The organism is Candidatus Rokuibacteriota bacterium (assembly GCA_016209385.1).
GTDB lineage: Bacteria > Methylomirabilota > Methylomirabilia > Rokubacteriales > CSP1-6 > JACQWB01.
Map to the genome: position 1 here is coordinate 1 of JACQWB010000265.1, position 57,671 is coordinate 57,671.

Annotated in this window: 54 protein-coding genes (1 of these 54 running past the window's edge); 36 read left to right on the forward strand and 18 right to left on the reverse strand. The window is 68.6% G+C overall.

Annotated elements, in window-relative coordinates; genetic code table 11:
• The 27 genes from HY726_19780 to HY726_19910 all read left to right on the forward strand — a co-directional run.
• Positions 1-278: MoaD/ThiS family protein (locus HY726_19780; GenBank protein MBI4611235.1), on the forward strand; the 278-nt coding region annotated here is incomplete at its 5' end.
• Positions 279-643: 365 nt separating this feature from the next.
• Positions 644-1,291, forward strand: a complete 648-nt coding sequence (locus HY726_19785; protein MBI4611236.1) for a DnaJ domain-containing protein — start codon at positions 644-646, stop codon at positions 1,289-1,291.
• Positions 1,292-1,579: 288 nt separating this feature from the next.
• Positions 1,580-1,774, forward strand: a complete 195-nt coding sequence (locus HY726_19790) for a flagellar motor protein MotB (protein MBI4611237.1) — start codon at positions 1,580-1,582, stop codon at positions 1,772-1,774.
• A gap of 134 nt (positions 1,775-1,908) precedes the next feature.
• Complete coding sequence (locus HY726_19795; protein MBI4611238.1) at positions 1,909-2,652, forward strand: flagellar hook-basal body protein; 744 nt, start codon at positions 1,909-1,911, stop codon at positions 2,650-2,652.
• Between the two features lie 169 nt (positions 2,653-2,821).
• A complete protein-coding gene (gene flgG / locus HY726_19800) occupies positions 2,822-3,610 on the forward strand; it encodes a flagellar basal-body rod protein FlgG (GenBank protein MBI4611239.1) in 789 nt (262 codons plus the stop codon).
• Entirely contained in the window at positions 3,607-4,581 is a 975-nt protein-coding gene (flgA, locus tag HY726_19805; protein ID MBI4611240.1) for a flagellar basal body P-ring formation protein FlgA, read from the forward strand. The genes flgG and flgA overlap by 4 nt, the downstream gene beginning before the upstream one ends.
• A gap of 25 nt (positions 4,582-4,606) precedes the next feature.
• On the forward strand, positions 4,607-5,308 hold the full coding sequence (locus tag HY726_19810) for a flagellar basal body L-ring protein FlgH (protein MBI4611241.1): 702 nt from the start codon (positions 4,607-4,609) through the stop codon (positions 5,306-5,308).
• Complete coding sequence (locus tag HY726_19815) at positions 5,308-6,456, forward strand: flagellar basal body P-ring protein FlgI (protein MBI4611242.1); 1,149 nt, start codon at positions 5,308-5,310, stop codon at positions 6,454-6,456. The genes HY726_19810 and HY726_19815 overlap by 1 nt, the downstream gene beginning before the upstream one ends.
• Positions 6,457-6,458: 2 nt before the next feature.
• Complete coding sequence (locus HY726_19820; protein MBI4611243.1) at positions 6,459-6,809, forward strand: rod-binding protein; 351 nt, start codon at positions 6,459-6,461, stop codon at positions 6,807-6,809.
• Positions 6,810-6,900: 91 nt separating this feature from the next.
• Entirely contained in the window at positions 6,901-7,212 is a 312-nt protein-coding gene (gene flgM, locus HY726_19825; protein MBI4611244.1) for a flagellar biosynthesis anti-sigma factor FlgM, read from the forward strand.
• A 24-nt stretch (positions 7,213-7,236) separates the two neighbouring features.
• The gene (locus HY726_19830) at positions 7,237-7,731 is read left to right on the forward strand and encodes a flagellar protein FlgN (GenBank protein MBI4611245.1); all 495 of its coding nucleotides are present in this window, start codon (positions 7,237-7,239) and stop codon (positions 7,729-7,731) included.
• Between the two features lie 3 nt (positions 7,732-7,734).
• Complete coding sequence (gene flgK, locus HY726_19835) at positions 7,735-9,420, forward strand: flagellar hook-associated protein FlgK (protein ID MBI4611246.1); 1,686 nt, start codon at positions 7,735-7,737, stop codon at positions 9,418-9,420.
• Between the two features lie 239 nt (positions 9,421-9,659).
• A complete protein-coding gene (gene flgL / locus HY726_19840) occupies positions 9,660-10,571 on the forward strand; it encodes a flagellar hook-associated protein FlgL (protein MBI4611247.1) in 912 nt (303 codons plus the stop codon).
• Positions 10,568-10,996, forward strand: a complete 429-nt coding sequence (fliW, locus tag HY726_19845; protein MBI4611248.1) for a flagellar assembly protein FliW — start codon at positions 10,568-10,570, stop codon at positions 10,994-10,996. Before flgL ends, fliW begins: the two co-directional genes overlap by 4 nt.
• Before the next feature lie 3 nt (positions 10,997-10,999).
• Positions 11,000-11,257 (forward strand): carbon storage regulator CsrA, encoded by a 258-nt coding sequence (csrA, locus tag HY726_19850; GenBank protein MBI4611249.1) that lies wholly within the window; start codon positions 11,000-11,002, stop codon positions 11,255-11,257.
• Positions 11,233-12,993 carry a glycosyltransferase gene (locus tag HY726_19855; GenBank protein MBI4611250.1) on the forward strand — a complete coding sequence of 587 codons (1,761 nt, stop codon included), beginning with the start codon at positions 11,233-11,235 and terminating at the stop codon, positions 12,991-12,993. The genes csrA and HY726_19855 overlap by 25 nt, the downstream gene beginning before the upstream one ends.
• Positions 12,990-19,133 carry a methyltransferase domain-containing protein gene (locus tag HY726_19860; GenBank protein ID MBI4611251.1) on the forward strand — a complete coding sequence of 2,048 codons (6,144 nt, stop codon included), beginning with the start codon at positions 12,990-12,992 and terminating at the stop codon, positions 19,131-19,133. Before HY726_19855 ends, HY726_19860 begins: the two co-directional genes overlap by 4 nt.
• Positions 19,130-20,338: a glycosyltransferase gene (locus HY726_19865; protein ID MBI4611252.1), complete on the forward strand. Its 1,209-nt coding sequence runs from the start codon at positions 19,130-19,132 to the stop codon at positions 20,336-20,338. Before HY726_19860 ends, HY726_19865 begins: the two co-directional genes overlap by 4 nt.
• Positions 20,339-20,346: 8 nt before the next feature.
• Positions 20,347-22,101, forward strand: a complete 1,755-nt coding sequence (locus tag HY726_19870) for a tetratricopeptide repeat protein (protein MBI4611253.1) — start codon at positions 20,347-20,349, stop codon at positions 22,099-22,101.
• Positions 22,098-22,853 carry an N-acetyltransferase gene (locus HY726_19875; protein MBI4611254.1) on the forward strand — a complete coding sequence of 252 codons (756 nt, stop codon included), beginning with the start codon at positions 22,098-22,100 and terminating at the stop codon, positions 22,851-22,853. The genes HY726_19870 and HY726_19875 overlap by 4 nt, the downstream gene beginning before the upstream one ends.
• Before the next feature lie 21 nt (positions 22,854-22,874).
• Positions 22,875-24,995: a glycosyltransferase gene (locus HY726_19880; GenBank protein MBI4611255.1), complete on the forward strand. Its 2,121-nt coding sequence runs from the start codon at positions 22,875-22,877 to the stop codon at positions 24,993-24,995.
• A gap of 27 nt (positions 24,996-25,022) precedes the next feature.
• Positions 25,023-26,348, forward strand: coding sequence for a glycosyltransferase (locus tag HY726_19885; protein MBI4611256.1), 1,326 nt, complete (start codon positions 25,023-25,025; stop codon positions 26,346-26,348).
• 16 nt (positions 26,349-26,364) lie between these two features.
• Positions 26,365-27,213, forward strand: a complete 849-nt coding sequence (locus tag HY726_19890; protein MBI4611257.1) for a transketolase — start codon at positions 26,365-26,367, stop codon at positions 27,211-27,213.
• Complete coding sequence (locus HY726_19895) at positions 27,210-28,139, forward strand: 1-deoxy-D-xylulose-5-phosphate synthase (protein ID MBI4611258.1); 930 nt, start codon at positions 27,210-27,212, stop codon at positions 28,137-28,139. The genes HY726_19890 and HY726_19895 overlap by 4 nt, the downstream gene beginning before the upstream one ends.
• Positions 28,140-28,141: 2 nt before the next feature.
• Entirely contained in the window at positions 28,142-29,326 is a 1,185-nt protein-coding gene (locus HY726_19900; protein ID MBI4611259.1) for a DUF4915 domain-containing protein, read from the forward strand.
• A gap of 28 nt (positions 29,327-29,354) precedes the next feature.
• Positions 29,355-30,254, forward strand: coding sequence for a sulfotransferase (locus tag HY726_19905; GenBank protein ID MBI4611260.1), 900 nt, complete (start codon positions 29,355-29,357; stop codon positions 30,252-30,254).
• Positions 30,255-30,393: 139 nt separating this feature from the next.
• Positions 30,394-31,431, forward strand: a complete 1,038-nt coding sequence (locus tag HY726_19910) for an NAD-dependent epimerase/dehydratase family protein (protein ID MBI4611261.1) — start codon at positions 30,394-30,396, stop codon at positions 31,429-31,431.
• 53 nt (positions 31,432-31,484) lie between these two features.
• Here HY726_19910 and HY726_19915 read toward each other — a convergent pair whose 3' ends face one another.
• Complete coding sequence (locus tag HY726_19915) at positions 31,485-31,892, reverse strand: hypothetical protein (protein ID MBI4611262.1); 408 nt, start codon at positions 31,890-31,892, stop codon at positions 31,485-31,487.
• A gap of 302 nt (positions 31,893-32,194) precedes the next feature.
• Between HY726_19915 and HY726_19920 the strand changes: the two genes are divergently transcribed.
• The 7 genes from HY726_19920 to HY726_19950 all read left to right on the forward strand — a co-directional run bounded on the left by HY726_19920 (position 32,195) and on the right by HY726_19950 (position 39,394).
• Positions 32,195-33,025 (forward strand): flagellin, encoded by an 831-nt coding sequence (locus HY726_19920; GenBank protein ID MBI4611263.1) that lies wholly within the window; start codon positions 32,195-32,197, stop codon positions 33,023-33,025.
• Positions 33,026-33,117: 92 nt separating this feature from the next.
• Positions 33,118-33,441: a flagellar protein FliS gene (locus HY726_19925; GenBank protein ID MBI4611264.1), complete on the forward strand. Its 324-nt coding sequence runs from the start codon at positions 33,118-33,120 to the stop codon at positions 33,439-33,441.
• Between the two features lie 3 nt (positions 33,442-33,444).
• A complete protein-coding gene (fliD, locus tag HY726_19930; GenBank protein MBI4611265.1) occupies positions 33,445-34,887 on the forward strand; it encodes a flagellar filament capping protein FliD in 1,443 nt (480 codons plus the stop codon).
• Between the two features lie 16 nt (positions 34,888-34,903).
• Positions 34,904-35,182 carry a flagellar protein FlaG gene (locus tag HY726_19935; protein ID MBI4611266.1) on the forward strand — a complete coding sequence of 93 codons (279 nt, stop codon included), beginning with the start codon at positions 34,904-34,906 and terminating at the stop codon, positions 35,180-35,182.
• Positions 35,175-35,522, forward strand: coding sequence for a hypothetical protein (locus HY726_19940; GenBank protein MBI4611267.1), 348 nt, complete (start codon positions 35,175-35,177; stop codon positions 35,520-35,522). Before HY726_19935 ends, HY726_19940 begins: the two co-directional genes overlap by 8 nt.
• Positions 35,519-37,501 carry a hybrid sensor histidine kinase/response regulator gene (locus tag HY726_19945; GenBank protein MBI4611268.1) on the forward strand — a complete coding sequence of 661 codons (1,983 nt, stop codon included), beginning with the start codon at positions 35,519-35,521 and terminating at the stop codon, positions 37,499-37,501. The genes HY726_19940 and HY726_19945 overlap by 4 nt, the downstream gene beginning before the upstream one ends.
• A 30-nt stretch (positions 37,502-37,531) precedes the next feature.
• Positions 37,532-39,394 carry a glycosyltransferase gene (locus HY726_19950; GenBank protein ID MBI4611269.1) on the forward strand — a complete coding sequence of 621 codons (1,863 nt, stop codon included), beginning with the start codon at positions 37,532-37,534 and terminating at the stop codon, positions 39,392-39,394.
• Positions 39,395-39,414: 20 nt separating this feature from the next.
• Here the strand turns inward: HY726_19950 and HY726_19955 are convergent, their stop codons facing one another.
• Positions 39,415-39,975, reverse strand: a complete 561-nt coding sequence (locus HY726_19955; protein MBI4611270.1) for a Uma2 family endonuclease — start codon at positions 39,973-39,975, stop codon at positions 39,415-39,417.
• Between the two features lie 92 nt (positions 39,976-40,067).
• On the reverse strand, positions 40,068-40,457 hold the full coding sequence (locus tag HY726_19960; protein ID MBI4611271.1) for a response regulator: 390 nt from the start codon (positions 40,455-40,457) through the stop codon (positions 40,068-40,070).
• 209 nt (positions 40,458-40,666) lie between these two features.
• On the opposite strand from HY726_19960, the gene HY726_19965 reads away from it, so the two are divergent.
• A complete protein-coding gene (locus HY726_19965; GenBank protein MBI4611272.1) occupies positions 40,667-41,161 on the forward strand; it encodes a nucleotidyltransferase domain-containing protein in 495 nt (164 codons plus the stop codon).
• Positions 41,158-41,568: a HEPN domain-containing protein gene (locus HY726_19970; GenBank protein MBI4611273.1), complete on the forward strand. Its 411-nt coding sequence runs from the start codon at positions 41,158-41,160 to the stop codon at positions 41,566-41,568. The genes HY726_19965 and HY726_19970 overlap by 4 nt, the downstream gene beginning before the upstream one ends.
• Here the strand turns inward: HY726_19970 and HY726_19975 are convergent.
• The 15 genes from HY726_19975 to HY726_20045 form a co-directional block, all read right to left on the reverse strand.
• Positions 41,508-41,909, reverse strand: coding sequence for a type II toxin-antitoxin system VapC family toxin (locus HY726_19975; GenBank protein MBI4611274.1), 402 nt, complete (start codon positions 41,907-41,909; stop codon positions 41,508-41,510). The two genes, HY726_19970 and HY726_19975, sit on opposite strands and share 61 nt — an antisense overlap.
• A gap of 483 nt (positions 41,910-42,392) precedes the next feature.
• Complete coding sequence (locus HY726_19980; GenBank protein MBI4611275.1) at positions 42,393-42,848, reverse strand: response regulator; 456 nt, start codon at positions 42,846-42,848, stop codon at positions 42,393-42,395.
• A gap of 13 nt (positions 42,849-42,861) precedes the next feature.
• On the reverse strand, positions 42,862-44,028 hold the full coding sequence (locus HY726_19985) for a nucleotidyltransferase family protein (GenBank protein ID MBI4611276.1): 1,167 nt from the start codon (positions 44,026-44,028) through the stop codon (positions 42,862-42,864).
• A 20-nt stretch (positions 44,029-44,048) separates the two neighbouring features.
• Complete coding sequence (locus HY726_19990; protein MBI4611277.1) at positions 44,049-45,893, reverse strand: ABC transporter ATP-binding protein; 1,845 nt, start codon at positions 45,891-45,893, stop codon at positions 44,049-44,051.
• 1 nt (position 45,894) lies between these two features.
• Entirely contained in the window at positions 45,895-46,857 is a 963-nt protein-coding gene (locus tag HY726_19995) for a hypothetical protein (protein ID MBI4611278.1), read from the reverse strand.
• Between the two features lie 164 nt (positions 46,858-47,021).
• Positions 47,022-48,899, reverse strand: a complete 1,878-nt coding sequence (gene asnB, locus HY726_20000) for an asparagine synthase (glutamine-hydrolyzing) (protein MBI4611279.1) — start codon at positions 48,897-48,899, stop codon at positions 47,022-47,024.
• Positions 48,896-50,791, reverse strand: coding sequence for an asparagine synthase (glutamine-hydrolyzing) (asnB, locus tag HY726_20005; protein ID MBI4611280.1), 1,896 nt, complete (start codon positions 50,789-50,791; stop codon positions 48,896-48,898). Before asnB (HY726_20005) ends, asnB (HY726_20000) begins: the two co-directional genes overlap by 4 nt.
• A 9-nt stretch (positions 50,792-50,800) precedes the next feature.
• A complete protein-coding gene (locus HY726_20010; protein MBI4611281.1) occupies positions 50,801-51,244 on the reverse strand; it encodes a lasso peptide biosynthesis B2 protein in 444 nt (147 codons plus the stop codon).
• Positions 51,228-51,527, reverse strand: coding sequence for a PqqD family protein (locus HY726_20015; GenBank protein ID MBI4611282.1), 300 nt, complete (start codon positions 51,525-51,527; stop codon positions 51,228-51,230). The genes HY726_20010 and HY726_20015 overlap by 17 nt, the downstream gene beginning before the upstream one ends.
• On the reverse strand, positions 51,527-52,678 hold the full coding sequence (locus HY726_20020) for an undecaprenyl/decaprenyl-phosphate alpha-N-acetylglucosaminyl 1-phosphate transferase (protein ID MBI4611283.1): 1,152 nt from the start codon (positions 52,676-52,678) through the stop codon (positions 51,527-51,529). Before HY726_20020 ends, HY726_20015 begins: the two co-directional genes overlap by 1 nt.
• Positions 52,675-53,691, reverse strand: a complete 1,017-nt coding sequence (locus tag HY726_20025; protein ID MBI4611284.1) for a DegT/DnrJ/EryC1/StrS family aminotransferase — start codon at positions 53,689-53,691, stop codon at positions 52,675-52,677. The genes HY726_20020 and HY726_20025 overlap by 4 nt, the downstream gene beginning before the upstream one ends.
• A gap of 40 nt (positions 53,692-53,731) precedes the next feature.
• Entirely contained in the window at positions 53,732-54,349 is a 618-nt protein-coding gene (locus HY726_20030; protein MBI4611285.1) for a PIG-L family deacetylase, read from the reverse strand.
• Positions 54,346-55,041 (reverse strand): WbqC family protein, encoded by a 696-nt coding sequence (locus HY726_20035; protein MBI4611286.1) that lies wholly within the window; start codon positions 55,039-55,041, stop codon positions 54,346-54,348. The genes HY726_20030 and HY726_20035 overlap by 4 nt, the downstream gene beginning before the upstream one ends.
• A complete protein-coding gene (locus HY726_20040; protein MBI4611287.1) occupies positions 55,038-56,504 on the reverse strand; it encodes a hypothetical protein in 1,467 nt (488 codons plus the stop codon). The genes HY726_20035 and HY726_20040 overlap by 4 nt, the downstream gene beginning before the upstream one ends.
• Positions 56,501-57,671 carry the 3' portion of a glycosyltransferase family 4 protein gene (locus HY726_20045; protein MBI4611288.1) on the reverse strand. It continues 47 nt past the right edge of the window, so only the last 1,171 of its 1,218 coding nucleotides appear in the window; its start codon lies off the right edge, out of view — the gene reads right to left on this strand; the stop codon is at positions 56,501-56,503. The genes HY726_20040 and HY726_20045 overlap by 4 nt, the downstream gene beginning before the upstream one ends.

Below are 57,671 nucleotides of genomic sequence, written 5' to 3' on the forward strand. Positions count from 1 at the left end.
ACATCTACGTGAACAGCGAAGCCATCGAAGACCTCCAGGGGCTCGCGACCCCGCTGAAGGACGGCGACGAGGTGACCATCATCCCCGCCCTCGCCGGCGGGTTGTTCGAGCCGAGGGCCGACGGCCCTGCCGCAGGCAGGCCCGTGACGAGGCGAGGCCCGAGTAGATTTTCGAGCCGAGGGGCTGCCGACGAGCCGCAGGCATGGCAGTTCGAGCCGAGGCGCTTCGGCGCCGGCAGTTTCATCGCCGGCGCCAGCGACGAGGCGAGGCCCGAGTAAATCAGACGGAGGCGAGGCCCGAGTTGGTTTCGCCGGCCGGGTACCCACTCCGAAGGAGTGGGTAGGCGCTCGAAACGCCCAGAAGCTGGACAAAAAAAGCAAAAACGCCAAGATATTTGGTATTGATCGGCAGGCTGCGGGCACCTACGCTGAACGCAAGGGGGCCGGCTTGACAGGGCACACCCTGTCCCGGCATGCGACGGCCAGGGGGACACGGGTCCCGGGTCCCACTGCCAACAGGTCCAAGAGATTCTATCGGCAGCTCGGGACCCTATCCGGAGCCCCCAGGCTCACCAGGGGGATTGGGGGACGTGGGACAGAGCTCGGTTGCAGAGCCCTTACCCGACCTTTACCGAACGCTTCAGGTGGATCCTGTCGCTCACCCTGGTGTGATCAAAGCCGCGTACAGGGTCTTGATCCGGATGGCTCACCCGGATGTCGGCGGCGACGTCCGCGTCGCCCAATCGCTGAACTCGGCCTACTCCATCCTCTCCGATCCGGAGAGCCGGACACGCTACGACCAGGTGCGAACCCAGAATGCGCCTCGACGACCCCGCCCGCCGGCCATGGACGTCGGCGCGGCACTCAAGTCTCGGCTGGGGCGAATGCTGGAGCCGCTTGGCGGACCGCCCCTGGCGGCCGGCTTCGATCTCGTCGCGCGGCTGGGGAGCGACGGAGACCACAGGATTTGGTTCAAGGCACTCCGAGATTCTGATCCAACGCGGACGGCAGCCTTTCGCAGGCTCGCTGAGGCCGGCCGTCTCACCCGCCCGCTCTGGCAGTGGGGAAGCGACCTGTTTGTCGCCCTCGTCCCCCGGTGGCGTCCTGAACTGGCCGACCTCGTCCAAGGACCGCTCGGGCCCTGGCCCCGGCTGGGCAGCGCGATCGTCGTCCTGGACGCCCAGACGGGCCTGATCCGCCATCGGGGGCGGACGAATGAGGTTCCCGCTTACCCGATTGTCGCCAAGGCCTTTCGCGAGGTGATGCTCGCCTGCCGCAAACGAGCGGCCTAGGACAATCGGAGGGGGCCTCGACGGCCCCCTCCGAGGCCTCCCCCAGGAATCGGTTGCGCGGGCGAAGCCCGCGCTCGGACGCGATGGAATTTCGCCGGCGGCATGACTCGGACACGCTCCCAGGAGATCCCTCGGAGGGGGGCTTCGCCCCCCCTCCGAGGATGACCGCCCCTCCGATTTCGCCGCGTTCGGGTCGATTGCCTCCTCTACCTAGGGGTTCCGGGCCGGCTAGGCAGCAGCAGTGCTCCGCCCGGCCGCCACCCGGGACCCCCCGAGGGATGATGGATCATGAACCACGCGGCGGTCTCGAGCGCCTCCTGGCATAAGCAAGCGCGGCTGCCTCGGGTTTCGCTGGCGGCAGCCCCGGAAGCGCGGGAATCGGAGGCTCGCAGAATCCGCCCGTGGTTCCTGGCCTACGCCGACATGATCACCCTTCTGCTCACGTTCTTCATCGTCCTGGCGCTTTCAGGCTTCTCCAGGTAAATTTAGCCGCCGGCTCGCCTTCTTGCCGGGGCGCACAAGTGGCGGACCGGCCCACTCGCTTCTTAAGTCCCGACCAATTCAGCCCAAACCCGCGTGGCACGGGCCTTGCTCCTTTTCGGTCGCGAGAGATCGCCATGGTGACCGGCCTCTACACTGCTGCGTGGGGGATGGACGCCCAGACCGAGCGGATTTCGGTCTTGGCGAACAACCTTGCCAACCTCGCGACCGCAGGGTTCAAGGCTGATCATCCGGAGTTCTCTCAGCTTCTCACCCCATCCACCACCGCCGGACCGGTTCCCCCTGCCGGTCCGGCGGGTCCCCCCTCACCTCTCCCCCTGGCTATGCGCACCGTGACGGATCATTCCCAGGGGATCCTTCGCGCGACCGGAAACCCTCTGGACCTCGCGATCAGCGGGCCGGGCTTCTTCGTGCTGGACACTCCCGGTGGGCCTCGGCTCACCCGGGCAGGAAACTTCACCCGGAGCCCGGAAGGACTTCTGGTGGCCGCCGATGGCGCCCCGGTCAGGGGCGTATCGGGGAACATCCAGGTCCTTGACGGGACTGTCACCATCGACCGCGACGGCCAAGTCCTCGTCGACGGTCGAAGCCAGGGTCACCTGCTGGTCGTCACGCCTTCTCGCCTCGCGAGCCTGACCAAAACCTCGGGCACTCGCTTCACCCCGCCCGACACCGAGGCCCTGGTCGCCTCGGCCACGGCCGTGGTGCACCAAGGGGCGATCGAGATGTCTAACGTCAACCCGGTCCTCACCCTCGTGACCTTGATCGACGCCATGCGAACCTACGAGGCGGCCCAGCGCGCGGCCCGGAGCGCGGACGACACCCTGGCGCGGGCTGCCAACGACCTGGGGCGAGTCTAACCACATGAACCCTTCGCACCCTCACACGCGCCCCTCACCGAGCGCGGGCTTGGCCGGAGCGATTAACTCGGGCCTCTCGCGGCGGTCGAGCGCGGGCTTTTGCCCGCGCAAATGGGGGGAGGAATCGGAGGGGGGCGGAGTCCCCCTCCGACGTAGCTAGGAGTCCACGATGATCCGTGCGCTGGTTACCGCATCCACCGGCATGCAGGCTCAGCAGCTCAACCTCGACACCATCTCCCACAACCTGGCCAACGTGAACACGACGGGCTTCAAGCGGAGCCGGGTAGACTTTCAGGACCTCCTCTACCAGACCATCCGCTCGGCCGGGACCCGCGTGGCGAACGGCGCCGAGGTGCCGTCGGGGCTTCAGGTGGGGCACGGCAGCCGTGCCGTGGCGACTCAGAAGATCTTCATGCAGGGGAACTTCCAGCAAACCGAGAACCCGCTCGATCTCGTGATCGAGGGAGCCGGGTTCTTCCAGGTGCTATTGCCGGACGGCACGCAGGCCTACAGCCGGGCCGGAGCCTTCAAGCTGGACGGCCAGGGACGGGTGGTCACGTCCGATGGCTTCGTCCTCCAACCCGGGATCACGATCCCGCCGGACGCTGGCAATATCAGCATCGGCACCGACGGTACAGTGTCGGTCGCGGCCGCCGGTAGCCAGACGGCCCAACAGGTGGGTCAGATCCAGCTCGCCCGCTTCTCCAATCCTGGTGGTCTCAATGCCTTGGGCCGGAACCTCTACCTGCCCACCTCGGCTTCGGGCAACCCGGTGGTCGGCCAGCCGGCGACCGAGGGTCTGGGCTCGCTGAGCCAGGGATTTCTAGAGATGTCCAACGTCTCGGTGGTGGAGGAGATGGTGAACCTCATCGCGGCTCAGCGCGCCTTCGAGGTGAACGCCAAAGCGGTCCAGAGCGCTGACGAGATGCTCAACCAGGCCAACAACATGCGGCGATGAAGCCTCTGATCGTCGGGCTCCTCCTCCTGACTGTGGCGGCGGGGACGCCCGCCGTCGCCGGGGCCGCCGCCACCGTCATCCTACCGTCGGAAGCGACGGTGCCCGGTCCGCAGGTCCGCCTGGGCGAGATCGCCGAGGTGCGGACCAAAGATCAAGCGCTGGCGGCTCGGCTGCTCGCCCTCGACCTCGGCACCGCCGCGCCCGCCGGCCTCACACGGATCATCGACCGAGCCGCACTCAGACAACGGCTGCGCCAGGCCGAGGTTCCGGGCGACATCGAATTCGCGGGCGCGGAACGGGTCCATGTGTCTACCGACGCTGTCGAGGTGCCGCCGGACATGATCCTGGACACGGCCCACCGCTGGCTTCTGGAGCGCCTCCACGCCGATCCGGCCCAGACCATCGCGACGCCGCTCTCGGTTCCCCGGGGAGTCGTCCTCCCCCGAGGAAATCCCACCCTCCGAGTCCACCATCACGGAGGGCCGATCCACGACGGGTTTGTGACACTCGTCGTGGAAGCTTCGCTGACGGACGCGAGCGGCCAGCGCACGGTGCGGTATTCCCAGGTTTCGTTCCAGATCGAACGGCTCCGCCGGGTCGTGGTCGCGGTCCGGCCACTGCTCCAGAAGCGGTTGATCGCAGAGTCTGATGTCCGGATCGAGGCGCGCTCGGGCTTCCAGATCCCCCCCGCGGCCCTCACCGAGCTGTCAGACGTCGTCGGCAAGGAAGTCGCCCGCGAGACAGGGGCGGGCGAGGTGCTCACAACCCACATGGTCCGGCTCCCGATCGCGGTGCGCCGGGGGACCCCGATCATGCTCTTGCTCGACGGGCCGGGATTTCGCATCACCGCGAGGGGGGTCGCTCTGGAGGAAGGCGGGGTCGGCCAGATGATCCGCGTGATGAACCAGACCTCGCGGAAGGAAGTCCACGGACGGGTCGAAGATGACGGCAGCGTGCGCATTCCCTTCTAGCCACAGAGCGGAGACGGCCCGGCGGGTGGCACGGCGATGGGGCCCCCCGCCGCGCGCAGGGGGGTCCCCACACCGGGCGGGGTGCGAGCACGGCGGGGGTGATCGCCGGGACAGGACCCGCCGGGCCCTCGTCCTCGCGCTCGGGCTCCTCGCGCTCGCAGGCGCGGGCGAGCCGGCGTGGGCCCAGTCGCTCTGGGTCGATCAGACGAGCCTGGTGGCGGACCACCGGGCGCGGGCCGTCGGCGACGTGCTGACGATCCTGGTCGACGAGCGGGCCAGCGCGAACCGGCAGGGGGAGACCACGCTCACGAAGGACTCCGAGCTCGACGTCAACATCGGCCGGCCGTCGGCGGGGGGCCGGCCCATCCGGGGCCTCAACCGGATCCTCCCGTTCCTCTTCTCCTCCGATCTCAACTCCGACTTCAGCGGCAAGGGGGCGAACGTCCGCTCCGATCGTGTCACCTTCCAGATCGCGGTGCGGGTGAAGAAGGTGCTGGAGAACGGCAACCTCCTGGTCGAGGGCCGGCGCTCCGTCGTCGTCGGGCAGGAGACCCAGCATCTGGTGCTCGCCGGGATCGTCCGCCCCCAGGACGTGGCGCCCGACAACACCGTCTCGTCGGCCTTCGTGGCGGACGCCGAGGTCCGCCTCGACGGGCGCGGGATCATCTCCGAGAAGCAGCGGCCCGGGTTCTTCGGGCGGATCCTCGACTGGCTCGGTCTCTACTGATGCCCCGTCACCCACTCCACCGCCTGGCTCTGCTGGCCGCGCTCGTCTTCACCGGCCTCTCGACACCGCTGCCCGCCTGGGCCGAGCCGACCCTCGCCCGGGTCAAGGATGTCGCCCGGGTGATCGGCGTCAGGGACAACGAGCTGTACGGCTACGGCCTCGTCCTCGGCCTCAACGGCACCGGCGATCGCCGGCAGAACGCCTTCTTCACCGTGCAGTCGATCCAGAACCTTCTCATCCGCCAGGGGATCAACCTCCCCCCGAACGGCCGCACGATCGAGACGAAAAACGTCGCGGCGGTCATGGTCACGGCCAAGCTCCCGCCTTTCGCCAAGCCCGGGACGACCATCGACATCACCGTTTCTTCGCTGGGCGACGCCACGAGCCTTGGCGGAGGCACGCTCCTGCTCACTCCGCTCCAGGCGGCTGACGGGAAGGTCTATGCCGTGGCCCAGGGTCCGGTCTCCATCGGCGGCGGCTTCTCGGTCACGGCGCCTGGGACCGGCGAGAGCGTCCAGAAGAACCATCCGACGGTGGGCCGCATCGTCAACGGCGCGACAGTGGAGCGAGAGGTGCAGATGGTCGTGGGGCCCCAGCGCCTCTCAATCGCGCTGCTCCAGCCCGACTTCACCACCTCGGCGCGGCTGGCTCAGGCGATCAACGCCGGGCTCGGGGACGCGCTGGCCCAGGCGATCGACGCGGCCACCGTCACCGTAGCGGTTCCGGCGCCCGCCCAGCAGCGGCTCGTGGAGTTCATGGCCCAGATCGAGCAGGTCGAGGTCCCCACCGACGCGCCCGCCAAGGTCGTCGTGAACGAGCGGACGGGGACGATCATCATGGGCAGCCAGGTCAAGATCAGCACCGTGGCAGTGTCCCACGGCAACCTTTCCATCCAGATCAAGTCCGAGTTCCAGGTCTCCCAGCCTCTGCCCTTCGCCCCAGGCGGGGCCCAGACCACCGTGGTCCCCAAGACCGAAACCACGGTGAAGGAAGAGAAGGCGCCGGTGGTCCTGCTCAAATCCGGGGCATCGATCGGCGACTTGGTCCAGGGGCTCAACGCCATCGGGGCCACGCCGCGTGACCTGATCGCCATCCTCCAGGCCATCAAGCGCGCCGGGGCCCTTCACGCTGAGCTGGAGATCATGTAGCGATGGACCCGACCGCGCCCCTCCTCCCCACCGGCGCGCCGAGCCTCGGGCCAACGGTCCAGCCTGGGCCCCCCTCCCCGCCGACCAATCTCCGCGAGGCGGCCGAGGGCTTTGAGGCCATCCTCCTGGGCTACCTCCTCCGGGGGCTCCGCCAGACGATCCCCCACGCGGACCCGAAAGCGGCCCCCTTTACGCGACGCGTGTACGAGGACCTCTTCGACCATTATCTGGGCACCCACCTGGCCAGGTCAGGCGGGCTCGGCCTCGCCGACCTGATCGAGCGCACGCTTTCCGGAACCCCGGCCGCGTCGTCGGCGCTCAAGGCCAGAGGGCCCCGCCCCACCGGACAATGATTTTCTACCCTCCCCTCCGGATTCCGTGTATTCCAGCCGATCCCTCCTTTTGCCCGCGGCGTATGCCGGGGGAAAGGGGGGAGCTTAAGACTTGGAGATCCGCGACATCTTCCGCCTGCTCCAACGGCCAAATCCCACCCCTGGCTCTGTCGCACCGAGCGAGGCTGACCGCCACCCGTCCCCCCGACGCGCCCCGGGGGGTGACGACGCCGTCCAGGTCTCAGAGCAGGGACGCCGCCTTGCCGAGCTCCGTAAAACCGCCAAGGCAGTCCCGGAGGTCCGCCAGGCCCGGGTCGAGGAGCTGCGCCGAGCCCTCAGGAGCGGCGAGCTCTCACTGCACCCCGAGATCATCGCCCAGGCCCTCCTTCGCCACGGGGTGCTGCGCGACCTGCTGGGCCAGTAAGCAGCCAGCCGGGAGTTCTCCCTCGTGATCGCGCGGGTGGAGGACCTCCTGGCACTGCTCGGGCAGGAGGCCGGAACCTACCAGCGGTTGCTCGGCATCCTCCGGGAAGAGGAAGGGGCACTCCTCGCCGGCCGCTATTCTGAGGTCGCCACGTCCACGCCCCGGAAGGAAACACTCCTCCTCGAGCTCCGGCTGCTCGCCGAGTCCCGCGGCGTCCTCCTCACCCGGCTGGCCGAGGCCTTCGAACTGCCGCCCAGCGCCCTCACCCTCGCCCGCCTCGTCACGCTGGTCGATGAGCCCCACGCAACCCAGCTCTTGGAAGTGCGCACCCGGCTCACTCAAACCCTCGCCGAGATCGCCCAGGCCAGTCGCGGCCTCGGGCTCCTGCTGGAACGCTCGCTCTTTCGAATCAGCGAGATCCTGCGCATCCTGCGAGAGTCCCTCGGCCTTGGGCCCCAGTATGACCCGACGGGACGGCTCCTGCTTCCCGCGTTCCCCGTGCTGAACCACGAGGCGTGACCCGTGTCCGGTCTGATCCAGCTGCTCTCCCTCGCCCGACAGAGCCTGCTGGCGGCCCAGCTCGCCCAGCAGACCGCCGCAGGGAATGTCGCGAACGCAGCGACACCCGGTTACTCGCGTCGGCGGGTCGAGTTCGCCGAGGCGCCCCCGGTTCCCACAATTGGCGGGATGGCAGGGATGGGGGTCCAGGTCAGCCAGATCCGTCGGCTCCGCGAGCTGTTCCTCGACAGTCAGTTTCGGGCCGACTCGACCGGGCTGGCGGAGGCCCGGTTGCGCGCCACGCTGCTCGATCGGGTCGGCTCTCTTCTCGGCCTGCCCGACCAGAGCCCGGTGGGGCAGGCGCTGGACGCCTTCTTCGGAGCCCTGGGCGACCTGGCAACGCGACCGGAGGATCTCGCGACCCGTACGACGGTCAGCGCGAGCGGCCAGACTCTCGCTGCAACGCTGAATAGCCTCGTGAACGGGCTCTCGGATCTCAAGCGAGAGACATTTTCGACGCTTCAGGACCGCGTCACCGAGGTCAACTCGCTCGCCGGGCGGATCGCCACCCTCAACGGCCGCCTCGCCGGCGGCAGTGATCCCAGCGTGCTCGACGAGCGGGACCGGCTCATCGACCGCCTGGCCGAGCTCGTCGGCGTCCGAGTGTCCGTGAGCTCAAACGGCGTGGCCCAGGTCGCCGTGGCCGGGAGCGGTGTGCTCGTCGTGGAAGGCAACCGGGCCGGGACCCTCACGCTGTCCGGTGACCCGGTGTCAGGTACGGCGACGCTGACCCTCGACGGCGCCACGCTCGGGGCCCCTGGTGGAGAGGTCGGGGCGCTCCTCACGCTCAGAAACTCGACCACCGAAGGCATCCCGTTCGTGATCGATCAGGTCGATGCCCTCGCCGCCGGCCTCATCCATGCCGTCAACCGGGTGCATGCGAGCGGGGTGGGCCTCGTCGGGCTTCCGAGCGCCGCGAGCGGGAACGCGGTCAGCAGCTCGACCGCGCCCCTTGGCAGCGCGGGGCTGCCAGTCACGCCGGTGGCTGGAAGCTTCACGATCGCCGTGTTCGATGGCAGCGGGACCATGGTCTCGTCGGGCACCATCGCGGTAGACCCCGCGACGACAACCCTGGACAGCCTGGCAACCTCCATCTCCGGGATCGCCGGGCTCTCGGCAACGGTCTCGGGCAACCTCCTCACCATCACTCCGACGACCGCTGGAAACACGGTGGTCTTCGGCAGCGACAGCAGCGACACGCTCGTCGCCCTCGGTCTGAATCGATTCTTCGCGGGCACCGATGCCCGCACGATGGCCGTGGACGCCAGCCTCGCGGCCGACCCGAACCGGGTCGCCGCGGCTCAGCTCGATGTCGCGGCCGGACTCTTCAGCCCCGGGGATCCCACGAACGCCCGGGCGCTCGCGAACCTTCGGACCTCGCGCTTCCTCGCCAGCAACACGCAGAGCCCGGCCGAGTTCCTCGGCGCGCTCACCGGCAGCGTCGGGACGCTCGGGCAGGCCGCTCGCATGGACAGCCAAGCCCGGGAGGCGATCTTCGCAGCGTCCCAGGCTCAGCGGCAGTCCACCTCGGGTGTCAGCCTCGACGAAGAGCTGGCCGACATGGTGCGCTTCCAGCACGCGTTCGAGGCCTCGGCCAGGTTCATCAAGACGATGGACGAGATGATCCGGACCGTTCTGGAGACCCTCTAGGTGCGGTCCCAACTTGTTTCGCCTATGCCGGTCGCCACGGGTCCTGTCCCGGCGAGCAGCCCCACCGTCGGGGCCACCCCCGCCCCACCCGCTTCGCGGGTACCCGGGGACCCCCGGCCCCTCCGGTGGGGCGGGGCCCCCGACGCCGAAGGCGTGGGGAGGGGCGCCGTGCCACCCGTGGCGACTCGCCCTGTTTGGCGTAGTTACTTGGAACCGCACTAACCGGCGTCGAGACACAGATGCGGGTCACGACCGAAGGTCTCGTGAACCAGGCCCTCCTGGCCCTCCGCAGCTCGCTGACGCGGCTCGCCCGCAGCCAGGCGCAGGTGGCCACCGGGCGCCGCCTCTCAGGCCCGGCGGACGATCCGAATGCTGCGGCCGCCGCCACGCGGCTTCAATCCCGGCTTGCGGCTGCCCAGCAGTACACGCGCCAGGCCGATGCCGTCCTGACGCTCCTGATCCACAACGAAGCGCTGCTCGGTCAGCTCAACGAGCTGAGCGCCCGGGCCCAGGAGCTGGCGCTCCGTGGCGCCAACGCCGCCCAGGGGAGCGTCTCCGCCATGGCCGAAGAGGCCAACCAGCTCCTCGAGGAGCTGGTCACCACGGCCAACACGGAGGCGGATGGCCGCCGGCTTCTCGGCGGCCGGGAGACGCAGACAGCCCCGCTCAGCGTCACGCGCGACGCGAGCGGGCAGATCACAGGCGTCAGCGTGAACCCGCGAGGCATCAACGGAACGATCGCCCTGGAGGTTGCCCCAGCCATCACCGTGCAGACCAATCTTCCGGGCGAGGAGGTTCTCGGCGCATCGAGCGACCCCACGTTCCTGCCGCAGCTCCTGATCGACCTGAGGGACAACCTCGCCGCAGAGAACACCGAGGCCGTCCGGGCACTCACTGACTCGCTCCAGACTGCTCAGGACCGGCTCCAGCCGGTGATCGCAGCCGTGGGGAGCCGCATGCGGCTCGTGGAGCGCGTCCACGGACAGACCCTCGAGGAGGCGCTGATGCTGCAAGCAACGCTGTCCGAGCTGCTCGACAGTGACCTGGCGCGAGTGACGATGGAGCTGCAGCGCGAGGAGATCGTTTTCCAAGCTGCGCTCGCCGCGACGGCTCGCACGATCCAGCCCTCCCTGGTGGACTTCCTCCGATGAGCCGCCCCAGAACGCTGAAGTCCCCCAAGCTCGGACCGATCACGTTCACGCCCGGCGACGTGATCCGCTTCCCGGAGGGCCTCCCCGGGTTCGAGTCGTTCACGAAGTTCCTCCTGGTGACCCGATCCGAGTGCGCGCCGTTCGTGTTCCTGACCGCACTCGACCAGCCCGAGATCGCGCTGCCCCTGCTCCCCCCGCTCCTCGTTCAGCCCGGGTGGACTCCGCCGGTCGAGCCGCCGGCCGACGCGGCACGCGACGACCTCGCCTGGTACGTGGTCGTGATCATCGCGCCGAGGGCGGAGGCGCTCGTGGCCAACCTCCGCGCCCCGATTCGCATCAACCTCCGCGACCGGATCGGATGCCAGGTGGTGCTGGATGACGAGCGGGTTCCGCTCACCGCCCCGCTCGGCGCGGGCCGCCCGTAAGCCATGCTGGTACTCTCGCGGAAACCCGGCGAGCGGATCCGGATCGGTCCCGACATCGAGGTGGTGATCCTCGAAGTCAAGGGACCGCAGGTCCGTCTCGGTGTCCAGGCCCCACCGGCGGTCGCGGTGCATCGGGAGGAACTCTACCGGAAGATTCAGGAGGCGAACCGCATGGCAGCGGCTGCCGAGCTCACCCCCGAGAAGCTCAGCGACCTCGTTCGCACCCTGCAGGAACCATGCGCGTCCTCCTCGGCCCCCTGAACCCGCTCGACCACAGGCAGGTGGTCGGCGACCTGGGCGGCCTCGACGTCCGATGCTTCGATCGCCATCACGCCGAGGTCCTCTGGCGCCCCGGCGAGCCGTTCGGGGTTCTCTGGGAGCGCCTCGCCGCGGGGTGGACCCCTGACCTCCTGATCTGGTGGTCGCCCGAGTACTCTTGCCTCCCCGAGGGGTTGGAGGAATGCCCGGTACCGAGCCTCGCCGTGCTGGGGGACTGGAACCTCGGGCTCTGGGCGACGGCACCTTTCCTCGAGGCGTTTGACGCCATCGTGACAGACCGGAAGGGCGTGGCCACGCTCGGGCCGCAGCTCGAGACACCGGTGGACTACTGGCCGGTCTTCTCCTTCGATCCCGGGATCCACCGCCGGCTGCCCGGCGCGCCGAAGGAGTGGGACATCTGCTTCGTCGGCAACTTCAACCACGACGTCCAGGCCGACCGGGCCGGCTGGCTGCTGCGACTCGCCCGGCTCAGCCCCCGGCGTCGCGTCCTCCTGGCGACAGGCATCTACGGGGAGGCGTACGCTCGCCTGCTCAACACCTCGCGGGTCGTCTTCAACCGCTCCATCCGCGGGGAGCTGAACATGCGCGCCTACGAGGCCACCGCCTGCGGCGCGCTGCTCTTCATGGAGGCGGAGAACCTGGAGGTCGCCGACGTCTTCGCGCCCGGTGAGGCGTGCGTGCTCTATACCGAGACCACCCTCGAGCCGCTCCTCGACCACTACCTCGAGCACCCTGACGCGCTCGAGCGGGTCGCCGAGGCGGGATGGCGCCGCGTCCAATCCGAGACCTACCGCCATCACCTCGAACGCCTGCTCACCGGTCTGCCGAAGAAGCTCGACGGCCCCCGCCCGTTCCGCCAGCTCCCGCCGTGGCGCCGCGCGTACTGGGCGGCGCTGAAGGCGCTCTGCTCGCCCGATCCCGCGGGGTTCGGCATCGCGCGGGCCCACTTCGAGCGGGCGCTGCGCCTTGAGGCTCCCGCCGGCCCCATTGCCGCCGGGCTCGGGGCGCTCTTCACTACCCTGGCCCTCGACCTCCCGAGCGCGGAGCGGATCCCGTACCTGGCGACCGCCGAGCGGCTCCTCGCGATGGCCCTCGAGCACGACAGGCGCGACGCCATCACGCTGCTGACCTTCGGGCGCGTCAAGCTCGAGCACGGCGACCCCCGCGGGGCCGAGAGCGAATGGCTGAAGGCGCGGGCCATCCTCGAAAGCGGGTGCCCCTTCGCCGTGGACCGGTTCCCGGTCCCGTTTCCCTTCGACCGCTTCAGGGTGGAATGGGAGCGGGCGGCCGTCGAGGCAGATCCCGACGCCCGGGCAGAGCGGCTCAGACCGCTCCTCCTCGCGAGGGTCTCGGCGGGGCTCGCCCGCCTGGCGGCACAGGCTGACGAACTACCGGGCGCGCTCACTTACTGGGCCGACTCGGTGAATGCAGCACCCGGGCTCGAACAGAACCTCGCGCAGCTCGGCCACGGGCTCGAGGCATTCGGAGAGGACGCCGTGGCGCTGGAGGCCTACGGAAAGGCGCTCGAGTGGAACCCGTTCGACTTCGAGGCCCGGGCTCGCGCCATGGCGGTGACGCGCCACCTTGGCGACGCCCAGACCGAGGCGAGCCTGGCCCACGACGGCCGGGCGATCGTGACGGCGGCTCCCTACTATCGCGCCCTCTCCCCGCTCTTCGATCGAGTCGAAACCGAAAGCGCAGGGAGGGTTTCGGCGTGACCACCGCGGGGACGCTGACGATCCTCGCCTTCAACTGGCATGAGCCCTACCTCCATCTGCTGGCGAAGACCGGCCATCGCCTGCTCGTCTGCGATTGGGCGCGGCCGTGGAGGCTCGGCTACCGGCCGCTCCCGCCCAACGCGACCTGCCTGGGCTCAGAGGAAGAGGCCACGGCGCTCATCCGGGATCGCCGGGTGGATGTGGTCCTCTGTCAGAACGCTGCCGATCTGGTCTGGCTCGGAGACAAACCGGCAGCCACGATCTTCCTGAGCCACAACGTGCTGACCAACGAGGTCACAGGGCGGGACGAACGGCTGGCGGGTCAGCTGAGGGAGTTCGCCCGCACGGCCCTGGCGGCGCGCCACGGGGTCTTCGTCACGATCTCCGAGGTGAAGCGGGAGAGCTGGGGCCTCGATGGTCTCGTCATCCCGCCCGGGATCGACCCCCAGGAGCACGGAGGGTATACCGGCGAGGCCGCCGAGGTCCTCACGGTCGGGAACCTCCTTCGCGAGCGGAGCCACATGCTCGGGACCGATTTCCTCGAAGCCGCGCTCGCAGGGCTTCCGTGGAGGGTCGTTGGCCAGAACCCCGGGCTCCCCGGCGACGAGGCGGAGAGCTGGGAGGCGCTCAGGGCGCTCTACCGCCGATCGCGGCTCTACGCGAACGCCACCACCTGGCCCTGGGAGGACGGATACAACCTCGCCATGCTCGAAGCGATGGCCACCGGCATGCCGGTGGTCTCCCTGGCAAACCCCACCTCGCCGATCCGCGAGGGCGTCGAGGGGTTCCTTGCCGAGGACGCCGAGAGCTTCAGGCGATGGACGCTCCGGTTGCTGGAAGATCCCGACCTGGCCCGCCGAATGGGCGCCAACGCCCGACGCGCCGTGGCCGAGCGCTTCCCCCTTGACGCGTTCGTCGAGCGCTGGAACGAGGCCTTCCGCCGCTGTCTCGGCGCGGCCTCGAGAGCCACGCCGAACGCCCAGGTCCGTCCGATCCCTCAAGAGACTGCCGGTGCTGACCTCTTCCCCTGGGCCCCGGGAGAGATCACGACTTCTCTCGCCCGCTGCCCTGCCGGGGCCTTCCACATCACCGGGATGCGCCTCGAGCGTCTAAGCACCAACCGTTGGTGGGGCGACCTCACGGGCTACCGGGAGGACCTCAAGAGCCCGTTCACATTGCAAGGGTTCCGCATCGCGGAAGGCTGGCCCGCGACGGTGACGCTCCCGCCTTACCTCGCCGATCTCGAAGATGGCTGGCGGACCCTGATCGTCGCCGCCGTGGCGGAGATCGCCGAGTCTGTGTTTGCTGACCCCGAGACCTCGAGCAAGAACGTCATCTATGTCTCGGTCTCAGTTCCTGACCACATCCCCGTCGTCACCAAGGTTGGCGGAGACCGCATCACGCCGGGCGACACCTTCGTCGGGATCTACGTCCATCACGCCAAGCGCTACCGCTTCGCCGCGCGGTTCGGCGAGGGGAAGACCGTGCTGGACCTGGGATGCGGAGTCGGCTACGGGAGCCGGATGCTGGCCCAAACGGCCCGGCAGGTCGTGGGGATCGAAATCTCCGCGGAGGCTGTGACGTACGCCTCGCACGCGTACCACGGTCCCCGGCTTTCGTTCGGCGTCGGTGATGCGCGACAGCTCCCCTTCCCTGACGGCACGTTCGACCTCGTGGTCTGCTTTGAGATGATCGAGCAAATCCGCGAGCAGCAGCAGATGCTGAAGGAGATCGCGCGGGTCCTGCGCCCCGGAGGGCAGCTGATTATCAGCACTCCCAACAAGCTCATCTACGAGCGCTTTCCGGACCCAGACCACTTCCACTGCGGGCTCCTCGAACGGCGAGAATTTGAGCACCTCCTCCGCGCGGAGTTCAGCCAGGTCCAGCTCTGGGCCCAGCCCAGGTTCCGGGATCTCGCTGAGATCACACTCGAGTTCGAAATCGAAAGAGATGTTCACGACGGCCAGGAGATGTTTATCGCCGTCGCCACTGGATCCCGGCGGGTGGCGGCCTTCTCAGCCAGGCGTGGCATCCCCGAGGGTCAGACGCCGCGGCGGCTCAAGGTTGTCGTGGCCACCGCGGGTAATCCGATCGCGACCTCCAGCTACTACGAGCGAGCCCTCCGCCGGCACCACGATGTCCGGACGTGGGGCCCGACCATGGACGACGGGACGCTGGGCCAGTGGCAGGCCGTGGCCGACCAGCACGCTCTCAAGGCCGCCGGCAGCGCGGAAGAGAAGATCGCGCTGCTGCGAGGGCTGATCCGCCCGGCCGATCACCCATGCCCCAAGGGGACGCCCGACGTGAGAGAGCTGCTCCGGACCCTTCCGGCCGGGTGGCGCCCGGATCTCTTCCTCTGGATCGACAACGGCCCTGACTTCCTGCCGCTCGGGCTGGAGGCGCTGGATTGCCCCACAGCCTGCCTCATGGGCGACAGTCACACCCAGCTCGACTGGCGCCTCCGGTACGCGCAGCTCTTCCAGCACGCCTTCGTGATGTTCAACCGCCAGCACATCCCGGCCTTCCAGGCGGCCGGGTGCGCCAGCGTGCACTGGCTGCCTGCAGCGTGCGATCCCCGCGTCCACCGGCGATTCGCCGTGGAGAAGGCCTTCGACGTCGTCTTCGTCGGCCAGACGCTCAGGCAGTGGCACCCTGACCGCGTCCGCCTGCTGGAGCGCCTCGCCGCGGCAGGTCTGAGCGTCCACGTGGCGACGAAGATCCTCGAGGAGATGGCGCTGGCGTTCGCCCGCGGGCGGCTCGTCTTCAACCGGAGCCTCGCCGGCGACCTCAACATGCGCGTCTTCGAGGCCCTCGCCACCGGGAGCCTCCTCCTCACCGACAGCCTCGCCCCCGAGTCAGGGCTCGAGGAGCTCCTGCGGGACCGCGAGCACCTGGTGCTCTACGACGAGGACAACCTGGAAGCGTTAGCCCGCTACTACCTCGACCACGCCGACGAGCGGGAGGCCATCGCCGCGCGGGGCCGGCTCGAGGTCCTGCGCCAGCACACGTACGCCCACCGCGTCGCCTCGCTCCTCGCGGCGATCCTGGGCGAGGACGCCGAGCCCTCTCCCGCCGCGGCGTCGGATCTCACGCAGGCCGCGGGTCCTGTCGCCCCCTCCCCACGCCTTCGGCGTCGGGGGCCCAGCCCCACGCTCCTCGCCACCCCCGCCCCACCCGCTTCGCGGGTACCCGGGGACCCCCGGCTCGTCGCGTGGGGCGCCCCGCTCGCCGCACCACCCGCGGCCCGCGAGGCCGAGCCGGTTAGCCCCGGCGGAGACGCGGCCCAGCTCGCCGCCTACCACAGCCAGCCTCGTCCCGAGGTCGCCGCGCTGGTGCCGCCGAGTGCCCACCGGATCCTGGATGTGGGCTGCGCCGGCGGAGCGCTCGGGCGCCTGCTGAAGGACCGGGGCGGCGTGGAGGTCGTGGGAATCGAGGCCAGCGCCGACGTCGCCCGGGTGGCCGCCGGCCACCTGGACCAGGTCTTCTGTCTCGACCTCGACGACATCCAGAGCCTCCCCTTCCCCGATGGGTGGTTCGACTGCATCGTCTGCGCCGACGTGCTCGAGCACCTGAAAGATCCCGAGCTGACGCTCGGCGTCCTGCTCCGCTACCTCTCCGCCGAGGGGCGGCTGGTCGCGAGCATCCCGAACGTCCGCCACAGTTCGGTCCTCCTCCCGCTCCTGGTGGACGGTCGCTGGCGCTATCAGCCGGAGGGGATCCTGGATCGCACCCACCTCAGGTTCTTCACGCTGGCCGAGATCCTGGAGCTGCTGCGAACGGTGGGCTTGGAGGCGGATTCCCTGAACGCGGTGACCACGCCCCTGCCCGAGGCGTGTAAGGTCCTCCGGGAGGCCGTCGAGCGCCTGGGTGGCGACCCCGCGAGGTTCGACCAGGAGGCACACGTCGTCCAGTACCTGGTCACGGCCCATCCCGCTGCTCGCCCCAAACCACGCGCGCCTCAGAGCGTGACGACGGCAACGCCCGCGGCGAGCGTCATCATCCCGGTCTGGAACCGGGCCGAGTACACTCAGGCCTGCCTGGAGGCGCTCGCGCGGACCGCCACGTTCGAGCTGGCCGAGGTCATCGTCGTGGACAACGGGTCCACCGACGAGACCTCCCGGCTCCTGGCCGACTGGGCCGATCGGGTGCGGGTCATCACGAACCGAGAAAACCTCGGTTTCGCCCGAGCCTCAAACCAGGGCGCGCGGGCAGCGCGCGGGGAGCTCCTCGTCTTCCTGAACAACGACACGGTCCCTCAGCCCGGCTGGCTGGAGGCGCTGGTGAAGGAGGCCCAGGATCCCACCATCGGGATCGTCGGCGCTCGCCTCCTCTACCCGGGGAGGGAGACCGTGCAGCACGCCGGCATCGTCCTCGGCCCGGACGGGATCCCGGACCACATCTGGCGCGGGGTTCCTGCCGACGACCCGCGGGTCTCCGAGTCGAGGGATCTCGACATGGTGACCGGCGCCTGCCTCCTCATCCGGAAGAGCCTCTTCGAGCGCCTGGGCGGCCTCGACGAAGGCTACCGGAACGGCTGCGAGGACGTGGATCTCTGCCTGGCCGCCCGCCGCCAGGGCTACCGGGTCCGCTACTGCGCTGACGCGATGGTCGAGCACCACGAAGGCATGACCGAGGGGCGCTTCGCCCACGTGCGGGAGAACCTCCAGCGGCTCTTCGCCAAGTGGGGGCCCACGCTCGAGAGCCTCCCGCGCTATTCAGAAGACGTTCTTCGCCCCGGTCCTTCCCCGGCGCCGGTCACCGCGATCTGGGAGGGAAGCTTCTTCTGCCACCACAGCCTGGCCGCGGTCAACCGTGAGATCTGCCGCGAGCTGCTGGGCCGCGGCTTGGACCTGGGGCTGGCCAACTACGAGCCTCCCGAGTTCGACCCCCGCCAGGAGCCGGGGTTGGCGGCTCTGGCAGAGCGTCTCGACCATCGCCCGGCAGGAGCCCGGATCCGCGTACGCCATCGTTTCCCTCCTGATTTCTCCCGGCCTGCCGAGGAGACGCTCGTGCTCATCCAGCCGTGGGAGTTCGGCGCCGCGCCGGTTGACTGGGTGGAGGGAATTCGGCGGAACGTGGACGAGCTGTGGGTGCCCTCCCAGTATGTTAAAGATTGTTTCGTCTCGAGCGGCGTCGCCGGCGAGAGCGTCGTGGTGATCCCCAACGGCTTCGACCCGGCCATCTTCCATCCCGACGCTCCCGCAATGAACCTCCCCACGGCCAAGCGGTTCAAATTCCTCTTCGTGGGCGGGAGTATCTCGCGGAAAGGGATCGATGTGCTGCTCGCGGCTTACCTCGAGGAGTTCAGCGCGGCCGACGACGTCTGCCTCATCATCAAAGACCAGGCCTACTACCGCCACAGGCTCGACACCGCCCTGGGCGACCTCACGCGACGCGCCGACGCGCCCGAGGTCCTCTACTTCTACGATGATGTCCTTCCGCAGCAGATGGCCGGCTACTACCGGGCGGCAGACTGTCTGGTCCATCCGTTCCGCGGCGAGGGTTTCGGAATGCCGATCCTCGAGGCGATGGCATCCGGCCTGCCGGTCCTGGTCACCGACTACGGTCCGGTCCGGGAGTTCTGCCCGGAGGATGCCGCCTGGTTCATCCCCTGCCGGACCATCGCCTTCCCGGAGCCGCGCGTTGATCACCTGAAGACGGTCGGCCATCCGGTCTGGGCAGAGCCTGATCGGACCGCGCTCCGAGCGTTGATGCGGCATGTCTCCGAGCACCCTGAGGAGTGCAGGGCGCGAGGCCGGCGGGCTGCCGAGGCTGCCCACCGCCGCTTCACCTGGGCCCACGTCGCCGACCGATACGCCGAGAGGCTGACAGCTCTGGCCAGCAGCGATACAGCCGCCGAGCGCGGAATCGGGCCCCTGCTCGCCAGGGGAATCCACCTCCTCCAGTCCGACAGGCTCAAAGAGGCCGCAGGCGTCTTCCTGGAGGCCGCCCGCCGCGAGCCCCAGAACCTGGAGGCGCTGGTCGGTGTGGCTCACTGCGCCCTGGCCCTGGGCGAGACCGAGCTGGCGCGCGGGTTCCTCAAACACATCCTGGCCGTGGACCCCGAGCACGAGGGGGCCAGGGCGAGCCTGGCCGCTCTCGACGTCGCCGAAGCACCTGAGGAGGTGCCGGCACGATGACCCCATCGGGCCAGCGCCTTTCCCTCTGCATGATCGTGCGCGACGAGGAGCAGCGCCTCGCCGGGTGCCTGGCCGCTGCCCGGCCGCAGGTGGACGAGATCGTCGTGGTGGACACGGGCTCCACCGACCGGAGCGCCGAGGTCGCGTTGGGCTTCGGAGCCAAGGTGGCTCACTGGGCGTGGCGCGACGACTTCGCCGCCGCCCGGAATGAATCCCTCCGTCACGCCACCGGAGACTGGATCCTCGTCCTCGACGCCGACGAGCGGATCATCGCCGAGGAGTTCACCCAGCTCCATCCGCTCATGGAGCAGCCCGACGTCATCGGCATCGATCTCTGGCTCCGCTCCGAACTCCCTCCGGGCCAGCCGGCACCCTCGCTGGCGGCGCCGTACTGCCGGCTGTTTCGGAGCCTGCCGGGGGTCCGTTTCACGGGCAGGATCCACGAGCAGGTGGCGCCCTCGCTTCGCGCCCTGGGCGGCAGAATCGTTCGCTCACAGGTCGAGATCCTCCATCTGGGTTACGCCGTCCCGGATGACGCCAAGCTCGCCCGCAACCTCCGCCTCCTCGCCCTGGAGCTGGAGGAGCGCCCGGACAATGCCTTCGTCCTCTTCAACCTCGGGCTGACGCTTGGAGCTCAGGCCCGGTGGCCCGAGGCGACGGAGGCGCTCCAACGCGCGCTCGCGACCCGGTCGGATCCGCTGGACCCACAGCTCCGGGCCCTGGCCTGGGCCAAGCTCGCCGAGGCCGCCCTCGCGCAGAGTCGCTGGAGCGATGCGCTGAACGCAAGCCGCCACGCCCAGGAGGGAAACGGCAAGCTGAGCCTCGCGCGCTTCGCCGAGGCCCGTGCCCGCTTCGAGCTGGGCCATACCAGGGGCGCCGAGGAGATCTTCGCGACCCTGCTCCAGGCCGCTCCGGACGCGCTCGGGATGACGCTCCACCGGCACCTGGTGGCTCAGGCCCTCGGGATTGTCCGGCTTCGCCAGGGCGACTTCGCGGGCGCGGCCGACGCCCTCGCGCTCGCGGCGACCGACCGCGAGGATGGCGAGACGTGCTTCCTTCTGGGGAACGCCTACCTCGGTCTCCGCCGGCTCAATGCCGCCGCCCATTGGTACCGCCGGGCACAGGGCGCCGGGTACCGAGACCCGAAGCTCGACAAGCGCCTCGGCCTCTGCGAGACGGTCCTCCGAGAGCTGGAGCTGCGCTGAGAACCGCGATGGCCGACCCCACAGTCTCCCTCTGCATGATCGTCAAGAACGAGGCCGCGGCGCTCCCCCGCTGTCTTGGGAGCGTCGCCGGCTGGGTGGACGAGATCGTGATCGTCGACACGGGCTCGACGGATCGGACCCCTGAGATCGCGGTCGGCTTCGGCGCCAGGGTGGTGCACTGGGCCTGGCGGGATGACTTCGCCGCGGCGCGGAACGAATCCCTCCGCCACGCGACCGGCGACTGGATCCTCGTCCTCGACGCGGACGAGGCGCTCGCCGAGGGCTGCGCGCCCCGGCTGCGCGAGCTGATCCGGAACCCCGAAGCGGTGGCGTACCTGGTCAAGATTGTCTGCCCTCGCCAGGGCGATGGCGGGCTCGTCCGCCTCAACTGGTTCCCCCGGCTCTTCCGCAATCTCCCAGGGGTGGCCTTCGAGGGCGTCATCCACGAGCAGGTCATCGGAAGCCTGGCGGGCCGCGGCAGGATCGACTACTCGGACATCATCGTGGAGCACGCGGGGTACACGCTCGCGCCGGCAGAGCTCAGCGCCAAGGGGGAGCGGAACCTTCGTCTCCTCGAGCGCCAGCTCAACGATGACCCCACCTACGCCCCGGGATGGTTCCAGCTCGCCGAGACCTACATGCTCCTCGGGCGAGTGGACGAGGCCATCGACGCCTACCGACGCGCGCTACGCCTGCTGGAAGTCTCCTCCCTGACGCTCTCACCCCGCGTCGTGGCTCTGGCCCTCCAGAACCTCGGTGCCGCACACCTGGCACGCGGCGATACCGAGAAGGGAATCGACCATCTCCGCGAAGCCCTCCTGCTCGACCCCGACCTGCCCCCTGCCCACGTCCACCTGGGCCTCGCTGCGCTGAGGCGCGACGACCCGGGGGAGGCGGAGAAACACTTCGCTCGCGCGCTCGAAATCGCCGACCGCCTGAATCGCGAGCAGGATCCGGGCCGCGAGTACGAGATCTCGCCGTGGTTGATCCATTACCTTCGCGCCTGCGCGTTGGGGCAGCAGGGCAAGACCGACGCGGTCCGAGACGGTCTGCTGGCGGCTCTGCGACTCAACCCGGACCACGCGGAGAGCCTGTGGCTGCTTGCGCTGGCCTGCTCGGCCCTCAAAGAGTGGCCGCAGGCGCTCGAGGCGCTCGAGGCCCTGTCACGGCAGGGGCGGGATGACCTGCCGTACCACCTTCAGCGGGTCCAGGTGCTCCAGGCCCTCGAGCGCCACGACGAAGCCGCCGCCGCCGCGCTGAGAGCCCTGGAGCGCGGTGCGGCCTCACGAGAGGCCCTCACGCTTGCCGCTCAGGCCCTGTGCCGGGACGGGCGCTGGAGCGAGGCAGCCGACGCGTACGAGAAGCTCGCCCGGCTCGTCCCTGACAACCCCCTGCCGCTGCTGGCGCTGGCCCACTGCCGGGAGGCAATGGGCGACCGGCCCGGTGCGTTCGCCGCGTATGAGCGCGCCGCCGCGATCGCTCCCGACGCCCCGCCCGTGCTCTTCGCGCTCGGGTCCTCGTGCCTGCGCGCGGGCCAGCTCGACGAAGCCGTGGCCTGCCTCGAGGAGGCGGCCGCCCGGGGCCCTGACCGGCCCGAGTACCTGGTGAACCTGACCCTCGCTCACCTGAAGCGGGGCGACATGACACGCGCCCGCGAGGTCCTCGCCGAGCTGAGCGCCCGCGGGAGGGACCTGCCCCAGGCTGCCGAGCTCGACCGCCTCCTCCACCGCGTCGAGTCCGCCATAGAGGAGTCCTGCCCATGAACCGCGTGATCCACGGCACAGTCACCGTCGGCCCGGGCGTCTCGTTGGGCTGGAACGTCATCCTGCTGCAGGGGGTCGAGCTGGGCGAAGGCGTCACGATCGGCCACCACACCATCATCTACCCGGGAACCCGCATCGGCGCCCGCACCGTCATCGGCGACCACTGCGTCATCGGGCGCCGGCCCGTCACGAGCCCGGCGAGCCCACGGCACGCGAAGCAGCTCCCGCCCCTGGAGATCGGGACGGGATGCGTAATCGGAGCCTCGTGCGTGCTGGTCGCGGGATCCCGGATCGGGGACGGGGTCTTCATCGGCGATCTGGCGTCGATCGACGAACGCTGCCAGGTCAGCGACCACGTCAGCATCGGCCCGAGGGTCATGGTCGAGCCCGAGAGCTTCATCGGCGAGGCCACCGAGATCCAGGCCGGCTCCCACATCGCCGGCACCACGGTGATCGAGGACCATGTGCTTCTCGGCGCCCAGGTCACCACGGTCAACGACAACCGGATGGCCAGGGGCGGTGGACAGCGGGGGCCACGGATCCGATCGGGTGTCCGGATCGGCGCCAACGCGACGATCCTCGGCGGCCTGACGGTCGGCGAGGACGCGGTGGTGGGCGCCGGCGCCGTCGTGCTCCGCGACGTGCCGAACTACATGGTAGCCGTCGGCGTCCCGGCCCGCGTCGTCAAAGATGTCGGCGCCGAGCAGCTGCCGACCTCGCCCGGACTTGCGATCACGATCGGCGCTCAGTGAGAGGTGGCTCCCGTGTCGCCCATGACCATCCTCACCTTTAACTGGAGCGAGCCGTTCCTCCACCTGCTGGCGAAGACCGGCCACCAGCTCGTCGTCTGCGACTGGATGCGGCCGTGGAATCCCGCCCACCGGCCGGTCGCGGCAAACATCCGCCGAGTCTCGTCGGAAGCCGACGCCCGCCAGCTCCTGGCCGACGGGCGTGTGGACTACGGGCTCGCCCTCAGGGTAGACGATCTCCTCTGGCTTGGCGAAGAGCGGACCCCGACCTTCTTTGTTGCGCGCCATCCGCTCCGCGACCAGGTGGTCGATGGGACTGCCTGGGCCGCAGGCCGTATCCGCGACCTGGTGGCGACACGTCTGGGAACGCACGGGCGGTTCGTCACAACATCCCCGCTGGTCCACCAGAGCTGGGGATTGGACGGCCCGGTGATCCCACCCGGGCTCGACCTTGCGGACTACGGCGGCTACACCGGGCACGTCCCGAGCGTGCTGAGCGTCGGTGACCCGGACGACGAGCGGGACTCGATGCCCGGCCTCGAGTTCCTCAACTCGGTGCTGTCCAACTTCTACTGGACCGTCATCCGCGTGACCCGGTTCCTCCACCACCGTGATGGAGAAGTCTGGGAGGACCTCAAGGCCGATTACCGCCGCCACCGGCTCTTTGCGTTCGCGCCCCTCGATCCCGACGCGGACGGCTACGGCCTGCCGCTGCTCGAGGCGATGGCCACAGGAATGCCCGTGGTCACGACGCCGCACCCCACCTCTCCCGTTCGCGAGGGTATCGACGGGTTCGTGGGTGAGGATCAGGAGAGCTTCGCGCGCTGGACAACCAGGCTTCTGTCGGATCCCGCCCTCGCGCACCGGCTGGGGGAGCAAGCGCGCCGGCGCGTGGCTGAGCTGTTCCCGCTCCAGGCGTTTTGTGAGCAGTGGGAGCAGGCTCTCTCGCACTGTGGTGGGGACGCCCGCGTCAAGCGTCTGCACCCCGCGGTAGACGCCTTACCGGATCAAGGCAGGACCCCCGCGATGTCCGAGACCCGGAGGCGAGTCGTCCACCTCCGCCGCAGGCCCGAACGCCTGAAGATCCTGGTGAGCGTCGGAAACCATCCGACGCTCCCATCGGCGTACTACGCGCGCGCGCTTCGCACGCGTCACGACGTGCTGACCTCCGGCCCGCCCCTCGATGACGAGCGGCTGGCCTCGACCCGGCAGGACCTGGAGCTGCGCAACCCGTTCAGATCGAAGGAGTCCGTCGGCGAAGCGATGGAGCTCCTCCGGCGTCTCAGACGCGCGCCCGACATCCCCATCCTGGAAAAGCACCCCCCGATCACGGATCTCCTCGACCGGCTCCCCCGGAACTGGCGGCCGGACCTCTTCATCTGGTTCGACGACGACGTCCGCGACTTCATGCCGCAGGGGGTGGAACGCCTCGACTGCCCCACCGCCTGCGTCATCAGCGATTTCCACATCGAGGGCCGCTTCAGGCTCGACCGCGCGCGCGCGTTCGATCACGTGTTCGTCATGTACGACCGTCGGCACGTCCGCTACTTCGCGGAGGCCGGCTGCCGGAGCGTGCACTGGCTCCCGACCGCGTGCGATCCGGCGATCCACCGCGGCTTCGACGTCGAGAAGGCCTTCGATATCGTCTTCATCGGCCAGACCCGGCCCTCGAACAACCCCGACCGCTTCCGCCTACTGACCCGGCTCATGCGCGGTGGGTTCGACGTATTCGTGACAACCAAGTACCTGGAGGACGCGACGCTCGCCTTCTCCCGCGCGCGGATCGTCTTCAACTGCAGCCTGGTCGGCGGGCTGATCCAGCGGGTGTTCGAAGCCTGCGCCTCCGGGAGCCTCCTGCTTACCAATCGACTGGCGCCGGAAACCGGGCTCGACGAGCTGCTGCAGGACCGCGTCCACCTGGTCTGCTACGACGACCACAACTTAGACGCGCTCGCGCAGTACTACCTCGAGCATCCCGACGAGCGCGAGGCAATCGCCCGCGAAGGTCAGCGCGAGGTCCTGGCGCGCCACACGTACGCCCACCGCGTCGAGAGCCTCTTGACGGCGGTCTTCCGCCCGGCGGCGACCGTCTTACCCCCGGTGCCGACCCGTGGCGCTGTGCTCGTCCCCGTGAACGCCCCCTGACCGCAAGGGCCGCGGAGAGTCACTGCCATGAGCCCCCCTGTCGATGTGGTCATAATCACCTTCAACAGGATCGACCTCACCAAGCGCACGATCGAGTGCTACCGGGGCCACGTGCGCCACCCGTACCGGCTCATCTGCGTGGACAACGGCTCCACGGACGGCACGCCCGATTACTTGCGATCGGTCGCGGACTTCGTGATCGCCAACTCAGCCAACACGGGGCCCAGCCGGGCACGAAACCTGGGCTACGCGGTCACTACCTCGGAATACGTCCTCTTCAGCGACAACGACATCGAGTTCGAGGCCGACGTGATCACGCGTCTCGTGACGGCCATGGAGCACGAACCGCGCCTTGGCCTCGTGGCACCTCTGCTGCAGCACTATCTCGAAGAGACGGGCAACTTCCCTACGGGAGCCAGCCTCGCCGAGATGACGGCCGTGGCGGCCGCCCGGGCCCCCGCCTCGCTTCAGGACATTCCCCTCCTGATGTCCACGGTCGTCCTCGCGCGCCGGTCGATGATCGAAGAAATCGGCCCGTGGGACACCGGCTACGGCCTGTACGGCCACGAAGACTCCGACTACACGCTGCGGGCGCGCGCGCGAGGTTGGCGCGCCGCCATGGCCCCGGACTGCTATGTCCATCATTCGGGCGCAGGGATCCCCGCCTTGCCGAACCGAGAGGCCATCGCGGAGCAAAGCCGCCAGGTCCTGCTCCGGCGCTGGGGAATAAAGGGCGCCAACGTGACTGGCATCGTGGACCCGTCCTCTTTCCCCACGCACACGCGGTCCGCGCCGTCCCAACTTCGCGATCATCTGAAACTGATCGAGCGATACGCCGCGACGTGCCGGCTCCCCGCCGACTGGCCGGTCATCACCGAGCGTTTCCTAGCCGTGATGCCGAAGATCGGTCAGGATGTTCTGGTCGTCGGCTGCGGCAGCGGCGAGGCCGTGAAGCAGCTTCGCCATCGATACCGACGCCACGCTATCGGCCTCGTCCCAACGCTCAGGCCCGACGACGTGTACGGAGTGCAACAGGGCCACGGCTACGAGCTGCCGTTCGACGACGGGAGCTTGGACGCCGTGATCGCGCGGCATAGCCTCGAACACAGCCCGATGCCGCTCGTGGATCTCCTGGAGACCCGGCGCGTGCTGAGGCAGAACGGGCTGGCGATTCTGTCGCTGCCAGCTCCCTCCGACGGCACCCAGCCGTCCCTCCTTCCCCTGGCACTCACCGAGGCTGAGTGGCGACGCTTGTTTGCAATCGCCGGGCTGGCCCTGCTGCACGCAGACACCGAGCGCGGAGGCGAAGGCCCCGTGCACCGGTACATTCTGCAAAAGGCCGGCGATCCGTAGGCGGAGGAGCCTGCCCATGCGGCCCGGACCCCAAACGACCCTCGCCCCGGAGACGCGGACCGACCCCGCTCCCGCCCTCTCCGCCCGCGCGATCCGCCGGATCGTGCTGGAGCAGGCGAAGCGCGCTAACGTGGGACACATCGGCTCTGCGCTTTGTGTCGCCGACATCCTGGCCGCGCTGTACGGAAGCATCCTTCGGATGGCCCACCCGGCCGATCCCAAGCGGGACTGCTTCATCCTCTCGAAAGGCCACGCCGCCCTCGCCCTCTACGCGGCCCTCTTCCTGAAAGGGTGGCTCAGCCGCGAGGCGCTCGACACCTATTGCGCGGACGCGAGCCTCCTGGGGGTACACCCTGACCACGCGCTGCCGGGCGTCGATTTCTCGACGGGCTCGCTCGGTCACGGGCTTCCGATGGGCGCAGGAGTAGCGCTGGGGGCGCGCCTCCAGCGCTCATCCCGGCGCATCTTCGTCCTGGTAAGCGACGCGGAGTGCAACGAGGGCTCGCTCTGGGAGGCGGTGATGTTCGCGGCGCACCACCGGCTCGCCAACCTGGTCGCCATCGTGGACCTGAACGGGCAGCAGGCGCTCGGCCGCACCGACGCGATCCTGGCGCTCCCCGGCCTGGAGGGCCGCTGGCAGGCGTTCGGCTGGGACGCGCACGTCGTCGACGGCCACGACGGGGCCGCAATCGAGCGGACCATCGCCGGGCTCGACACGCGGTCGGGCCCGCCCCACGTCTTGATCGCGCGCACGGTCTTCGGCAAGGGCGTCTCCTTCATGGAACGGCGCCTCGAGTGGCACTACCTGCCGATGTCGGAGGCGCAGTACCGGCAGGCGCTGGCGGAGGTCTGCGGAAACCGATGAGGGGCGCGTTCGCGACCGCGCTCATCGAGCTGGCCGCGGCGGATCCGCGGATCCTGCTGCTGACCGGCGACCTCGGCTTCATGGTGCTCGAGCCGTTCGCCGAGCGGTTCCCCGAGCGCTTCTTCAACGCGGGCGTCGCCGAACAGAACATGATCGGGCTCGCCACAGGCCTGGCCAGGAGCGGGTTCATCCCGTTCGTCTATTCGATCGCGACGTTCGCCTCGATGCGCCCGTACGAGTTCATCCGGAACGGGCCGATCCTGCACCGCCTGCCCGTGCGCATCGTGGGCGTGGGCGCCGGGTTCGAATACGGCCACGCGGGCCCGAGCCACCACGGGCTGGAGGACATCGGCATCATGCGCGTCCAGCCCGGGCTCACGCTCATCGCTCCGGCGGATCACCGGCAGACGCGCACGGCGCTCCAGAAGACCTGGGACCTGCCGGGCCCGATCTACCTGAGCCTGGGCAAGGACGACCGGACCATCGTGCCCGGCCTCGACGGTCGCTTCGAGCTGGGCCGGGCCGACCTGGTCCACGACGGCACCGATGTCCTCATGCTCGCCACCGGCGCCATCGCGAGCGAGGCCGTCGCCGCCGCGGACGCGCTCGCCCGACACGGGGTCGCGTGCGCCGTGATGGTCGTCGCCAGCCTCAACCCGGCTCCCACTGACGACCTGCTCGGCGTCCTCGAGCGCTTTTCCGTGGCGCTCACGGTCGAGGCCCACTACGTCGTCGGGGGCCTGGGCTCGCTCGTGTCGGAGACGATCGCCGAGCACGGCCTCCGTTGCCGGCTCGTGCGTTGCGGGGCCCGGACGGCCCCGGACGGGCGGTCGGGAAGCAACGCGGCCCTCTCGCGTGCCCACGGGCTCTCGCGCGACGCGCTCGTCCGGACCGTGCTCGCCGCGCTGGCCACGGTGACGGTGTAGCGATGGCGCGCCGAGAGGAGGGGCGGTGGGCCCGGCACGACGGCGAGTGGCGCGACCCCGCGCAGATCGTCGCCCTCTGGGGCGACGCCGGCGCGCGCGATCCGGGTCTGCTCAGCTACCGGGCCCGGGGAAGCTGGTGGGAGACGCTCGCGGCGCTGGACGTGACCCTGCTGGTCACGCGGGAGTACGAGCACCTGGTCGTCGCGCTGACCGTCGCCGACGGGGCGCCGCGCGTCTCCTACCTGCAGGTCCCCCACCCCTCGGGCCTCGCCGTGGACCCGGCCAGCGGCTCGGTCTACCTCGCGAGCACGCGTAACCCGAACGTCGTGTACGAGCTGGCGCCCGCCGCCGGCCGGCTCGCGCGTCTGGATGTCCGGGCCGACCCGCCGCCCGGCTGCCCGCTCGTTCCGGTCCGGGCGCGCTTCCTGCCCGGCTGCCTCTACCTCCACGACCTGGCGATGATCGACGGCGCGCTTCACGCGACAGCGGTCGGCCAGAACGCCGTCATCCGCCTGCACGACGACGGCCGGTACGCGCGCATGTGGTGGCCCCGCTGCATCGAAGCGGCGTCCGGGCCGGTCTTCGGCGGCAACCACCTCCAGCTCAACTCGATCGCCGCGGGCCCGGACCTCGCAAGCTCGTACTTCTCCGCCTCGGCGGACCGACTCTCCGAGCGCCGGCCGGGTCACAGGAACTTTCCGGTGGACGGGCGAGGCGTCATCTTTTCCGGCGCCACGCGCGAAGTCGTGGCGCGGGGGCTGACACGGCCCCACTCGGCGCGCCTGGCGAACGGCCGCCTCTGGGTTAACAACAGCGGCTACGGAGAGCTGGGGACGATCGAGGACGGCCGCTTCGTCCCGATCCTCAGGCTCCCGGGATGGACGCGCGGGCTCGCGTTTTCGGGATCCGTCGCGTTCGTCGGCACGTCGCGGGTGCTCCCGCGCTTCCGGCGCTACGCGCCCGGTCTGGACCTGGAGACGAGCCTCTGCGGCGTCCACGCGGTGGACACGGCGTCGGGGCGCGTCCTGGGGAGCCTCTTCTGGCCGGCGGGGAACCAGATCTTCGCGATCGACTGCGCGCCGACCAAGCTGACCTCCGGTTTCCCGTTCCGGGGCGGACGGCCGCGCTCGCGCCGTCAGGAACGAGCGCTCTTTTACGCCTTCGCGACCCGCTTCGAGGAGGGTTGACCCGGTGACGTCCGACTTCCGGCTCCTCATGATCAGCGCGATGTACGAGAACGGGGGCAACGCAACCCACCGGTTCCTCGACGGCCATCCGCAGCTCTTCGTCTATCCGTTCGAATCGCAGCTTGGCACCCGGCTCGTCGGTGACCACCTGGCTTCCCTCTTCCCCGTGAAGTACCGCTGGCCCGTCTTCGCCCTCCACGCGACGCCCCGCGAGGACTACGAGACCATTATCGATGAGGAGTGCCGCGTCCGGGCCCGCACCCCCCACGTGAGCAAGTTCCGCCACGTGGCGTTCGACTTCTCCGACGAAGATCGGCGGGCGATCTACGAGCGGTACGTGGGCGAGACCGGACGGTCGCGCGCCGCCAACGTGGCCGCGTTTTTCCGGGCCACCTTCCACGCGTGGCGGAACCACGCCCGGACCGGCGCGGAGGTGGCGTACGTCGGGTACAGCCCCATCGTCGTCGTGGACGCCGACAGGATCCTGGCCGATTTTCCGCAGGCCCACGTGCTTCACGTCGTGCGCAATCCGTGGTCCGCCTACGCCGACACGAAGCGGCGCCCGGTCCCCCTCCCCCTGCCCCAGTACATGCTCGCCTGGACGGTGAGCCAGTACCATGCGCTGATCTTCAGCGAGCGCTTCCCCGGGCAGGTCCACATCGTCCGGGCCGAAGACATCATGGCCGGCCCCCTCGCCACCCTGGGCACGCTCTGCGACCGCCTGGGGCTCGAGCGCGCAGAGGCCCTCAGACGGCCGAGCTGGAACAGCCAACCACTCGAGGAGGTCTACCCGTGGGGGACCCTCCGCGCGGTCACGCCCGAGGCCAACCTGGCCACCGCCCGGGAGCTTTCGGAGGAGGAGCGCGCGGATATCCGGTCCTTCGCCTGGCAGTACCTCGACGCCTTCGACTACAAGCGGTTCCTCTAGCAGGGTACTGAAAAACTCGACTCGAATGCGCCAATCATCCACCCGCACACGGCCGAAGCGCTCCGAGCGCGGGCTAGGCCCGCGCAACCTCTGGGGGAGGTTCGGAAGGGGGACGAAGCCCCCCTCCGAGGATGTCTAGATGGCGAAGCGCGTCCTGATCACCGGGGCGGCCGGGTTTGTCGGCGCAAACCTGAGCCGGCGACTCCTCCGCGACGGGCACGACCTCCACCTCCTGGTCAGCCGTCGCACCCCGGCTTGGCGGATCGACCCGATCCGGAGCGAGGTCCGGGTGTACGACGTGGATCTCAGGGACGGTGAGACCGTTGCGCGCGTGGTCCGCGCCATCCGGCCCGAGTGGGTCTTCCACCTGGCCGCCTACGGCGCCTATCCCTCGCAGACGGCCCTTCACCGGATGGTCCAGACTAATATCGTCGGCACGATTAACCTGGTGGAGGCGTACCTCAGGACCGGGTGGGAGGCATTCGTCAACACCGGCTCGTCGTCTGAGTACGGCTTCAAGGACCACGCGGCGTCAGAGCGGGAGCTGCTCGAGCCGAACAGCCACTACGCGGTGACCAAGGCCTCCGCGACACTCTTCTGCCGCTATACAGCTCGTAGTCGCGGCGTCCACCTGCCGACACTCCGCCTCTACTCGGTCTACGGGCCGTTTGAAGAGCCGGGGCGGCTCATACCGACGCTGGCCCTTGACGGGCTGGAGGGAAAGCTGCCGCCGCTGGTGAGCCCCGATGTCGCCCGCGACTATGTCTGCGTCGAAGACGTCACGGACGCCTACCTCCTGGCCGCTGCACGGACCGCCCAGGAACCTGGCGCCATCTACAACGTGGGAACCGGCGTTCAGACTCCCCTGCGGGAGGTCGTTGCGCTTGCGCGCCGGGTCCTGGGGATCCCGGTCGAGCCCGCGTGGGGGTCGATGCCGCCCCGGCAGTGGGACACCCCGGTCTGGGTCTCGGACGCCCGAAGGATCCGGGATGACCTGGGCTGGCGCCCCCGCTACACGCTCGAGGCCGGCTTCCGCCTCACGGTGAAGTGGTTCCAGGATAACCGCCACCTGCACCGCCTCTACCGGGCGGGCCAGTGCCGCTCGGCCGAAGCCTCACATGGCCGCGGGGAAGTCTGGGTCAGCTTTTCAGGCCGGGCTGCCGAACACTTCCCCTAGCGAACGCCGGGGCCTCCGGCGAAGGGACCGGGCGCAATCTTCTCCGCAGTCGGTTATCCACGGATTCTCTCCTCCAGCTCCTGGATGCGGGCCTGGAGGGCCGCAACCTGGCGCTTCAGCTCTTCCAGGCTCCGCTCGAGGATTTCCCGCCGGCCTCGCTCATCGACCAGCAGAGTCTCGATCCGCCGGAGGGCCTGGAGGATCGCCTGATATTCTTGCTCCAGTCGTTCGAGGCGGCGGTAGATCTCGTCGAAATGCCCCAGGATGTCTCGGAGCTGCTGCTCGATGGTGTCGAACCGCGCTTCGAAGCGCTGCTCCATGGACACAAACCGGCGGTCCATCTCGATGAACCTGCGGTCCATCTCAACGAACCGGCCGTCGATCTGGGCAAAGCGGTCGTCAATCTCGCCAAACCGGCGACCGAGGAACTCAACGAGCTGCTGGTAGTCGCTATTGGGCATTGGGGGAGGTGCCACCCGCGGAAACCCGCACCCCTCACTTCTACCCCAGACTCGCCCGCCTGTTCAAGTGTCTCGAAAAAGATGCACGAGGGTTGTCTCAGGCGGGGTCAGCTTTCCAGCTCTGCCTGCCGAACACTCCCCATGCGAACGCGCGTGGCCTCCGCCGAAGGGGGGTGAGCTGGTGAGCTGAGACGGGGGCTGCGACACGAGACGAGTCAGCAGAGCGAAATTGCAAACTCTCTGGGCACGGATGCCCAGAAGCCGGGCATGCCCGGCGAACAACCAAGGAGGAGAGCTTATCCATGCCAGCTACCGGTGATCTGACACGGATTCGGACCAACCTCGCCGCCCTCAACGCCCTCGAAGCCCTCAGGCAGATCAACTCGCGCCTGGGCGTCGCCCAGTTGAGGCTCTCGACCGGGAGGCGGATCAACTCCGCGGCCGACGACCCCTCCGGGTTGACCTTGTCTAACAAGCTGGATGTCCAGGCCCGACGGATGGGCCAGGCCATCAGCAACATCGGCGACGCCGAGAACGTCCTGAACATCGCCGAGGGCGGGCTCCAGAACCTCCAGTCGCTCCTGAACGAGATGAGCGAAAAGGTCCTGCAGGCGGCCAACGACACCCAGGGCACCAACGAGCGGGCGTCCATCTTCCAGCAGCTCCAGCAGCTCGGGGAAGAGGTCGACTCGGTCGCCCGGCAGACCCAGTTTAACAACGTGGTCCTCCTGACCAACCAGACCATGACCTTCCAGAGCGGCCCGGACGGCGCCGACATCACCGTCTTTAGGATCTCAAGCGCCTTCACTTCCGCTGCCCTGTCGGTGAACAACCTGACGGTGGCGAGCCAGACCCTGGCCAGCACCTCGCTGGGCTCGGTCACCGCGGCTCTCAACTCGGTGTCCACCGTGCTCCAGCAGCTCGGTGCGTCGCTCCAGCGCATGCGCATCAAGGCCGACAACCTCTCGATCGGCAAGCTCAACGTTATCGCGGCTCAGAGCCGGATCATGGACGCCGACCTGGCGGCCGAGCAGCTTGAATCCTCCAAGCTGCAGATCCTCCAGCAGACGGCCACCGCCATGCTGGCCGCGGCCAACAACGGGCCAGCGTCGATCCTGGCCCTGTTCCAGTAAGCAAGAAGCGCTCGGGGAGCGCGGGAGGTCAGGGCAACCGGCCTCCCCGCTCTCCTGAGCGGGACCAATGAGACAAGGAGGCAAGCGCGAAGATGCCCGCTACTGCTGAAAGCTACGCACGGACGGCATACCTCGAAACCCACACGCGGGGAATGTCTCCCCAGCAGGTGCTGCTCCAGCTCTACGATATCGCCATCGCCGGCTGCGTGGCCCGGGACATGCGCCGGGCCAGCGCCGCGCTGGTGGAGCTGATCGCCGCCCTCGACTTCAGCTATGAGGAGATCGCCCGCGGCCTCTACCGGCTCTACGAGTACGCGCTCCGGGAAGTCAAGGCGGAGCGTTACGAAACTCCGATCAACATCCTCCGTGAGCTCCGGGACACCTGGGAGCAGGCCTTCGCCGCGATGCCTGGATAGTCCATGGCCGATATCACCGCGATCGGGACCCTCGCCACGCCGGCTCAGCTGGCCGAGCTGGCCAGGCGGCTCCTGGCGAGGGACCGCGTGCCGCTCCAGGCGCTCCAGGATCGGCAGAGCCTGCTCAACAAGCGCTCATCGGTCCTGGGGACGCTCCGGGGCAAGCTCTCCCTGCTCAAGGGCGCCCTGGATCAGTTTCTCCAGCCGGGGACCCTCTCCCCCTTCGCGGCCAAGAGCGCTACCTCGAGCGACACGGCGCTCCTGGGCGCGGCCGCGTCCACGAGCGCGAGCGCGGGAAGCCACACCGTCGTCGTGAACCAGCTCGCGAAGCGAAGCACGTTCGCGTCGGCGGTCTACACGGACAGCGGCACCGCGATCTCCGGGGCGGGCACCGGGACGTTCAACTTCACGCTGACGATCAACGGCACTGCGTACACGGCCTCGGTCACCGTCAATGCGGGGGACACGGATCGGACGGTTCTCAGTAACGTGGCAACGGCCATCACCAACGCCGTATCCGGGAAAGCCACGGCCGTCGTGGTGGCTACCGAGAGCGGGAAGTCGCGGCTGTCGCTGGCCAGCACAGAGACGGGGACCGCCAACAATATCGCCTTCACCGACACCGACGGCCTCCTGGGCCGGCTCGGCCTGACCAACGCGACCGCGGCCACCGACACGGACGGGGGGTACATCTACAAAGACCTCGGCAACCACGAGCTGGACGCCAAGGTCACGCTCAACGGCCTCACCTACTACCGGGAGTCCAACACGATCTCGGACCTGATCGCGGGGCTCACCTTCACCCTGAAGGCGGCCGATGCCTCGAAAACCGTGACGGTCAACGTGGAGCCCGATGCCGACGGCATCCTCGCGAAGATCAAGGACTTCATCACGAAGTACAACGACGTCCTCGACTTCCTCGCCGCGAACAGCGCGGTGGACACCAAAGCGGGCACGCGCGGGGTTCTGTCGCTGGACCCGGTGGTGTCGGGATTCCGGAGCCAGCTCCGATCGCTGGCGGCGACCGTGGTCGGCTCGGCGGCGAGCGGCGACCCGAACAGCCTGCCTGCCCTGGGCATTCTGGCCGGCGCCGACGGCAAGCTCTCGATCTCCAACGAGACGACCCTCAAGGACACGATCAAGTCCGACCCCACGGCGGTCTCGACGGTCTTCGCGGCGACCTCTGACGGTGTGGCCACCAAGATCGAGGACTTCATCGACGACTACACGGGCGCCGGCGGCCGCATCAGCGCCACCCAGACCCAGCTCTCGACCCGGATCAGGGGGCTCGACACTCAGATCGCGCGGATGAAGGCAGCGCTGGAGAAAAAACAGCTCGCGCTCCAGCAGCAGCTCGCCCGTGACCAGTCGGTGCTCGTCGCCCTGAACCGGCAGCTCGCCCAGGTCCAGAAGTTCTTCACCACGCTGTCGGGGACGACGACATAGGAAGGGGGGGACAACGATGGTGGACGCGGTGCGGCCGATCCCGTCGGCGCGAGGAGGCCTCCCCGGTCTGCTCTCCCGGCCCTCGGGGAGCGGAGGGCCGAGGCCTGAGCCCGACAGGGTCCGGCCAACCTCAACCCGGGTGGCGTTTTCCCCGCGGGAGAACGGGGACATTCTTGTTCGGGTGCTCGACGGAGCCACAGGCGAGCTGATCCGGCAGATTCCGCCGGAGGCGGAGCTGAAGCTGGCTGCCGCCGTCACCGCTCTCGCCCGACGCTTCCTGGGTCTGGATGGCTGACGACCCGCTCGCCCTGGCCAACGCCCTGCAGGCGCTCACCGAAGCGCTGGTGCAGAGCCTGGAGGACGACGCGGGGGATCCCGCGTCCATCGTCGAGCGTCGGGCGGCTTTGCTGGGCGCTGCTTTCGAAGGACAACCCCTCGACGGGGACCGACGCGCTCAACTCCAGGCTGTTCGGGCCGCGGTTGAAGCGCTGGAACGATCCGCGCGTAGCACCCTCAGCCAGCGCATCGCCCAGACCAAGGCGGCCCTGATCGCCGTGGAGGCCGGCTGGACAGCGACCCGTACCTATCTCGAAGAGCGCGCGCTGCCGCCGCTCCTCCTGGATCGGCAAGAGTGAGGCTGGCCACGGCCATGAGCGACGAGGCGCGGACCGACCGCCAATCGGGAGGCCCGGTCGAGCGACTGGCTCGCCTGGCCCAATCCATCGGCGAGAGTCGCGCGACGACGTCCGCCCTCAGGGCCGTCGCCCGTGCCGCGGCTGACCTTTTCGGCTTCTCCCGCGTGTGGATCTGGCGAGTCGACCATCGCCACGGTCGCCTGTTGACCCTCGCCGCCATGGACGGCGGCGAGCGGACAGAAGAAATCCTGCTCCAGTCCGGGCTGCTCAGGACCGTGTGTGAGGACCGCGTGCCGCGCCTTCGGGTGGACGTGAGCGAGGAAAAGCTCGGGGCAAAGCTCGATCTTCCCGGGACGGCTGGGATGGCGGGTGCCCTGCTCCCTCTCCTCTCCGGTGGGGAGCTGGAGGGTCTCCTCCTGGGAGTCTGGGAGGGCGGAGGGCCCGGCTGCCTGTCAAGCCTCCCTGCGCTCCTCACCCTGGCTGCCGAGGCTGGGCTCCTGGTTCGGCTGGACCGGCTCGTCCGGGAGCAGGAGCAGCTCGGGGCACAATACGCCGCGCTGGCGGACCAGCTCCACGCCGGGGTCGCCGTCATCACGCGGCAACACGACTTCCTCTACACCAACGCTCGCTTCTGGCAGCTCCTTGGCCTCCCCCCCGAACACGTACAACGGCTCAGCGTGGAGGAGTTGATCCCGGACCCGACCGGACAAGCTCAGGTCCGGGAGTTCCTCCATCAGGCGTGGGCCCAGCCGCGCGAGAGCACGTTAAGAGGGCTCAGCCTTCGACGGGCGACCGGGCCCGCGGCGACGGTCACCCTCAGCGCTCAGCGGCTCCCGCTCGGAGCCAGCGTGGCCCTCCAGCTCGTCGTGGCTCAGGCTGCTGATCAACCGCGCGAGGAGCTGGCGGCCGGCGACCCCCTCCGGGCCTTCGGGCTCTACCTGGCCGGCCTGGCCAACGATCTCAAGGGGCCCCTGACCGCTTACCTGGGACACTTGAAGCTCCTGGGAGACCGTAAGGACCTGCCGACCGATCTCCGGGAAGCCTTCCATCTCTACCGCGAGGTCACGGCCGAGGTTCTCGCGCGAATCTCCCGCACCATGGAATGGGGGAGACGGTTCCCGGTCAAGGAGCCGGTGGACCTTCGGGCCGTGGTGCAGGACGCCGTGGCCACCATCGAGGGGGGCGATCTCCCCGACACAGTCCAGCTCATCGTGGAGGCCGAGCCCGTCTGGCCGGTCAACGGCATGGCCGACCAGCTCCAGGTGGCGATCGAGGCGCTGCTCCGGAACGCGTGCGAGGCGCTTGTGGACCGGGGCGGGACGATTCGGGTGAGCTGCACGATGCGGGGCGACACGGTGTCGGTCGCGGTCTCGGACTCGGGCGAGGGAATTCCCGAATCGATCCTCCCCTATATCTTCGACCCGTTCTCGTCAACCAAGGGCGCCGGCGAGGGGCGCGGGCTGGGTCTGGCCATTGTGAAGGAGATTGCCGCCCGCCACGGCGGGAGGGTCGAGGCCCGTTCCGAGCCCGGCCGGGGGACCACGGTCAGCCTCGCGTTCCCGCGACTGGCCCAGGCAAAAGCCGACGCCGGAAGCCCGGCGAACCGGCAGACCGTCTTGCTCGTGGATGACGATGCGGGGATCCGGGAGAGCTACCGGCTCATGCTGGAGGCGGCTCGGTATCGTGTGGCGACGGCCATGGACGCCGACGACGCGCTCCGACAGATCGCCGTGGAGGCACCGGATATCCTCCTCATCGACGTCCAGATGCCAGGCCGGGACGGCGTGGCTCTCGTCGAGGCGCTGAGGAAGTGGCATCCGGAATACCTGGGGCGAACCGTGCTCCACACGGCCTATGCCCACGAGGCCAGGGTGCGGGACACGGCACGGCGGTGCGGGGTCATGCTGCTCGAGAAGCCCTGCGATCCGGAGATTCTGTTCAAGACGCTCGCCCGCCTCGGGCGTCGTGACCACGCCTGACGCGCGGCCGACGAGCCGCCCCATGGATCCGTGCGACCTGTGAGCCGCTCCCTGATCCGGCGGCTCCTGTTTGGCCCGCTCTACGTCGCCACCAACAACCACCCTGACGCGTACGGCGCTCACAGCGCCCTGCTGACAGCGCTCCGGTCCCTCGATACGCTGACATTCGGCGGGCCGGGCGCGGACATCCCGTACGGTCCGAGCCGGGAGCCGCTCGAGGCGCTGTTCGCCCGTCTGCCTGCGGGGTGGACGCCGGACGCGCTCCTCTGGTGGGCGCTCGAGTACACTGTGGTCCCGCCGGACCTCTGTCGCGCTCCGATGCCGTCCATCGCGCTCCTCAACGACTGGAACTTCAACCTCTGGGGGACGGCCGGCGTCCTCGGCATGTTCGATCTCGTGCTCACGGATCGTCCGGGTGCCCGGATCCTGCCGGGCCTCGGCTACGACCACATCGAGGCGTGGCGCGCCCACAGCTTCGACCCGACCTTCCACCGGCGCCTCGCCGGGATCCCCCGCGACATCGACATCCTGTTCGTCGGGAATCTCAACGGCGAGATCTATCGAGAGCGCTGCCGCTACGTCGCCCGCCTGGCCAGCCTGGCCGATCAGTATCGGGTCGCGATCGCCGGCGGCGTCCACGGCGAGCCCTACGTCCGCCTGCTCAACCGGGCCCGCATCGTGCTCAACCACGGCTACCGGCACGAGCTGAACATGCGGGCCTACGAAGCCGCGGCCTGCGGCGCGCTGCTCCTCCAGGAACGCGGCAACGAGCTGGAGGAGATTTTCTCGGACGGCGTGCACGCGGTCTTCTACGGGGAGGACGACTTGGAGGAACTGCTCGATTACTACCTCGAGCACGAGGCCGCGCGGGCGGCCGTGGCGGAGCGCGGCTGCGCCCGCATCCAGGGCGAGACCGCCGCCGACCACCTCGCGACCCTCCTCGACCGGGTCGCGCGTCTGCGGGGTCGCCCGAGGGCGGCGCGTCAGTTCGGGACCCTCCCCGCCGAGGAGCGCGCCTGGCGGATCGGCCTCAAGGCGTTTCACAGCGCGGACCCTCACGGCGAGGTGCTCGCAACCCGGATGCTGGCGACGATCCGGGGGCGGGAGGCGCTGAGTCGCGTGAGCGGGACACTCGCGAGCATCTTCGGAATGGGGGCGGCCAGCAACCCGGCCCGGAGCGACCTGGCGAGCGCGGCCCGCCAGTGGGCAGCCCGCGCCCTGGCCCTGGACCCCGAGGATCCGATCCACCGCACGCGCGTGGCCGAGCTGGCGCTCGCCGACGGGGACCGCGCCGCGGCGATCGAGCATTTCCGCGCGGCGACGCACCTCCCCCTGCGCGCGATCTCGCTCCCCTACCCGTATCCGACGGACCGCTTCCGCGTCGAATGGGACCATGCGGTAGCCGACGCCCCCCGCGAGTTTCGCGCAACGCTTCAGCGCCTGGTCCGGGCCCGGGCCCTCCACCGCCTCGCCGACGTCCTCACGGGCGACGGGAAGACGGTCGAGGCGATCGCCCGGCTCGAGCTTTCGAGCGCGCTCGCCCCCCACCTCTGCGGGAACACGCTGGCGCTGGCCCGTCTCCACGCCCGCACCGGGGATCTGGAGGCCGCCACCGAGCGGTACGCGGAGTACCTGAGCGAGTGCCCGCTCGACCTCATGGCCCGGCAGGAACTTGGCGACGCGCTGGTCTCGCTGAATGCCCCTCAGGCTGAGGCGTTCCTTGAGGAAACGCTCCGGCTGCTGAGGGCGATGGAGTCGTTCGAGCCGAGTGGCGTCGGCCATGCCGTGGGGCAGGCCCGTCACGAGGCGAGGCCCGAATTAATCTTGGAGGGAGAAAGCGACCTCGCGGCCATTCCGGTCAGCGAGGCCGGTTTGCTGGCCGCCACGCCCTAGCCGGGCCGCGGCGAGGCGGGTTAGCCGAGAATCGTCTCTACCGTCAGGCTGACGTCGCGGAAGGCTTCCAGGGAGATCGTTTCGCCGCGCGGGATCCGCCGGAAGTTTCGGTAGCCATCCGGCGTCGGGTCTCTATACTCTTCGACAGTTTCGGTTGAAAGGTCAACGAGCCACGCGTTGGGAATCCCCGCGCGAGCATACAGGGGAATCTTCACGGTTCGGTCAAACTCCACTGAGGTGTCCGCCACTTCGACCACAAGCCACACGTCCTCCGGTCCCGGGTGCGCCTGGGCATAGAAGTCAGGCCGGGGTCGAAGCAGGGCGAGGTCGGGCTGGGGTTCAGAGTGGAGACCAAGACCCAGAGGGCTTTGGACGGACACCGTGATCCGTTGACCGAGAAGCGAGTTGAACAGGTGACCCAGACGCCGTACGCACGCGGCATGGCGGGCGCCGATAGGGGTCATCTCAATTATCTCCCCTTCGATGAGCTCCACGCGATCATCTTCGGAGAAGACACCCGCCTGGCCCATCCGATGGTACTCCTCGACACTGAACCGGCGCCTGAGAAGCTGAACGTCCATCGCCTTTTTCCTTGCTCCGACCATATGACGGAAAGAGAGGGTCGTCAAGTGTATCGGATCTGCTGCGCTCCAAGTTCTGTGGCTGACAGCAATCATCCACCTTGTGGGCGGGCTAGGCGCTGGCGGACCAGCGCGGGGAGGTAGCCCGGGTCGGCAGCCGCGTCGGCTTTCGACACGAACTCGACGCCGGCGTGCCGGAGCTCCGGAGCCGGCGGCGCGTCACCCGTCACCACCATCACCGGCACGTCCCGGAGTCCCGACTCCTTGGCCATGGCTCCGATCAGATCCATTCCCGACCGGAGCGATCCCCCTTCCGGAACGCGGAGCCAGAGGTCCACGATCACGAGGGCGGGCCGGAGACGTCGGATCCCCTCGAGCCCGTCGTCGGCGGTGTCGCTCGAGGCGGTGCGGAAGCCCCCGCGCTGGAGAAAGAGCTGGAAGCAGCGGGCCAGCTCGGGATCGTCATCGATCACCAAGACCAACGGCGCGCCGTCCGGACCCTGTGGATCCCAGGGTCCCTGAGTCAGTTGCGACCCCTCACCATCGCGGTCCCTCACCCGTCGCGTGTCGCCCGGTCGTGAACCCGTCCTCAAGTCTTGCCGATACCCGGCTCGCCCCGGCGCCCGAGTTCGGCCCTTCCATGGTCATTATGCCCCGGCGAAGGGCATGAGATACAATGCGGGGCAGCGCAATGAGCCTTCTGCAAAGGTACGAGGATCTGCTGGAGCAGCTCTTGGTGGAAGTCACGGCCACCTACGGGCCCAGGCTGGTCGCGTGCGCCGTGTTCGGCTCCGTGGGGCGCGGCACGCCACGCGGCGACTCGGACATTGACCTCCTCCTCGTGGTGCGGGGCCTGCCGCGGGGCCGGCTCAAACGCGTGGAGGAGTTCCTGGTGGTCGAGAGCCGCCTCGATCCGGCGCTGAAGCCCGCGGAGCCCGGAGGCGCCCCGATTGGGCTCTCGCCCGTCTTCAAAACCCCCGAGGAGGTGGAAGCCGGCAGCCCACTGTTTCTCGACATGGTCGAGGACGCGAGGATCCTGTACGACCCCGAGGGCTTCTTGGCCGCGCATCTGGACCTGCTCCGTATCCGGCTTCGCGAGCTTGGCGCCCGACGGGTCCGCTCGGGGAACGCCTGGTACTGGGACCTCAAGCCGGACCTCAAGCCCGGCGAGGTGTTTACGCTGTGACGAACCAGAGCCTCGCCCGGAGCTACCTGGTCAAAGCCCAGAAGCGACTCAAAGCCCTCGCGGTCCTTCGGGACGAGGGGGCGTACTCGGACGTCATCCGCGAGGCCCAGGAGCTGGTTGAGCTGGCCCTGAAGGGAATGCTTCGGGCGGCGGGCATCGAGCCGCCGAAGTTTCACGACGTCGGAGGACTGCTCCTCGAGCACGCGCGGAAGTTCTCCCAGGCGGCGCGTGAGCAGCTGCCCCGAACGCGCGTATCAGGATGCGGCGTGGGTGGTCACCCTCGCCAGCGAGGTGATCGAACCGAGGCAAGTCGGGACTTGACAGCTCTGTTCCTGTCCCCTCCTGCCTACCGCGAGGGCCAGGTGGCCAGCCAGCGAACCCTAGGAAACCTTGGATGCACCGCCTGATAGAACGGTTCATCCGCAGTAACCAAGTCCGCGTCCGTCGCAACGCTGAGGGCAAGGAAGAGCGCATCGTAGATGCTCTGCTGGTGCTCCAGGCCCAGGCGGTACGCCATGGCAAGAAGGGGTAGACTCGGGACGATTTCGAACGGGATGGAGGCGAATGCCGAGAGAACGGCGGCTCCGTCCTCTGGATCAAGCCCCTCAAACATCACGCGCTTCCAGACCACATTGGCGAACTCCGGATAGACGAGGTCTGGCCCCAGGGGGTGGTAGATGCCTGTCTGGAAGAGTTGACGGAGCCGGAGCGCTTGGTCCGAATAGGGTTCATCGAAGAACCACTTCACCGCCACGCTCGTGTCAACCGCCACACGTTGGACCGTGCTCATCGCTGTCGGTCTTCCCGGAGGAGGGGAGCGCTGTCCTTAAACGTGCCGTACCCGGCTCGCAGTCGTTCCCTGAGGGTATCGACCATTTCCCACGCTGCCTGTGGGCCTTCGGGCCTTCCGAGAACCTGTTCGAGGATCACCGCCGCTTCCTGGGTCACCGAGCGCCGGTTTCGCCTAGCACGCTTCTTTAGCCTTTGGTAGATCACTGCCGGAAGTGTCCGAATATAAAGGGTCGCCATGGAACCCCTCCAGAAATGTTCTCAAGTTCCATCATTTTGTGATCATTTTACCACATAATGCTAACACATTATATATTTGGGGCAACAGAGGACGAGCCCTGTGGGAAGCCGTGGGCGCGGGACGGGAGCTGGGCGACCTCCTGGTAGAGCGGGGCGCGCCGGAGGCCGAGCCGCTACTCCCGGAGACGTTACGCCTGCTCCGTCACCCGCCAGCCTCGGCCCGCCGATCAGCCGGCGGCGACGCCAGTCGGCGTCGGACCAGATCGGGGAGGCGTGTTGGGTCGGCCGCGGCGGCGGCCTTCGCGACGAACTGAACCGCGCGGTCCCCGAACTGGTCGGGCTCCGGGACGTCGCCCGTCATGACGATCACGCGCAGGTCTCGGAGCGCTGGGTCCTCGCCGAGCGCCCGGATCAGGTCGGCCCCGGACTGGAGCGCCGCTCCCTCCCGGCTGCGGAGCCACAGGTCCACGATCGCGAGCGCCGGCCTGAGCGTCCGGATCCCGTCGAGGCCATCCGAGGCGGTCTCGGCGGACGCGGTCCGGAAGCCGCCCCGCTGGAGGAAGAGCTGGAAGCAGCGGGCCAGGTCCGCATCGTCCTCGACTAGGAAGACGAGCGGGGCACTCTCCGGGCCCTGGGCGATCCAGCGCGTCTGACTCACGCGGCGACCTCCGTCAGCCGGGGTCTCCGGCCGCGCGGCGCCCGGGCGGGAGCAGCAGCGTCGTGGCACCCTTCGCGGCCTCCCGACCGAAGCCGCACACGCGGCGGGCGTACGCTGCGCCGAGCTGCCGTCTGCGGGTGAGCCCGTACTGCAGCAGCATGAATTCGGGCGACGGCGCGAGCAGGGCGAGCGCGTAACGGAGCTTCGCGCGGAGCCCCTTGAGGGCGAACAGCATGCCCAGGCTCTCCACCCCGTCCACGCGCGACCCCTGGGCCAGCAGGCGAAGCAGCCGGCCCTCGAGCGATCGCGGACGTTCCAGCCTCAACCGATCGAGGAGCGGATCCGGCATCGGCGTGGCAAAGAGTGCCCTCACCGTTCCCAGGACGCGCCCGAGAAGAAACTCGAGCCGCGTCTGGTGAGCGAGCGACAGAAACCACGACCAGTCAACGAGGGCCGCCTCCCTGCGCAGGAGCTGATCGATCTCATAATACCAGAGCAGCGGGGCGGTCCCGTCCCGATGGGTCAGGTGAAGACAGAGGTGGAAGAGCAGCTCGTCCGCGGGGAGCACCCGGGTCTGGAGGCCGACAACCTGCCCTCCCAGGCACCGCGCCAAGAGCTGGTCCGTCTCCAGCCGGTCCACGAATGGCGGGTAGGTCAGCGTCCAGTGGGGCTCGACGATGATCCAGCCGTGACGGTCTTTGAAGAACTTGAGGGTGTAGGAGAAGGCCCGGGCGAAGCCCGGCCGGCGGTCCATCTCCGCAAATCCCAGGCTTCGGAGAAGCCCGCCCACGTCCGCCAGGTCCGCCTTCCTCACGAGGAGATCGATGTCCCCCATGGGGCGGGCCGTGATGTCGCCGTAGAGCCGCTCCGCCAGGGCCAGGCCCCGCAGCGGCGCGCACGCCAGCTTGCGCTCGTCGAAGGCCCTGAGGATGCTCGCCAGCTCGTCAGCCAGGATCAGGTTCCGGGCGGCAGAGCCGGCGGCCTGCGCTTCGAGCCGCTCCGCGAGCCCAGCCGGAAGCTGCCCGCCGATCTCGGATCCCCTGAGCCGACGGTGGAGGAGCGGGGTGAATCCGTGCGTGGCTGCGTCGCTGACGATCGCTTCCCAGTCTGCCGGGGTCGGTGCGGGGAGCGTCGCGGGATCAGCGCCGCGAAGCAGTCCCATCAGGAAGGGGTGGACCATCAAGGCAGCCTCCGAAGCCCTCATCGCCGAACCTGCCCGGCGCCAGGGACGCGCGACCGCTGGGGCCCGCAGTCTTCCCCGTGTTCACGCTCGGCGCCTTGCGCCTGCCACAGGGCGCGAAACCGCCCGCGCTCCCGCGCGATCAGAATCCCCCAGGTTCCTGACTCCGCGAGGCGCCCGTCCTCGATCACGTAGATGATGTCGGCCTCCCGTACCGCGGAGAGCCGGTGGCTGATGACCACCAGTGTCAGCCTGCCGCGAAGGTTCCCCATCGCCTGTCGGATGCGTCGCTCGTTCTCAGAGTCCAGCGCGCTGACCGCTTCGTCCAGGATCAGGAGGCACGGCTTCCGGAGCAGCGCCCGGGCCAGGGCCAGACGCTGCCGTTCGCCCCCCGAGAGGAGCACGCCCCGATCGCCGACCATCGTGTCCAGTCCCTTCGGCAGTCTCGCCACGAACTCCTCGGCCGCTGCCAGGCTCAACGCCTCCCGGACCTCATCATCCGTCGCGCCTGGCGCCGCCCAGAGCAGGTTAGCGCGGACCGTGTCGTGGAAGAGAAAGGTCTCCTGGGTGACATAACCGATGCGGTCCCGCCAGGCTCCCACCCGCTCGGGAGTCAGCGGCACGCCGTCAACCAGCACGCGCCCGTCATCGGGCGTGACCAGCCCGATGATCAGGTCGGCGATCGTGCTCTTGCCGCTCCCGGACGGGCCCACGATCGCGGTCGTCCGGCCGGCAGGAATACTCAGCTCGAGCTCGCGAATGACCGGGAGGCCGTCGTAGGCGAAGGAGACCCGATCCAGCCTGATGGCTGAGTTCAGCTCGACCGACTCGGCTCTGCGGGACCGGGGTTCCACCGCAGCCTCGCAGCGCCGCTGCATCTCCACGATCGACGCGAACGCCGGCAGCAGATTCACGAAGCTCTGATAGCTCTGCTGCACGCTGGCGAACTTGGGCATCAGCCGTCCGAAGAGGAAGAGGAACAGGAGCAGCTCGGCGGCCGACAGGGCGAGCAGCTCGAGGGCCACGTACAGGATCGCGCTCAGGAGGCCCACCGAGCCGACCTCGAACCAGTACCTGACGTCAGCCTGGTTGCGGACGGCCCGCAGGTACATGTCCCGCACCCGCGCGCTGAGCCGCGCAAACAGCTCGGCGTGACGCTCCTCGGCCCCATAGCTCTTCGCGATCTTCATGCCGCCGAGATGCTCCGTCACGGCCGCGTACAAGTGGTTCGTCGCCTCGGAGAGCCCCTCGCCCGCCACGTGGGCCACCCGAGTCCGGCCCCTGAGCCCGACCATCAGCGCGACACCGCTGGCACAGATGACCGCTGTCATCATAAGCGAGAGCCTCATCGCGAACCCGACATAGACAAGGACGACCACGGCGCTCGCCACCGAATGCAGCAGGCAGTGCGTCGCCCCGCCGACCCGTTCCACCTCGGCGGTCAGGACATGGGTGAAGTCCGCCGAGCGGCTCCGCGAAAAGAAGGGCCAGCTCGTATTAGCGATCGCCCGATAGAGCCGTGTCCGCAACGACGCCACAAACCCGTGCTCCACGCCGAGGCTGACGGTCGTCTGCCAGCGGGCCAGGAGCCCGTACAGGTTGACGATCAGCGCATAGGCGCCGAGCACGGCCACCAGGGTCGGGCCCACGCCGGCCGCCGCAAAGATCGAGGAGACGAAGCGGGCGATCGCGCTCACGCCGCCCTGCTGAACATCCAGGCCGACGAGCTGGAGCAGCGGCACGAGCATGAGGACCCCGATCCCTTCGGTCAGCCCCAGGCCGAGCATCAACCCGAGGGCCAGCGCGACCTTCCATCGCATCACGCCGACCAGGGTTGCCAGGTAGGAGCGGAAAGACTGGCGCATGTCAGAAGCGGCGGAGGTCCGACTCGAGCGCCGCGCGGACGGCCGGCAGCCGCGCGAGATCTCGCGGGAAGGCGAGGAGCCTGACGGGAATCCGGGCGACGAGCCGCGCCGTCAGGTCGAACTGACGTGCGAGCCGTTCCGGTTCAACAATCACGGCGTTGAAGGTGTTCTTCAGCAGCGCGAGAAAGGCCTGGCGCGGAGCGAGCGGCCGGATCGTCACCCTTGCGCGTCGCGTATTCTGCGCCGGCGGCGTCAACACGTAGATCGCCTTCAGGGGCGCGGCGCCCAGCCAGGACATCTTCCACGCGAGCCGGATAACGAGTTTGGGCGTGAGGGGATTCATCGGGGTGCCCACGACCCCATCGCCGAACACGCGTTTGGCAACCTCGGGAAAGAGCTTGATCCGTGGCGGGCCAGGCCACGCCCGGAAGCTGTGGCCGTTTTCTTCCACCACCAGGAGGTCGTCGGTCAGCAACGAATGCCCGGCCTGGAGAAAGGCCGCCCCAAGGCTCGACTTCCCGTAGCCGCAGTCGCCGACGAAGGCCACGGCCTTCCCGTCGACGACCACGACAGTCGCGTGGAGGGAATCGATGCCCTGCTTCAGGAGGGCGAACGAGAGGACCTGACCCAGCAGGTAGGTCTGAAACGCCTCGACGCTCCCGCCGTCGAGCGACCGGCCGGCGATTCTACGCCCATCGGCCGAGATCACGAACTCGAACAGGCCCGACCATCGCAAATAACACGAGCCGTCGTCGAGCGACGCGTACCTGAACCAGGAAACGTCGTTCCGCTCGCCGCCGATCGTGCGATGGACTCGAGGGAAGAGCGATGCCGGTGCGCGGACCACCTCGGCGTCCACGCGGCCGCACCCGGCTACGCGACGACACGGGAGCGGGATCACGCTCCGGACACTTAGCCCGTACGCCTGGTAGGCATACCGGCGTCTGGATCTCGACCGTGGCACCCCGGCCTCCTGATTAACCTGTACCGGCCCTCGTCTTCGGGCCGGCCACGTTCGCCTCGCTCCTGTTCTTGGCCCCGCCCCTCGTGAGCGTTCGCAAGTCGCCGTAGCAGCGGAGTCGGGGCGGGGTGTACGGCTTTTTGGCCGGGCGGTTTAGCTTATTCATCTCAACATCTCCCCCAGAATTTCTCGAGCCAGCGGTCCACGCTCACCAAGAACCACACCTCCCATCGAAGCTCCCTCTCCCCCCGGAGATAGCGGGTCACCAGCTCGTGCGCTCGCTCCAGGTCCACGTAGCGCCCCATCCGTCCCGAGCGATCCTCGAGCGGGGCGGGCGGATCACGGCGACAGAGAGCGGTCAGGTTTCGATCCATCGGATCGGTCCAGTCTCCCTTCCCCTGTCTCGACCGGATCGTGTCAGGCACGATCCCCTGCATCGATCGTCGCAAGATCCATTTTCGCTCGCCATCGCGCGTCCTCCGCTCCCAGGGGATCGAGAGGACGAACTCCACGAGCCGACTGTCCAGGAACGGATATCTGAGCTCCATGCCCCACCGGGCCACAGCCCGTTCGTCCACCTCGACCTTCAGGACATAGTAGGCCCCGGTCACGGAGACGTGTGTGTCAGCCTGGACGCAGGACGGGAACGGCAGCCGAACGCGCGGCTCGCGGATGCGCTCCCGCAGCCCGACCTCGCGGGCCAGGTGCGGGCGGATCCAGCTCGGTGGGGCGCGGCGGGCCGCCCGCTTGCCCCAGTACTTGAGCCGGGACGGGAGAAGGCTGGCGAGCGCCAGCTGGGCAAACTCCCACGGCTGGCCGCCGTACCAGCGGGCCAGCTCGCCGGTCTCGCGGATGAACCGTCCGGGCTTCAGCGTGCGCAGCAGATCGGCCAGGTAACCGATCTCGTCCAGGAGCTGGTCTCCACCGTCACCCGACAGGAGTACCCGGCACCCCCAGGCGTCAACCGACTCCAGCGAGGCGAGGCCGCTCTGGCGGTTCGCCGCGACGATCGGGCTCTCGACCGACCAGAGGAGATCGTCAAGCCGGTAGAGCGGGTCGTCGTCCGACGCGTGGATCTCGTGCACCTTGACACCCGAGGCCCGGCCCACCGCCCGGACGTACCGCCGCTCGTCAGAATCCGGGTGATCTGAAAAGAGCGTGAAGGCGTCCAGCGAGGGGGAGACCGCCCCGCCGTCGGCGAAGACCCGCGCGGCGGTACAGACGATCGCCGACGAGTCCAGACCGCCGCTCACGAAGGCGCCGATCGGGAAGTCGCTGCGCGTGCGACACCTCACAGCCTCCGTGAAAAGGGAGCGGAAGTGCTCGGCGTATTCCTCGTCGCGGGCGTACCGGGTCTCCCGTGGCGGATCGACGGCCCAGTAACGCTCGATCCAAAGGCGTCCCTCCTCGAGCACGAGGAGGTGGCCGGGCGGGAGCCGATGGATTCCGCGGAAGAAGGTCCGCGCGTGATCCCCCTCCCGGAACTCCCTGAGCAAAAAGGCCAGGATCATCTCGTCGTCAGGTTCCGGCATCCGGTCAAGAACGGCGAGAATGGGCTTCGTCTCCGAGCTGATCAGCAGGGTGACGCCGTCCCACGTGTAGTGAAGCGGTTTGAGCCCGAGCCGGTCTCTCGCACAGAGAAGCCTCCCCCTTCGGCCATCCCAGAGCGCGAACGCAAACTCCCCGATGATTCTTCCCAGGGCGCCCGCTCCCCACTGCCTGTACGCCTCCAGCGTCAGCTCAGGATCGGTCTGACCCGAAAGCGGACGTCGCTCCGCCTTCAGGGCTGCGATCAGTTCCTCCCGGTTGTCGAGCCGGCCATCCCAGACCAGCCGGCACGTGCCCTGGGAGTCAACCACTGGCTGCTCCTCGTGGAGAGACTCCGGGGTCGTGTAGAGGAGCCGATGAGCCAGCCCGACTGGCCCGCTCACCCACCGGCCCTCGCCATCGGGGCCCCGATGGGCCATGGCCCCCGACATCCGCTCCAGGAGACTCGGATCCACGGCCAGTCCGTAAGCGTGACAGATCCCCACAAGCCCGCTCATGACTTACCTCTTCGTTCTGAGTTCCACTCGGGAAACCACTGCCGGAGCCACACCTCCAGCCTTGCGAAATTCCACAAGAGGTTCCGATGTCGCCCCTGCGTCCACACGTAGCGCTCCCGGAGCCGTTCGGCTTCCCGGCGGCTGACGTAGCGAAAGACCCGCCCGTCGGAACCGAACAGGTCGCGCTCCAGCCGCTTCGCCTCCAGCTCAGTGGGCAGCCGGCCATTCATCACTGGGACGAACTGCGCGACCTCTTCGCGTTGCCTCACCGGCGCGATGGCCGCCAGCGCGCGCTGGACGAACTGCTTTCGATAGCCGGGTGCCAGCGTCACGGCCGACGGCACGGCGAGGAAGAATTCCACCAGCCGTCGGTCCAGGTACGGGTGGCGGCACTCCAGCGAGAAGGCTGAGACCATCCCGTCCATCTGGTTCAGCGCGAGCGCCATCGCCGGTCGCGTGAGCGCGCGGTAGGTGGTTTCCTGGCACAGCGTCGGGAATCTCCGCCGCTCCCTCGGCATCGTCCACCGGTCCAGCCCGACCCGCGTGGCAAACTCGGCGTCGATCCAGCGGGGGAGCTGGCGCTTCACCCCAGCCCTGAAGAGCCGGCGGAGTCCAGGCGGAAATTGATCCCAGACGAGCGCCAGGACGGTCCGCCCGGAGCCAGTTCCGCCGTAGGCCGTCGAGCTGAGCCGGGCATGCCGGACCAGCGTTCCGAGCTGGAGCGAATGGAGAAGGTCCGCAAGATACCCCGCCTCGGCACGCTGGCTCAACTCGTCCGCTCCAAACCCTGTCAGCAGGACCCGGCAGCCCCGCGCCGCCGCCGGCCCGACGAGCGCCGGAATCGTGAGGGCAGGATCGTGGTGAGGGGTCTCGGCGCAGTCGAGGAAGAGCTCGAACAACGTGATCGGCCCGTCCGCTCCCTCAGGACGAACGAAGTGGACCTCGGTGCCGTATCTCCTGGCCAGGTGCTGGATCGCGTCCCACTCCTCCTGCAGGAACCCTTCGGCCAGCAGGGTGAACGCCGCCAGTTCGGGAACGCCCACATCCGCCAGCCGGAGCGTCTCTGCCGTCGCAGTGACTAACGTCGAGTCGATTCCTCCGCTGAGCAGCAGTCCCACCGGCGAGCAGCTCCGGAGACGGCAGCGCACCGCCTCGCGGAAGAGCGCTGCGAACGCCTCGAGATAGTCCTCTTCCTTCGCGTACCGGGCCTGACGCGACGGATCCACGTCCCAGTAGCGCTCGATCGAGAGACCTGAGTCTGCCAGGCGAAGGACGTGGCCCGGTCTCAACTGCTTGATCCCCTCAAAGAAGGTCGCCTCGGGGTCGCGAAAGCCCATCAGGAGGTAATCGGCGATCATCGCCTCGTTTGGCCGCCTGGCGATCGCCGGATCGGCGAACAGCGCCTTCACCTCCGAGCCAAAGAGGAGCCGCTGGCCGGCCCAGTGGTAGTAGAAGGGTTTGACCCCGATCGGGTCTCGCGCGCACACGAGCTCCCGCCGTCTGCCGTCCCAGAGCGCGAACGCGAACTCGCCGACGATCCGCCTCACGCAGCCCGCGCCCCACTGCCCGTAGGCCTCCAGAACCAGCTCAGGATCGGTCAATCCTTCCTGATCGTGTCGGTCGATCTTCAGCGCCGCGATCAGCTCCTCACGGTTGTCGACCCGCCCATCCCAGGCGAGCTGGCAGGTCCCGTGAGCGTCCGCCAGCGGCTGCTTCTCGTGGAGCGACTCCGGGGTGGTGTGGAGCATCCGATGGCCCAGCCCGACCGGCCCTGCCACCCACTGGCCCTCGCCGTCCGGGCCGCGATGCGCGAGGATGTCGGTCATGCGCTGGAGGAGCGCCGGGTCGGCCGGGCGCCCACCGCTGTGACAGATTCCGGCAATCGCGCTCATCTCACTGGCTCACCGCGAATGGAACAGCGGCTCATATCGCCCGGCCTCCTGACCGCCGAGGATCGGCTCGCCGGCGTAATCGAGCCAGGCGTGTGCCCTGAGCTTCCCCTCCTCGCGCGACACGCCGATCCGCAAGGCTGTCGGGATGCCCCACCGCCCGAGGAGCCACGAGAGGACGAGCGCCTTTTTCAGGCAGGTGGGGTTGACCGGCGCGTACCGGCCGGCAACCTCCACGAGCCAGACCACGCGAGCCAGGGATGCGGGGCGGCCCGAGGCCGGGGTCGCACCCGTCGTGCGGGAGAGCTTCCGGTGGAGCCCCAGCAGCCGCTTGAAGCTCAGGACTCTCAGCGCCAGCTCCACGAGGAGAAAGAGCCCCCAGGCCTCGGCGAGGATGGCCCGCTCGCCGGGAGGGAGCCGGAATAAATTCCGCAGCCGCTCACTCAACGATTTCAACTAAGTCGTTCTCCCGCAGTCGCGTGATGAACTGGAGCAGATCGTCCGTGCAGCGTGGCTCCGCGACCGCGTACTCCTCCAGGAGCGCGTCACGCACCGCGCGCAGCGAGGCGTGCTCCCGGACGAGTTGCCAGATCCGCGTACCGGCCGGATCCAGGCCGAAGTAGACGCCGGTCTCGAGATTGAGGATGACGATCTCGCCCCCCAGATCGTGAAAGACGACGTCGTCTCGGATCCGGACTCGAGATGCGAGCGACAGTTCTCTCGCCAGCGCGGCACTCATCACAATAGCCTCCCCTTTCGCTCCAGGATCGTGAGGATCAGGAAGATGCTGAGGGCCTGGCAGAGCAGCAGGAAGGCGGAGAGCGCGGACGCCATCAGGAGGACCGTCGCCCCCACGCTGAGGCAGATGCTCAGCGCGTAGATCAACAGCACCGCGTGCTCTCGCCGCCCCAAGAGGTGCTCCATGCGGTGGTGGAGGTGGTCCCGCCCCACGTACTCGATCCATCCCCGGACGCCCTTCACCTTCCCCGAGACCACGCGATCCACGGTGATGTAGATCATGTCGTAGATGAACACGCCAAAGATGAGAATCGGCGCGGCCAGGTCCACGATCGTGTTCTCGGCCCACTCTCCCATCACGGCCAGCGACGCCAGCACGAACCCCAGGAAATTGGCCCCGGCGTCTCCCAGGAAGATCGTGGCGCGATCGCCCGGACGGAAATTGTAGGGGAGGAACCCGAGGGTGCTCCCGAGCAGAGCCGCCGCGACCCATCCGAGGAACACCTGCTGGCTCTGGTAGGCGATGATCCCCAGGAAGAAGGCGGCGATGGCGGCCAGGCCGGGAGCCAGGCCGTCCATCCCGTCCAGGAAGTTCATGGCGTTGGTGAGCCCCACGATCCAGAGGATGGTCAGGAAGATATTCAGCGCCTGCCCCCAGAGGGCACGGGTCGGAAACAGCGTCAGCGAGATCCCCGAGGCGATGACGATCCCTGTCGCGAGCAGCATGATGGCCAGCTTGAAGACAGCAGGGAGCGGGCGGACGTCGTCGACGCGGCTGATACAGATCACCAGTGTCCCGCCGGTCAGCAACCCCCAGAGGGCCGGCGTCAGGATCGAGTTCGCCAGCAGGCTGATCAGGAAGGCGAGATAGATCGCGACCCCGCCCAGCAGCGGAATCGGCTCGCCGTGGAGCTTCCGCGAATCCGGCCGGTCAACGATCCCCATCGCCAGCGCGAAGGCTCGAACCGGCCTGACCAAGAGGAAGGAGAGGAGGAACGAGAACAGGACGATGTAGAGCCACCTCAACCCTTCCTGGAAGAAGAAGCTCTTCACCGGGAAAAGGAAGAGCAGGAGCAACACGACGACGCCCAGGAGATACAGGAGCTGCCCCGCCGGGAGGGAGATCGTCGAGACACGAATGGCGGATCTCACCGGAAGCTCTCGAGCGCGGCTGCCACGACGCGCTCGATCTCCGCGTCCGTGAGGGAGGGATAGAGGGGAAGGGAGACAGCCTTCTCCCAGGCTTCTTCAGCGCCGGGAAATCCTCCCAGGCCGAGATACCAGTGAAGCGGTCGAAACACCGGTTGCCGCGCCTCCACGCCGCAGGTCTGAAGCCGGGCGAGGTAGTGGTCCGCGTCCCATGGCCCCTTGACCACGTAGCGGTAGTAGATCCGCGCTCGATCCTGAGGCGCGGCGGGAGGCTTCAGGTTCAGCGCGTGAAGCTGCTCGGCATAGAAGGACGCGATCGCCTCCCGCCGCTTGAGGAACTCGGGCAGCCGCTCGAGCTGAGCGAGCCCCAGGGCGGCCTGAAGGTCGGTCAGCTTGTAGTTGAAGCGCGGTCGGTCAGCGTCCTTTTGGTCGTACGCTCTGAGATCCCGCGCCATCGCCAAGATCCGCTCGTCGTTCGAGAGGAGCATCCCGCCTTCCCCGGTGGTGATGACCTTTGTGGCATAGAAGGAGAAGACCGAGGCTTCCCCGATACTTCCCACCGGCTCTCCCCGGTAGAACGCCCCCAGAGCATGCGCCGCCGCCTCGATGACGGGGAGCCCCAACGCCTTCAGCTCATCGAGGTCGGCGGGCAGGCCGAAGGAGTGGACCACGATCAGCGCCTTGGCCCTGGCCGAGCGCGCCTTGCGCGCCGCCGCCGGGTCTATGTTGAAGCTCTCGGGATCCGAGTCGACGAGGCGCGGGGCCGCCCGGACAGCTCTGACAGCGTGGAGCAGGGCCGAGCACGCGTAGGTTGGAAGGAGGACCTCGTCCCCGTCGCCGATGTTCAGCGCGAGCAGCGCGAGGTGAAGGGCTGCCGTCCCCGAGCTGCAGGCCACCGCGCCGCGAACCCCGACCAGCCGCGCCACCTCCCGCTCGAACGCGGCGACGCGGGCCCCCTGAGCGATGGAGCCGGACCTGACCACCTGGGCGAGGGCGTGAGCCTCGGCCTCGCCCAATGTGGGCCGCGAGTGAGAGATGGGAGCCCGTGTTGGCACGTCAGTCACCATTGAGGAAGAGGCGCAAGGGCACGAAGCCCTCCGCGTTGCGGACCCTCCCCTGGATCCCGCGGAAGTGGGCGGCCGCCCGGGCCAGATCCAGGATGATGAGGCCCTCGACGCCCGTCTTCGCGACCTGGGAGGCATGGGCGCCCAGGGCCGCCAGCTTCTGCTCCAGCACAGCGTCGATATCGACGAAGACCGAGGGGGTGAAGTTGGCCGTGGTCGGGCCTTCGTAGAGCAGGACGTTGCGCGCATACCGGGAGGCCGTGACGACCGAGGTGGAGAGGTGCCGGTGGTCCTGATGGGTATCGTCACCGAAGTGCGCGAAGATCAGGTCCGGCTTGACGCGGTGAAGGAACCCCTCCACCTTCTGGATGAGGTCGCGATCCAGGGCGACCTCGGTGTCCGCGTAGCCGCCCCAGAAGATCTCCTGAGCTCCGAGCAGCTTCGCGGCCGCCTCCTGCTCCCGCCGTCGCTCCATCGCGTCCCCTCCCTGTGCGCCGTCCGTGAGGACCAGGAGGTGGACATCATGACCCTTCAGCGCGTACTTGATGAGAGCCCCACCGCAGCCGAACTCGATGTCATCCGGATGGGCACCGATCGCGAGGATGTTCAACCGACTCCCCTCCCTTGCCTGAGAACAGAAAGACTCTGCGAACCGCAGTTGAACAACAGGTCCACGACAGAAAGGTTCGGCTCGAAGGGCCCGAATCGCTGGGGATACGCCGGACATCGAAAGTCCTGGAAGGCGAGCCGGATCCCCGCGTCGGCGAAGCGCTGGCGGTCCAGGTAGTCCAGCCCCCCGCATCCGGAGAGATAGGTGTCCCCCCCGAGAGCCTGACAGATCGCGATCAGCCGCTCGGTCTTCCCCTCCGCTTCACGAAGCGCCAGGGAAGAAGCCGGGACCAGCTTCGTCTGGATCCCGAGCGCGTCGACCAGATACCCGAGGGTCTCGAGGGCCAGATCGATGAGCTGCGCCCACTGCCGGGAATAGACCTCCTCGAAGAACGCCCGGTGGGTTTCGAAGAACGGGGCGGCTGCGTAATTCAGGACCAGCGCCTGGAGGTGCTTCCGCGACCAGCGTGCGCGGTTGTTCACCCCGACCTCGGAAATCGCCTGGGGGAAGCGATGAAGGACGGGCACGGTGAGCCACTGCCAGCCGGCGGCTGTCTTGATCCGGTTCCGGTTCTGCCACTCGTTCTTCTTGAACTGGACATGGTCGAGGAGCACGAAGCAGTCGGCTCGATCCATCTTGTCGAAGTAGCCCAGCCAGGGCAGGTACTGGGGCTGGTGCACCGCCACCTTCATGCGCGCCTCCGGACGAAAATCGGATTGGAGAGGAGCCGGTGGGGTTTCTTGATGTCGATCCTGAAGAACTCGCGGCTCCCCGGCGCGGGCGGGGTCGCCTGCACGACCGTCTGGAACGGGGTCCTGCTCTCGAGGACCGAGAGCACTCGGCCGGAGCGGATCAGCCTCAGGGTGAAGGGCACCTCCCGCCCGTCGCTGGCGGCGATCCGGAGGCTGACCAGCACGGGCCCTCGCCCGTGGGCTTCCAGCTCCCCTCCCATCGGCGTCCGCACGCGGCCGTCCTGGCCAACGGAGAAGTCCTCGAGCACGAGCGAGTACTCGGGCACCGGCGTGACGGCGTAGTGCCGCCCCGCCCTGAGGGCCGAGAGGACACCCTCCCGAGAGCGTTCACGAACCAGGAAGATCGTCAGGACGTCGCCGAGCTGCTTCGCGGGGCCGTGGTAGCCCAGCTCGCCGATTCCCCAGGCTGGTCGAGTCCGGCGTCCCTGAGCGTACTCCAGGAGGAGCCGGTCCCAGTGCCGCCCTGGCTCTGTGAAGGTCACGTGGTCACCGTAGAGAGCCCCGAATCCCGTGTACCCGTGGCTCTGGAGCAGCGCCTCCGGGTACGGGTCGGTCCGGACCACCACCTGCCCCAGCCGGCCCATGTCGATGCGCTCGAAGTCCCGCGCCTCGGGAAAGGACCAGAGGACGGCCCCGCCCCGGGATTCGGCGTATTCGATCACACGCTGGTACGGCCCGATCCCCAGGCTCCCCTGGTACGCGTTGAGCTCCGAACCGGCGAAGGCCTCGAGCACGAGGAGCACGCCGAGCCCGATGGCCGACCATCCAGCCAGGCGGTACCGCGCCGGGACTTTGAGGGTGAAACGGGTCAGCCTGATCTCTCGGGCTCGCCGCGCTGTCAGCAAGCGAAGCCCGCAGCCGATCACCCCGACGGCCAAGGACAGCTTGAACACGCCCGCCCACCCGAACCCTGAAGCGCTCCCGTTTCCAATGGCCGGGATCTGCTCGTGGCTTTCGGCGCTGGAAAGGCCGACCACCAGGAGGTTCTTCTGGACATCCCACAGGGTGAGATCTCCGCGCAGCGGGGAGCCGGTCCAGTAGTAGTGGGGGATGACTTCGACGCCGGGGATCAGGATCACGTCGGGAAACCTCGCCTGGGCCGCCTCGACAGAGCGGAGCCACTGCCCGTTCCCAAGCCCCAGGACGGAAGGCCTTTCCACGACCTTCTTGACGAGGCCCCGGAAAGGAAAGAGGCCGTACTCGAACCGGAGGACGAAGTTCTCGGACAAGATCACGGCCCCGATCCCTTCCCGTCGCGCCGCTTCAACGACCTCATCCAGGGAGCGGGAGCCGGTGGAGGCGGTCGTGTGAACATGGACCACGCCCTTCACCTGAAGGAGTGCGGTCTCGGCTTCCCCTGCCAGGAAGACGACCCCAAGGCCGGCGAGGATGAGCGCCTTCATCGCGTCGGCTCCGCGCGGTCAAGCAGCCCGCGGTAGAGGTCCTCGATCCTCTCAAGCATGACCCCGACGCTATAGCCGGCCGCCCGCTTACTGCCCGCGCTGGCGAGCCTCAGCCTGAGCGCCGGATCGAGAAGGAGGACCTCGATGCCCCTGACCAGGGCCGCTGCGCTGCCGGCTTCGACAAGTAGCCCTGCCTCGCCGTCCCCCAGGATGTCAGGGATCCCGCCGGTCCGCGACGCGACAATGGGCAGGCCGGCCGCCATGGCCTCCACCAATGCCCTGCCCATCCCCTCGTTGAGTGACGGGAGGACGAAGAGGTCGAAGGCATGCAGGAGGACGGAGGGGTCATCCCGCCAACCCAGGAAGAGCACCCGATCCGCCACGCCCCAGCGTTGGGCGAGACTGCGGAGGGCAGCAGTCAGCTCTCCGTCACCCACGAGGGCCAGGGAGAGCGCTGGGAACCGCGGGGCGAGTCGTACAAACGCCTCAAGCAGGTGGATATGTCCCTTGACAGGCTCGAGTCGTCCGACAGACCCGATCAGGAATGCGTCATCGGGAACCCCGAGGGAGGCGCGGATCCCTGAACGCCGGGAGCGGAGCGATTCGGTGCCGAACCGTTCGATGTCGACCCCGCTGGGGATGCTGACGAACTGTCCGGGCTTCCCGATCTTCAGCGCCAGATGATCCCGGATCTCCTGCTCCGTCAGCCCGATGATCCGATCGGTGAAGGTTGCGGCCCAGCGCTCCAGGAGGATGAAGAGTCTGGTCAGCATCCTTCCGGCGTAACCCGTAAAGACGTGGCCGTGCGGGGTGTGAACGAGATGGGGAACCCCGGCCAGCCGCGCCGCGACCCTCCCCAGGATTCCGGCCTTCGACGAATGGGTGTGGACGATGTCGAACCTCCCCCGCCGGATGAGCCGGCAGATCTTCACGAGTGCCACTAGGTCCTTCAGGGGCGAGATATGGCGCACCAGCTCGCCGACTTCTGTCATCTCCACCTTTCCCCGAAGCTCCCGGGCCTCGGGCGGCAACTCCCGTGTCGCGCCGTAGATCAGGCTCGACCGGAAGGGCGACGAGAGGCCAGCCACGGTCAGGAGCGTGTTCGTGGTCGAGCCTCCCGGGTCCAGGCGGGTGATGAGGTGGAGAACCCGCACCACGGGGGTTCCC

What these genes read in the sequence shown, in the direction of transcription:
- HY726_19875 (MBI4611254.1), top strand. Translation starts at nt 22,098, where the DNA reads ATGAACCGCGTGATCCACGGCACAGTCACCGTCGGCCCGGGCGTCTCG.
- HY726_20040 (MBI4611287.1), bottom strand. Translation starts at nt 56,504, where the DNA reads ATGAAGGCGCTCATCCTCGCCGGCCTTGGGGTCGTCTTCCTGGCAGGG.
- HY726_19940 (MBI4611267.1), top strand. Translation starts at nt 35,175, where the DNA reads ATGGCTGACGACCCGCTCGCCCTGGCCAACGCCCTGCAGGCGCTCACC.
- HY726_19985 (MBI4611276.1), bottom strand. Translation starts at nt 44,028, where the DNA reads ATGGTCCACCCCTTCCTGATGGGACTGCTTCGCGGCGCTGATCCCGCG.
- HY726_19905 (MBI4611260.1), top strand. Translation starts at nt 29,355, where the DNA reads ATGATCAGCGCGATGTACGAGAACGGGGGCAACGCAACCCACCGGTTC.
- HY726_19935 (MBI4611266.1), top strand. Translation starts at nt 34,904, where the DNA reads ATGGTGGACGCGGTGCGGCCGATCCCGTCGGCGCGAGGAGGCCTCCCC.
- HY726_19815 (MBI4611242.1), top strand. Translation starts at nt 5,308, where the DNA reads ATGCCCCGTCACCCACTCCACCGCCTGGCTCTGCTGGCCGCGCTCGTC.
- HY726_19890 (MBI4611257.1), top strand. Translation starts at nt 26,365, where the DNA reads ATGCGGCCCGGACCCCAAACGACCCTCGCCCCGGAGACGCGGACCGAC.
- HY726_19865 (MBI4611252.1), top strand. Translation starts at nt 19,130, where the DNA reads ATGACCCCATCGGGCCAGCGCCTTTCCCTCTGCATGATCGTGCGCGAC.
- HY726_19855 (MBI4611250.1), top strand. Translation starts at nt 11,233, where the DNA reads ATGCGCGTCCTCCTCGGCCCCCTGAACCCGCTCGACCACAGGCAGGTG.
- HY726_19885 (MBI4611256.1), top strand. Translation starts at nt 25,023, where the DNA reads ATGAGCCCCCCTGTCGATGTGGTCATAATCACCTTCAACAGGATCGAC.
- flgA (MBI4611240.1), top strand. Translation starts at nt 3,607, where the DNA reads ATGAAGCCTCTGATCGTCGGGCTCCTCCTCCTGACTGTGGCGGCGGGG.
- asnB (MBI4611279.1), bottom strand. Translation starts at nt 48,899, where the DNA reads ATGAGCGGGCTTGTGGGGATCTGTCACGCTTACGGACTGGCCGTGGAT.
- csrA (MBI4611249.1), top strand. Translation starts at nt 11,000, where the DNA reads ATGCTGGTACTCTCGCGGAAACCCGGCGAGCGGATCCGGATCGGTCCC.
- HY726_20015 (MBI4611282.1), bottom strand. Translation starts at nt 51,527, where the DNA reads ATGAGTGCCGCGCTGGCGAGAGAACTGTCGCTCGCATCTCGAGTCCGG.
- HY726_19920 (MBI4611263.1), top strand. Translation starts at nt 32,195, where the DNA reads ATGCCAGCTACCGGTGATCTGACACGGATTCGGACCAACCTCGCCGCC.
- HY726_19965 (MBI4611272.1), top strand. Translation starts at nt 40,667, where the DNA reads ATGAGCCTTCTGCAAAGGTACGAGGATCTGCTGGAGCAGCTCTTGGTG.
- HY726_19955 (MBI4611270.1), bottom strand. Translation starts at nt 39,975, where the DNA reads ATGGACGTTCAGCTTCTCAGGCGCCGGTTCAGTGTCGAGGAGTACCAT.
- HY726_19915 (MBI4611262.1), bottom strand. Translation starts at nt 31,892, where the DNA reads ATGCCCAATAGCGACTACCAGCAGCTCGTTGAGTTCCTCGGTCGCCGG.
- HY726_19820 (MBI4611243.1), top strand. Translation starts at nt 6,459, where the DNA reads ATGGACCCGACCGCGCCCCTCCTCCCCACCGGCGCGCCGAGCCTCGGG.
- HY726_19925 (MBI4611264.1), top strand. Translation starts at nt 33,118, where the DNA reads ATGCCCGCTACTGCTGAAAGCTACGCACGGACGGCATACCTCGAAACC.
- fliD (MBI4611265.1), top strand. Translation starts at nt 33,445, where the DNA reads ATGGCCGATATCACCGCGATCGGGACCCTCGCCACGCCGGCTCAGCTG.
- HY726_19880 (MBI4611255.1), top strand. Translation starts at nt 22,875, where the DNA reads ATGACCATCCTCACCTTTAACTGGAGCGAGCCGTTCCTCCACCTGCTG.
- flgG (MBI4611239.1), top strand. Translation starts at nt 2,822, where the DNA reads ATGATCCGTGCGCTGGTTACCGCATCCACCGGCATGCAGGCTCAGCAG.
- HY726_20035 (MBI4611286.1), bottom strand. Translation starts at nt 55,041, where the DNA reads ATGAAGGTGGCGGTGCACCAGCCCCAGTACCTGCCCTGGCTGGGCTAC.
- HY726_19870 (MBI4611253.1), top strand. Translation starts at nt 20,347, where the DNA reads ATGGCCGACCCCACAGTCTCCCTCTGCATGATCGTCAAGAACGAGGCC.
- HY726_19795 (MBI4611238.1), top strand. Translation starts at nt 1,909, where the DNA reads ATGGTGACCGGCCTCTACACTGCTGCGTGGGGGATGGACGCCCAGACC.
- HY726_19990 (MBI4611277.1), bottom strand. Translation starts at nt 45,893, where the DNA reads ATGCGCCAGTCTTTCCGCTCCTACCTGGCAACCCTGGTCGGCGTGATG.
- HY726_19895 (MBI4611258.1), top strand. Translation starts at nt 27,210, where the DNA reads ATGAGGGGCGCGTTCGCGACCGCGCTCATCGAGCTGGCCGCGGCGGAT.
- fliW (MBI4611248.1), top strand. Translation starts at nt 10,568, where the DNA reads ATGAGCCGCCCCAGAACGCTGAAGTCCCCCAAGCTCGGACCGATCACG.
- flgL (MBI4611247.1), top strand. Translation starts at nt 9,660, where the DNA reads ATGCGGGTCACGACCGAAGGTCTCGTGAACCAGGCCCTCCTGGCCCTC.
- HY726_19900 (MBI4611259.1), top strand. Translation starts at nt 28,142, where the DNA reads ATGGCGCGCCGAGAGGAGGGGCGGTGGGCCCGGCACGACGGCGAGTGG.
- asnB (MBI4611280.1), bottom strand. Translation starts at nt 50,791, where the DNA reads ATGAGCGCGATTGCCGGAATCTGTCACAGCGGTGGGCGCCCGGCCGAC.
- HY726_19790 (MBI4611237.1), top strand. Translation starts at nt 1,580, where the DNA reads ATGAACCACGCGGCGGTCTCGAGCGCCTCCTGGCATAAGCAAGCGCGG.
- HY726_19910 (MBI4611261.1), top strand. Translation starts at nt 30,394, where the DNA reads ATGGCGAAGCGCGTCCTGATCACCGGGGCGGCCGGGTTTGTCGGCGCA.